This window comes from Enterococcus sp. DIV1096b (assembly GCF_050498765.1).
GTDB lineage: Bacteria > Bacillota > Bacilli > Lactobacillales > Enterococcaceae > Enterococcus_D > Enterococcus_D entomosocium.
The window spans coordinates 707672-765342 of sequence record NZ_JBMHEK010000001.1 but is presented as its reverse complement, the minus strand read 5'-3'; the positions used below and the strand labels follow the sequence as shown (position 1 = coordinate 765342).

At 40.6% G+C, this 57671-nt stretch carries 58 protein-coding genes and 2 pseudogenes (1 of these 60 cut by a window edge); 13 read left to right on the top strand and 47 right to left on the bottom strand.

Annotated features, from left to right (window positions below; all coding sequences use genetic code 11):
- The 3 genes from IGJ17_RS03575 to IGJ17_RS03565 all read right to left on the bottom strand — a co-directional run.
- A protein-coding gene (locus tag IGJ17_RS03575; protein WP_086333070.1) for a hypothetical protein crosses the window boundary here: on the bottom strand, positions 1-63 show its beginning. Its footprint begins 258 nt before the window's first position; 63 of the gene's 321 nt are visible here — the first part of the coding sequence; it begins with the start codon at positions 61-63; its stop codon lies beyond the left edge, outside the window.
- A 557-nt stretch (positions 64-620) separates the two neighbouring features.
- Positions 621-1142 (bottom strand): Type 1 glutamine amidotransferase-like domain-containing protein, encoded by a 522-nt coding sequence (locus tag IGJ17_RS03570; RefSeq protein ID WP_223347178.1) that lies wholly within the window; start codon positions 1140-1142, stop codon positions 621-623.
- Between the two features lie 240 nt (positions 1143-1382).
- Positions 1383-1733, bottom strand: a complete 351-nt coding sequence (locus IGJ17_RS03565) for a hypothetical protein (RefSeq protein WP_086333068.1) — start codon at positions 1731-1733, stop codon at positions 1383-1385.
- A 290-nt stretch (positions 1734-2023) separates the two neighbouring features.
- On the opposite strand from IGJ17_RS03565, the gene IGJ17_RS03560 reads away from it, so the two are divergent.
- From IGJ17_RS03560 to IGJ17_RS03525, 8 genes are all read left to right on the top strand, one after another.
- Entirely contained in the window at positions 2024-2554 is a 531-nt protein-coding gene (locus IGJ17_RS03560; RefSeq protein WP_223347163.1) for a hypothetical protein, read from the top strand.
- A 77-nt stretch (positions 2555-2631) separates the two neighbouring features.
- Positions 2632-2862 carry a type II toxin-antitoxin system PemI/MazE family antitoxin gene (gene mazE, locus IGJ17_RS03555; RefSeq protein WP_016619898.1) on the top strand — a complete coding sequence of 77 codons (231 nt, stop codon included), beginning with the start codon at positions 2632-2634 and terminating at the stop codon, positions 2860-2862.
- Entirely contained in the window at positions 2852-3217 is a 366-nt protein-coding gene (locus IGJ17_RS03550; RefSeq protein WP_016609834.1) for a type II toxin-antitoxin system PemK/MazF family toxin, read from the top strand. Before mazE ends, IGJ17_RS03550 begins: the two co-directional genes overlap by 11 nt.
- A gap of 565 nt (positions 3218-3782) precedes the next feature.
- Positions 3783-4214: a hypothetical protein gene (locus tag IGJ17_RS03545; RefSeq protein WP_086333066.1), complete on the top strand. Its 432-nt coding sequence runs from the start codon at positions 3783-3785 to the stop codon at positions 4212-4214.
- Between the two features lies 1 nt (position 4215).
- Positions 4216-4554, top strand: coding sequence for a hypothetical protein (locus IGJ17_RS03540; RefSeq protein ID WP_086333065.1), 339 nt, complete (start codon positions 4216-4218; stop codon positions 4552-4554).
- Between the two features lie 4 nt (positions 4555-4558).
- Positions 4559-4966 (top strand): hypothetical protein, encoded by a 408-nt coding sequence (locus IGJ17_RS03535; RefSeq protein WP_086333064.1) that lies wholly within the window; start codon positions 4559-4561, stop codon positions 4964-4966.
- A gap of 571 nt (positions 4967-5537) precedes the next feature.
- Positions 5538-6176 (top strand): N-6 DNA methylase, encoded by a 639-nt coding sequence (locus IGJ17_RS03530; RefSeq protein WP_223347162.1) that lies wholly within the window; start codon positions 5538-5540, stop codon positions 6174-6176.
- 91 nt (positions 6177-6267) lie between these two features.
- Positions 6268-6735, top strand: coding sequence for a hypothetical protein (locus IGJ17_RS03525; protein ID WP_223347161.1), 468 nt, complete (start codon positions 6268-6270; stop codon positions 6733-6735).
- Positions 6736-6787: 52 nt separating this feature from the next.
- Here IGJ17_RS03525 and IGJ17_RS03520 read toward each other — a convergent pair whose 3' ends face one another.
- From IGJ17_RS03520 to IGJ17_RS03495, 6 genes are all read right to left on the bottom strand, one after another.
- Positions 6788-7057: a type II toxin-antitoxin system RelE family toxin gene (locus IGJ17_RS03520; protein ID WP_016612459.1), complete on the bottom strand. Its 270-nt coding sequence runs from the start codon at positions 7055-7057 to the stop codon at positions 6788-6790.
- Entirely contained in the window at positions 7047-7280 is a 234-nt protein-coding gene (gene relB / locus IGJ17_RS03515; protein ID WP_016612460.1) for a type II toxin-antitoxin system RelB family antitoxin, read from the bottom strand. The genes IGJ17_RS03520 and relB overlap by 11 nt, the downstream gene beginning before the upstream one ends.
- Before the next feature lie 274 nt (positions 7281-7554).
- Positions 7555-8304, bottom strand: a complete 750-nt coding sequence (locus IGJ17_RS03510) for an ADP-ribosyltransferase (RefSeq protein WP_086333062.1) — start codon at positions 8302-8304, stop codon at positions 7555-7557.
- Positions 8305-8411: 107 nt separating this feature from the next.
- Complete coding sequence (locus IGJ17_RS03505) at positions 8412-8867, bottom strand: single-stranded DNA-binding protein (protein WP_086333061.1); 456 nt, start codon at positions 8865-8867, stop codon at positions 8412-8414.
- Between the two features lie 12 nt (positions 8868-8879).
- Positions 8880-10799, bottom strand: a complete 1920-nt coding sequence (locus tag IGJ17_RS03500; protein WP_223347160.1) for a DUF3991 domain-containing protein — start codon at positions 10797-10799, stop codon at positions 8880-8882.
- 255 nt (positions 10800-11054) lie between these two features.
- Positions 11055-12137: a replication initiator protein A gene (locus tag IGJ17_RS03495; RefSeq protein ID WP_086333060.1), complete on the bottom strand. Its 1083-nt coding sequence runs from the start codon at positions 12135-12137 to the stop codon at positions 11055-11057.
- Positions 12138-12590: 453 nt separating this feature from the next.
- Here IGJ17_RS03495 and IGJ17_RS03490 point away from each other — a divergent pair.
- A pseudogene (locus IGJ17_RS03490) lies at positions 12591-12760 on the top strand (ISL3 family transposase); the annotation flags it as partial.
- A gap of 347 nt (positions 12761-13107) precedes the next feature.
- Here IGJ17_RS03490 and IGJ17_RS03485 read toward each other — a convergent pair.
- From IGJ17_RS03485 to IGJ17_RS03470, 4 genes are all read right to left on the bottom strand, one after another.
- Positions 13108-13359 (bottom strand): type II toxin-antitoxin system Phd/YefM family antitoxin, encoded by a 252-nt coding sequence (locus IGJ17_RS03485; RefSeq protein WP_016621797.1) that lies wholly within the window; start codon positions 13357-13359, stop codon positions 13108-13110.
- A gap of 391 nt (positions 13360-13750) precedes the next feature.
- The gene (locus tag IGJ17_RS03480; RefSeq protein ID WP_005237399.1) at positions 13751-14239 is read right to left on the bottom strand and encodes an AAA family ATPase; all 489 of its coding nucleotides are present in this window, start codon (positions 14237-14239) and stop codon (positions 13751-13753) included.
- Between the two features lie 538 nt (positions 14240-14777).
- Positions 14778-15167, bottom strand: a complete 390-nt coding sequence (locus tag IGJ17_RS03475) for a DUF4430 domain-containing protein (protein WP_086333059.1) — start codon at positions 15165-15167, stop codon at positions 14778-14780.
- A gap of 86 nt (positions 15168-15253) precedes the next feature.
- Entirely contained in the window at positions 15254-17731 is a 2478-nt protein-coding gene (locus IGJ17_RS03470; RefSeq protein WP_086333058.1) for a vitamin B12-dependent ribonucleotide reductase, read from the bottom strand.
- A 141-nt stretch (positions 17732-17872) separates the two neighbouring features.
- On the opposite strand from IGJ17_RS03470, the gene IGJ17_RS03465 reads away from it, so the two are divergent.
- Both IGJ17_RS03465 and IGJ17_RS03460 read left to right on the top strand, forming a co-directional pair.
- Complete coding sequence (locus IGJ17_RS03465) at positions 17873-18412, top strand: hypothetical protein (protein WP_086333057.1); 540 nt, start codon at positions 17873-17875, stop codon at positions 18410-18412.
- Between the two features lie 559 nt (positions 18413-18971).
- Positions 18972-20399, top strand: coding sequence for an APC family permease (locus tag IGJ17_RS03460; RefSeq protein ID WP_005225272.1), 1428 nt, complete (start codon positions 18972-18974; stop codon positions 20397-20399).
- 115 nt (positions 20400-20514) lie between these two features.
- Here the strand turns inward: IGJ17_RS03460 and IGJ17_RS03455 are convergent, their stop codons facing one another.
- The 5 genes from IGJ17_RS03455 to IGJ17_RS03435 form a co-directional block, all read right to left on the bottom strand.
- Positions 20515-21153 (bottom strand): TetR family transcriptional regulator, encoded by a 639-nt coding sequence (locus IGJ17_RS03455; protein WP_016613761.1) that lies wholly within the window; start codon positions 21151-21153, stop codon positions 20515-20517.
- A 47-nt stretch (positions 21154-21200) separates the two neighbouring features.
- Complete coding sequence (locus tag IGJ17_RS03450; RefSeq protein ID WP_086333056.1) at positions 21201-21902, bottom strand: ABC transporter ATP-binding protein; 702 nt, start codon at positions 21900-21902, stop codon at positions 21201-21203.
- A gap of 5 nt (positions 21903-21907) precedes the next feature.
- Positions 21908-22984, bottom strand: coding sequence for an ABC transporter permease (locus IGJ17_RS03445; protein ID WP_005237408.1), 1077 nt, complete (start codon positions 22982-22984; stop codon positions 21908-21910).
- Positions 22985-23302: 318 nt separating this feature from the next.
- Positions 23303-24262, bottom strand: a complete 960-nt coding sequence (locus IGJ17_RS03440; protein ID WP_034878749.1) for an L-lactate dehydrogenase — start codon at positions 24260-24262, stop codon at positions 23303-23305.
- A 103-nt stretch (positions 24263-24365) separates the two neighbouring features.
- Entirely contained in the window at positions 24366-25334 is a 969-nt protein-coding gene (locus tag IGJ17_RS03435; protein ID WP_086333055.1) for a TDT family transporter, read from the bottom strand.
- A 150-nt stretch (positions 25335-25484) separates the two neighbouring features.
- Between IGJ17_RS03435 and IGJ17_RS03430 the strand changes: the two genes are divergently transcribed.
- Positions 25485-26339 (top strand): LysR family transcriptional regulator, encoded by an 855-nt coding sequence (locus IGJ17_RS03430; RefSeq protein WP_086333054.1) that lies wholly within the window; start codon positions 25485-25487, stop codon positions 26337-26339.
- Between the two features lie 100 nt (positions 26340-26439).
- Here the strand turns inward: IGJ17_RS03430 and IGJ17_RS03425 are convergent, their stop codons facing one another.
- The 4 genes and pseudogenes from IGJ17_RS03425 to IGJ17_RS03410 all read right to left on the bottom strand — a co-directional run bounded on the left by IGJ17_RS03425 (position 26440) and on the right by IGJ17_RS03410 (position 29913).
- On the bottom strand, positions 26440-26784 hold the full coding sequence (locus IGJ17_RS03425) for a DUF7006 family protein (RefSeq protein WP_008377205.1): 345 nt from the start codon (positions 26782-26784) through the stop codon (positions 26440-26442).
- 589 nt (positions 26785-27373) lie between these two features.
- A pseudogene (locus IGJ17_RS03420) lies at positions 27374-27820 on the bottom strand (CHAP domain-containing protein); the annotation flags it as partial.
- Positions 27763-28971, bottom strand: coding sequence for a mucin-binding protein (locus IGJ17_RS03415; RefSeq protein ID WP_223347177.1), 1209 nt, complete (start codon positions 28969-28971; stop codon positions 27763-27765). The gene IGJ17_RS03415 and the pseudogene IGJ17_RS03420, both read right to left, overlap by 58 nt.
- A 468-nt stretch (positions 28972-29439) precedes the next feature.
- Positions 29440-29913, bottom strand: a complete 474-nt coding sequence (locus tag IGJ17_RS03410) for a DUF1456 family protein (protein WP_086299161.1) — start codon at positions 29911-29913, stop codon at positions 29440-29442.
- Between the two features lie 258 nt (positions 29914-30171).
- Here IGJ17_RS03410 and IGJ17_RS03405 point away from each other — a divergent pair, with 258 nt between their 5' ends.
- Positions 30172-30621 (top strand): DUF305 domain-containing protein, encoded by a 450-nt coding sequence (locus tag IGJ17_RS03405; protein WP_086333051.1) that lies wholly within the window; start codon positions 30172-30174, stop codon positions 30619-30621.
- A gap of 131 nt (positions 30622-30752) precedes the next feature.
- On the opposite strand, the gene hisIE is transcribed toward IGJ17_RS03405, so the two are convergent.
- From hisIE to IGJ17_RS03280, 25 genes are all read right to left on the bottom strand, one after another.
- A complete protein-coding gene (gene hisIE, locus IGJ17_RS03400) occupies positions 30753-31385 on the bottom strand; it encodes a bifunctional phosphoribosyl-AMP cyclohydrolase/phosphoribosyl-ATP diphosphatase HisIE (RefSeq protein ID WP_005237439.1) in 633 nt (210 codons plus the stop codon).
- Between the two features lie 38 nt (positions 31386-31423).
- A complete protein-coding gene (hisF, locus tag IGJ17_RS03395; RefSeq protein ID WP_086316936.1) occupies positions 31424-32182 on the bottom strand; it encodes an imidazole glycerol phosphate synthase subunit HisF in 759 nt (252 codons plus the stop codon).
- Positions 32179-32898 (bottom strand): 1-(5-phosphoribosyl)-5-[(5-phosphoribosylamino)methylideneamino]imidazole-4-carboxamide isomerase, encoded by a 720-nt coding sequence (gene hisA, locus IGJ17_RS03390; RefSeq protein ID WP_086333049.1) that lies wholly within the window; start codon positions 32896-32898, stop codon positions 32179-32181. Before hisA ends, hisF begins: the two co-directional genes overlap by 4 nt.
- The gene (gene hisH / locus IGJ17_RS03385; RefSeq protein ID WP_086333048.1) at positions 32895-33518 is read right to left on the bottom strand and encodes an imidazole glycerol phosphate synthase subunit HisH; all 624 of its coding nucleotides are present in this window, start codon (positions 33516-33518) and stop codon (positions 32895-32897) included. The genes hisA and hisH overlap by 4 nt, the downstream gene beginning before the upstream one ends.
- A gap of 66 nt (positions 33519-33584) precedes the next feature.
- Positions 33585-34178 carry an imidazoleglycerol-phosphate dehydratase HisB gene (gene hisB, locus IGJ17_RS03380; RefSeq protein WP_005225202.1) on the bottom strand — a complete coding sequence of 198 codons (594 nt, stop codon included), beginning with the start codon at positions 34176-34178 and terminating at the stop codon, positions 33585-33587.
- The gene (gene hisC, locus IGJ17_RS03375) at positions 34175-35233 is read right to left on the bottom strand and encodes a histidinol-phosphate transaminase (protein WP_005237444.1); all 1059 of its coding nucleotides are present in this window, start codon (positions 35231-35233) and stop codon (positions 34175-34177) included. Before hisC ends, hisB begins: the two co-directional genes overlap by 4 nt.
- Positions 35230-36510 (bottom strand): histidinol dehydrogenase, encoded by a 1281-nt coding sequence (gene hisD, locus IGJ17_RS03370; protein WP_086333047.1) that lies wholly within the window; start codon positions 36508-36510, stop codon positions 35230-35232. The genes hisC and hisD overlap by 4 nt, the downstream gene beginning before the upstream one ends.
- Positions 36507-38066: an ATP phosphoribosyltransferase gene (gene hisG / locus IGJ17_RS03365; RefSeq protein ID WP_034878755.1), complete on the bottom strand. Its 1560-nt coding sequence runs from the start codon at positions 38064-38066 to the stop codon at positions 36507-36509. Before hisG ends, hisD begins: the two co-directional genes overlap by 4 nt.
- Before the next feature lie 286 nt (positions 38067-38352).
- Complete coding sequence (locus IGJ17_RS03360) at positions 38353-40191, bottom strand: glucose PTS transporter subunit IIA (protein WP_139960334.1); 1839 nt, start codon at positions 40189-40191, stop codon at positions 38353-38355.
- A gap of 88 nt (positions 40192-40279) precedes the next feature.
- Entirely contained in the window at positions 40280-41725 is a 1446-nt protein-coding gene (locus IGJ17_RS03355; protein ID WP_005237448.1) for a glycoside hydrolase family 1 protein, read from the bottom strand.
- A complete protein-coding gene (locus tag IGJ17_RS03350; protein WP_005237449.1) occupies positions 41715-42521 on the bottom strand; it encodes a MurR/RpiR family transcriptional regulator in 807 nt (268 codons plus the stop codon). Before IGJ17_RS03350 ends, IGJ17_RS03355 begins: the two co-directional genes overlap by 11 nt.
- 313 nt (positions 42522-42834) lie before the next feature.
- Entirely contained in the window at positions 42835-43677 is an 843-nt protein-coding gene (locus IGJ17_RS03345; protein ID WP_034878757.1) for a Cof-type HAD-IIB family hydrolase, read from the bottom strand.
- A gap of 250 nt (positions 43678-43927) precedes the next feature.
- Entirely contained in the window at positions 43928-44311 is a 384-nt protein-coding gene (locus IGJ17_RS03340; RefSeq protein ID WP_005237452.1) for a DUF7006 family protein, read from the bottom strand.
- 536 nt (positions 44312-44847) lie between these two features.
- The gene (locus tag IGJ17_RS03335; protein WP_042891036.1) at positions 44848-45504 is read right to left on the bottom strand and encodes an HAD family hydrolase; all 657 of its coding nucleotides are present in this window, start codon (positions 45502-45504) and stop codon (positions 44848-44850) included.
- Positions 45505-45784: 280 nt separating this feature from the next.
- On the bottom strand, positions 45785-46399 hold the full coding sequence (locus IGJ17_RS03330) for a hypothetical protein (protein ID WP_005237455.1): 615 nt from the start codon (positions 46397-46399) through the stop codon (positions 45785-45787).
- Between the two features lie 233 nt (positions 46400-46632).
- Positions 46633-47922 (bottom strand): CapA family protein, encoded by a 1290-nt coding sequence (locus tag IGJ17_RS03325; RefSeq protein ID WP_016620579.1) that lies wholly within the window; start codon positions 47920-47922, stop codon positions 46633-46635.
- A gap of 437 nt (positions 47923-48359) precedes the next feature.
- On the bottom strand, positions 48360-50462 hold the full coding sequence (locus tag IGJ17_RS03320) for a BglG family transcription antiterminator (protein ID WP_086333045.1): 2103 nt from the start codon (positions 50460-50462) through the stop codon (positions 48360-48362).
- A 23-nt stretch (positions 50463-50485) separates the two neighbouring features.
- On the bottom strand, positions 50486-51391 hold the full coding sequence (gene dapA, locus IGJ17_RS03315; protein WP_086333044.1) for a 4-hydroxy-tetrahydrodipicolinate synthase: 906 nt from the start codon (positions 51389-51391) through the stop codon (positions 50486-50488).
- Positions 51388-52053: an SIS domain-containing protein gene (locus tag IGJ17_RS03310; protein WP_086333043.1), complete on the bottom strand. Its 666-nt coding sequence runs from the start codon at positions 52051-52053 to the stop codon at positions 51388-51390. The genes dapA and IGJ17_RS03310 overlap by 4 nt, the downstream gene beginning before the upstream one ends.
- Positions 52054-52077: 24 nt before the next feature.
- Positions 52078-53364, bottom strand: a complete 1287-nt coding sequence (locus IGJ17_RS03305; protein WP_086333042.1) for a PTS ascorbate transporter subunit IIC — start codon at positions 53362-53364, stop codon at positions 52078-52080.
- A 25-nt stretch (positions 53365-53389) separates the two neighbouring features.
- Positions 53390-53755, bottom strand: coding sequence for a PTS sugar transporter subunit IIB (locus IGJ17_RS03300; RefSeq protein WP_005237463.1), 366 nt, complete (start codon positions 53753-53755; stop codon positions 53390-53392).
- Between the two features lies 1 nt (position 53756).
- The gene (locus IGJ17_RS03295) at positions 53757-54203 is read right to left on the bottom strand and encodes a PTS sugar transporter subunit IIA (protein ID WP_086333041.1); all 447 of its coding nucleotides are present in this window, start codon (positions 54201-54203) and stop codon (positions 53757-53759) included.
- Between the two features lie 434 nt (positions 54204-54637).
- Positions 54638-54769, bottom strand: coding sequence for a hypothetical protein (locus IGJ17_RS03290; RefSeq protein ID WP_005237465.1), 132 nt, complete (start codon positions 54767-54769; stop codon positions 54638-54640).
- Positions 54766-56904 carry a ferrous iron transport protein B gene (gene feoB / locus IGJ17_RS03285; protein WP_086333040.1) on the bottom strand — a complete coding sequence of 713 codons (2139 nt, stop codon included), beginning with the start codon at positions 56902-56904 and terminating at the stop codon, positions 54766-54768. Before feoB ends, IGJ17_RS03290 begins: the two co-directional genes overlap by 4 nt.
- Positions 56904-57371 carry a FeoA family protein gene (locus IGJ17_RS03280; protein WP_005237467.1) on the bottom strand — a complete coding sequence of 156 codons (468 nt, stop codon included), beginning with the start codon at positions 57369-57371 and terminating at the stop codon, positions 56904-56906. The genes feoB and IGJ17_RS03280 overlap by 1 nt, the downstream gene beginning before the upstream one ends.
- Positions 57372-57671: the final 300 nt, after the last annotated feature.

Genomic DNA, 57671 nt, shown 5'->3' with positions numbered 1-57671 from the left:
CAATGGAGCTTTAATAAAGAGTACCAATAAGCAACTCAAAACGATCCACTTCTTACCTTTCATTTCCCTCCTCCTTAATTAGATTGCTCAATAACCTTCGTTTTTAAGATTTACAATTATCAATAGATACGATTTTTCATAAATACCAATGTATAGATATTTCTAAGACATTTGATTGAATTCAAATGTCTTTTTTTCTGCAATCCCAAAAACGAAGGTTTTTAGTACAAAGAAGCAAGCAATCGTAACATAAACTGTTGTTCTTGTGCATCTATTACTTTAAATGAATTTCACTTACAATGAAATTCATTATTTGCACACTTAAGTGAAAATATCGAAAAATACTTTTTCATTTTCCAAACAATGGAGAATGATAGCTCGTGGGATTCAGTTCTATAAAAATGGAAATGATCACTAAAATATTAAATAGACCCTTGAAAAAACAGGTATCAAATTGCACTCTGATATTCTCAGAGTGGTCATTATAAGAAATCAGAATACTTGAGTGGTTAGAGAATCGATAAAGTGATCAAAAAAAGGGGGCAAAAACTTTAAAGTTTCTGACCCTCTCGAAGCAGTATCCTAATCATCATAGATCCGATATTTTCAATGAGCAATGATTAGTTTACGAATTTATGGACGGAGGTATAATCTGTTTTTACTTTTCTAACAAAAAGAGAAACATCACCAAGTAATTCTACATGGTTATCCTTGGAAATGATTGCTCCCCGATCTCCAATACCATACACAACTGCTTTCTTTTCGTTAAGACATCTTTGAATAGCAGCTTCCTTAGCAGGATCTCCCTTTACGTAATGTACTTCAATATCAAAACTCTTGATAAGGTTCAATCCGTCGTGATAACTATACATTGGATAATAATCATCTTCTGTAATATGGAAATCTTGAATTTGAATCATTGCTCCAGCACTGAAACCGATAATTACTCCTGGAAAATTTCTAATTTTATTGACTATTTGTTTTTCTTCTAATCGTTCGACCATTTTATCAGGGAGTCCACCTGGAAAAAATAATACATCATTACTCTTAATCAATTTTGCAATTTGACTACGACTGTCGCGAAAATAATTAACAAAAGTTAGATCTTTTTCTCTTACACCAAAACTGGTAAAAGATTTAATTAAAGGACCGTAATATTTCCCTTTGGGTCTACCATATGCTTCTTGCCAGTCAGACTCATTCTGTATTGTTTCTTCAGAAAAAGAACAAGCTATAATTAAAATTTTTTTCCTATTAAATAGTCTTGAATCTTTTCACTCCAGGACTCTTTAGGCTCAAACGTACTCATTAAGATATTTATCATGACCTTCTCCTATCTCTACTTCACAGTTCAGCATCTGAATAAAAAAAGACCAGCACCGCTAGTCTTCACTTGCATTCCTTCGTTCTAATTCCGCCATTCGATTAAAAGCAGCTGAGTCTGCAGTTTCATCACCATAACCACCATTTACATACATATCTACTTTGAGAGTTTCCAGCTCTGCTTCCTGATTCTCGCTAATCAAAATACCATAGGCTTCTTCATATTCTTTGTCCAATTCAGCGGTATTTTTTTCGACATATTCTGCATGGTTATGGACAAATTCAGCCAGCTGTTGCCACAGCTGACGTTTATTAAAGAGGAACGCGGGCGCCGCCCGCTTTTCCCCCACCGATCGACGATCGTCGGGTCCCCCTGGCGTGTGCTGCGCACACTTTCCGGCCGTTTCCAACGGCCTCTCAGGCTATCGCCTTCGCTTTAGCGCTCCTGCGTCGCGCACCGACCTTCCAGGTCTCCACCTTTCATCGATTCAATTTTTCTTTGAGAAGAACGGCGGTTCCACCGCCTTATATCATACCTTCCATTCAACCGACAAGGGTAAATACACAACAGTTGGATCCAGCTGAAGCTGGTCCATCTGTAAGCCCTTGTCGCTCATTCCAAGTATGATCCATCTTCTGTATCAAAGAAAAATACATCAAATCAATGAAAGGCAAAAACCTTTCTGAAGGAGGCATTCTCATGCGAGACAATAAAATTCAAGGATATTTGGAACTCTCCATGCAAGCAGACAATTACTTAAGGAGCTTGTCCATCAATCATTATTTAGATTTACCACTATATGAAATGTCACATGTCATATCAGGCGCTCAACTCTTTGATTTATTAAGAAAGCGGGGCTTGATTATTTCTCCAAACTGGCTCTACCAAGTTCCCTTCCAAGCTTCATTTGAAGAAATAATTGAAGGTAGAAAGGTTCATGACAAGTGCAAGTCTGACACACATTGGTTAGACTATCTGCTTGAAAAATATATCAAAGACAAAGATTCATTGGATACCCCATTTATACTCGATTCACACAAAACTAGCATCAATTCTTTGTTGGCATTCTATACTATTGGAAAACCAGGTAGTAAAAATCTTGACGAAACCCCGTTATACGTTCTTTTCACTGCATTAAGAGCAATTATCGCTAAACGATTAATCAAAGAGAATATCCGCGATATTCGACACTCAAGAAGTCCACTGAATGACGTCAAGGTATATTTTTGAGAATAAGACAAAGAACCTTTCAGATTGTATTACCACGTAATTACGTGGTATACTTTCTGTAAAAGGAGGAATGCTTTATGACTTCTACAAAAACCAGAAAACAAGGAAATTCTCTTGTCATTACAATTCCTGCAAAGCTAGGACTTAAAGAAGGTGAAGAATTTCTAATTATCAGAAAAGAAAACGGAACGGTCGCTCTCATTCCCAAAGTTGAAGATTTTTTTGAAACTGCCAAAGAAGGTGAGTTCTCTCTTCCTGAATTAGCGATCGATTACACGCCGCAGGGAGGCGAACTGAATGAATTATAAGCCACGCCAGCGTGACATTGTTATTCTTGACTTTGAGCCCTCAAAAGGCTATGAAGTCAAAAAAAGACGTCCTGCATTAGTTTTAAGCAAAGATACGTATAACTCTGCAACGAATTTGATTATCGTTTGTCCAATCACAACAAGTGACAAAGAACGTCCTTTTCTTGTTCCTATTCAAAGCGATAAGCTCAAGTCAAACGATTCGAAGCCCAGCAAAGTAAATACACTGCAAGTATTTTCACTTGATTACACCCAAGCAGCCAACCGAAACGTCAAGTACGTCGATACACTTGACGAAGAACTATTCTTTGATATTGCGCAAAGATTTCTCAAAAACTTTTCCTTTCCTCTTTAACCATTCTAGGTAATAGAATGGTTATTTTTTTGTCCTTTCAGGAGACAAATTGCTGGCGCAATTTGTAGTGAATTTGTCCATATACAGTCATTCGCTCCGTACCGTCTTCGACTGCGCTCTCTTCCTTTGACGCTACGCTATATGGACAAATTCAGCCAGCTGTTACCACAGCTGACGTTTATTAAAGAGGAACGCGGGCGACGCCCGCTTTTCCCCCACCGATCGACGATCGTCGGGTCCCCCTAGCGTGTGCTACGCACACTTTCCGGCCGTTTCCAACGGCCTCTCAGGCTATCGCCTTCACTTTAGCGCTCCTACGTCGCGCCCAACCCACAGAACGGCATCTCTGCCTTCCATTTATTTTTTCTTTTGAAAAGAACGGCGGTTCCACCGCCTTCTATCACACCTTCCATTCAACCAACAAGGGTAAATACACAACAGCTGGATCCAGCTGAAGCTGGTCCATCTGTAAGCCCTTGCTGCTCACTCCAGGAGTGATCCATCTTTTCTGTCAAAAGAAAATATAAAAAAAGAAAGGCAAACCCTTTCTGTAGGAGGTCAAACCATGCCACAAACGTATTATGAAGAATTTTCACGATTGCCTAAAGACAAAATGGCGCAAAAAATGGAGGATATGACGTTCGCTTATAACGAAACACGTGTCCCTAAAAAGCACTATAAAAAATTATTGGATATGGCCCAAGAAGAAATGATTGAAAGCAGTGTTGAGCTTAATCTGATTGACACTTACTATCGAACGATTGAACAGCTAAAGAAAGCAAACCCCAAATGGCTATTTCAAGCTTTAGTGTGTATTGACAAAGGAATCAAACCTAGCACGATTAAGCCAGACGAGTATCAAGCGTTAGAACTTACATGGCAAAGATTTAATGACGATAAGAAAGCAAAAACAACGGATAGTCAATGGTTGGACTATTTCGAATCAATAAAAGTAAACGGCGCTTTCTATTCATTCACCGAAAGAGAGGACGACTAAAATGAACTTGAATAATTGTTTCATCCTAGAAATCATGGACAATGAACTACTTTCTTCCTTAACAGATTCTCCCAATCTTGAAAAATACGAAACCGGCCATGACATCCTTGAAGTCCAAAATGAAGCCTTTGCTCTCCAAGTTTGGGTAAACAAAATGTACGGTCCGGCTGAAGTCGAATGCAACTTCGGCAAAAAGGTGAATGTTAACACTCAAACTGGCGAGTATGAATTTGATTATTTGGATAGTGCAGATTTTGTTGAAGCTTGTAAAGATATCCCGCCTATGGCGGTTGCTTTAGGATTCTTTCTTAGCTTTTTAACACATTACGAAGGAGTGTAAGACCATGAAAAACGAACAAAAACAACGATATAAAAAAGAAGCAATCAAGCGTATGAAAGCCCTTGGTATCATTGACGATACGATTCAACAATTCGAACAAGCTGACTTGGTTTCCTATTCTTTACGTGGAGGAAATTATTGGCTAGATAATAGCTTTAAGCAATTGGTCGCAGAGTTTGAAGAAAAGCACGACTACCTCGTGTATTACGCCATTTTAAGCCACACAGACATCGGCAGAATGCTTTCTCTCTTCTATGTTTCAAACCGAGAAGAAGAATGGTCCGGCGATTGGAAAGAACTCAATGAAGGCTTTCAAATGTCCTATGTTTTCAATTTGGATATTCCCGAATACTCAGAATTTGGACTCATTGGTTTCAAACCAATATTTGGTGGCTTGATTCGAACTGCATAAAAAGCAAACAAGAATAGGGAAACCTATTCTTGCCTGCTTTTTGGAAACAAATTGCTGACGCAATTTGTAGTGAATTTGTCCATATACATTCATTCGCTTCGTATCATCTTCGACTGCGCTCTCTTCCTTTGACGCTACGCTATATGGACAAATTCAGCCAGCTGTTGCCACAGCTGACGTTTATTAAAGAGGAACGCGGGCGACGCCCGCTTTTCCCCCACCGATCGACGATCGTTGGGTCCCCCTGGCGTGTGCTGCGCACACTTTCCGGCCGTTTCCAACGGCCTCTCAGGCTGACGCCTTCGCTTTAGCGCTCCTACGTCGCGCACCGACCTTCCAGGTCTCCACCCTTCATCGATTCAATTTTTCTTTGAGAAGAACGGCGGTTCCACCGCCTTTTACCATACCTTCCATTCAACCGACAAGGGTAAATGCACAACAGCTGAATCCAGCTGAAGCTGGTCCATCTGTAAGCCCTTGTCGCTCATTCCAGGTATGATCCATCTTCTGCATCAAAGAAAAATACATCAAATCAATGAAAGGCAAAAACCTTTCTGAAGGAGGTCAATTTATGAACAAAAAGAAAGAAATCATCAATAAGCTGCAATCGATCACAGGAAAGAATTCAATTGGTGGGGTATTTAACGACTGGATCCATCTTATGGCCTATACGTTGTCAAATACACTTGATCGTAAGCACCAGAAAGAACGAGAGGCCTTATATCTTCAGACAATAGCCAAGTACACAACGGTACAAGCTGTAACCTTCAGTGAATGCCTTGACCTTCTAGTCCATGCTATGGAATCAGAAACCATTGACTGGTTAGGAGAAATTTACATGGAGCTTAGTTTGGCCAATAAATCGATGGGCCAGTGTTTTACACCAAATCATGTGGCTAGACTGATGGCAGAACTCAGCCTACCTTCAATAATAGCCGAGATTGAAGAGAAGGGTCGCATTCATTATTATGAACCTTGTTGCGGATCGGGATCCATGATAATCGCATTAGCCTCTGCTCTGAAGGATAAAGAGTACAACAGTCAGACAAAACTAACCATCCAATGTGAAGATTTGGATCAAACGTGCCTATTAATGTGTTACGTTCAACTGTCTATTCTTGGGATCAAAGCGAAATGCCAGGTAAAGAATACACTGACAAATGAGGTTTTTTCAACCTGGCAGACCCCTTTTTCAATCCTTTTTGGCTGAACTATTTAACCCAAACTGCTGGTAAGTTATACTAAGATAGAAGAATCTATAGCCACGTAAATCCAATACTTATTCTAAAGGAGAAATCAAAATGGATGAAACAACGGTATACACCTGCAAATATTGCGGAACGACCCTAACAAGCCATTTGATGTGCGACTTTTGTCAAATAGGGTTTTCCCCTTCAGAAGTTTCTACAGATCATAGGAGAGCCTCTCAAATTCCGGAAGAACTGCCCATCCTCGAAAATGAGAATGAGGTATTACAACGTGGGACGCTGGATTTGATGCAAGAAAAGACATTAACGTTATACTATCTATTAAAAATCGCACGAAAAGCCAAGGATACGGCTTTTCGCGCGAATGAATATCAAAAGCTGGATCACCTTGTCAAAAAAATTTATGTGATTGAGAATCTGATTTTTGAACGAGAAGGCACCTATCCCAAATCAATGCAAGACTCTGTTTTAAAGAAAAAACGCACGGAACTGATCGACTTTCAAAGTTTTTTAGAAGGCAAAGATCGCATGATTATGAAAAATTTCCAACGAAAAAAGTAGCATCCTAACCAGGATACTACTTTTTTGTTTTATCTAAAATGATGAACAAGTATTATTTTTTATAGATAATGCTTCTGTGACCAATCGAAAAGATTTCTATCACTATGTCAGATTCATTTATATTTGCTAGTATCCGGTAATTCCCTATACGATAGCGCCATTCACCACTTCTGTTTCCAACAAGTCCTTTTCCGAATTGACGAGGATTAGTTGTTCCTTCTAAGTTTTTTCTGATCCAAGCAACTATAATTCTTGCTTGGTTTCGGTCCATTTTTTTCAGTTGCTTTTGTGCCTGTGGCATATATAAAACCCTATACTTCATCCAACAATTTCTCCATGGCAGATTGAGAAATACCTACCTCTTCTTTCTCCTTAGAAAGAGCCATTGCTTCTTTCAATTGTTTTAAATCAAGCTCATCTTCAATTTTATCAAGTACTGCGGTTCTGTATAGCTCTGTTAATGACGAGTTATGTGCTTTTGCATATTCAGCTACCAACTCTTTTTCATCATCCGGTATTCTAAAAGTAATCGTTGATTGGGACATAGATAGGACCTCCTATTTTTCTTTTGTAACTACATTGTACTAACAAAAACGTCGTTTGTCTATACGTTGTTAGTACTTTTTTTAAAAGATAAGTCCTTTGGATCTACAAGAATTTATTCGTATTCACTTTCAAAGGCACTGTAGCTTACTTCTTCAGGAAAATATCCTGCAGATGGTGGTGATTTCCAGCCTACCGCTGTCTACGTGCTTCTGCCACGGAAAAATTGTTGTAATTCATTTATATCTTCGAAATTATTCGGATACAACTAATAAATCAATCAAAGTAATTATAGCCGCTACTATCCGGATTATTGTGCAATCTGACTGGATAGACAGTTCGTCCATTCCTCTTGTAAGGATAATCTAGTAAATACATTAGCGAATTTCTTAAAATCAACAATTCACATTCTCCCCGTCCACATCCAGGAATTAAGTTAGTATAAACACCAACTGTCCCCTTATCAACAAAAATTTCCAATACATGCTCATGATTGAAATCCTTCATATTTGGTGGATCATAAATAAGGGAGCTGCTCATAAAGCTTTTATCTATATAAAACGGCTCATTTTTGTTTGATTTTAGAATTAATTCTATTGCTATTTCTGGTAAATAACGATAAACGACTATATCTTCTGGAATTCTAGGCGCCATAACAAGCAGGGTAGTTAATGTATCATTGAATCTTGCAGGGTCAAAAGGTGGATAAAGAAGAAAAATTTGCTCCGAATATCCTCTGATATAGTTATTAAGTTTCGAACCAGAATATCCGCAATACGTTGCAATCGGATTAGTTGAACACGAATCTAACATATAAGAATCTAGGTTGCCCCCAAATACGCTACCAAAAGCCCTGCTATAATCCTCAGACCATTTCCCATAATACATTTCTGCCCAACTGGTGGCTTGTTCTTCTGTTAAAATACGGTTGTAAATACGCTTATTTTTATTGGAAAGTAATTGCCCTCTTGGTTTTCCATATTTCAAATTAAAGATATAGTGATAAATTGGATTCTTATCAAGCATATGTCTTAAGTAACACTTCCTTTTTTACTAATTATAGCATGATTATTCGTTCCAATTTCTTCACCAGGGTAAAGAGACAGACTACTTAGTCCGTCTCTTTCTATCCTCTAATCTTGAAATGGTAATTCGCTCGGATCCACAATAATTGATTCATATTCACTTTCAAAGGCACTGTAGCTGCCATCTTCAGGCAACTCACCTGTTGGGTTGGCATTTTCAGCCTGACGCTGTCTTCGCGCTTCTACGACTTCTTTTGACTCCAGTAGCTTGATTGTTTCTACGTTGATTTCCATCACAGAAATGGTTTGATCATTTTTTTTATAGCTTCTCGTCTCGTTTCTGCCCTCAATACTTACAAGAACGCCTTTGGATCCATACTTCCCAATATATTCTGCTGTCTTTCTCCAGGCAATACAGGGAAGATAGTCAGTGACTTCCTTGCCAGTTTTATCTTTATACCCTCTTCGGATGGCCACTTTGAAATTTGCGACTGAAAGGCCAGACTTGAGTTCCTTTACGATTGGTTGTTGGACGAGCCGTCCAACGCCAGTAAATCGATTCATTTGTTTTCCTCCTTAGGATCGTGCATAGTGTTGTTCTACTTTTTGGGGAGCAGCGGTTCGTTGTTGCTTTTGCTTAACCGCATTGACTTCCCGGTCCCGGTCCTTTTTTGCGATCAATTCATTGATCCAATTAATCCCGATCTTTGGCCGTTCGGACTGAAAGGCAATATCGGATCCAAGTTCGGTCTGAAGCGACAACGTCTGCTGGTTGAATGTTTTTAGTTGAGCGACTTTATCCAACAGCTCAAGTGCTTGTTTATTGTTCCCGACACAAAACGTTACTTGTTGGATTTTATGCCCTGCCTGAAGTTTATTATTGATATTATCAACGACATGTTCGGCTTGGCCATCTGATAAAGCAAAGACGATCGTGTCTTTTACTTGATCGATATTCAACGTCCAGTAAGCCAACAAGTCTTCAGGCGACTGAAAGAAATGGATACTTTGAGGTGTTCCCAAACTTACGTTGAACCCATAGCCTTCCGCTGAAAAGTCCATTATTTTTTGTTCATAGCCAAGCTTGCCAAACTCTTTGCTTTGGAAGGTTCCCCGCAATTGACCGCCTGTGACGCGCCCTTGATCGTTCCACAAAAAGACGATCCGGTCATGGATATCCTGACGCATCAACCCTTTTTTATAAAGCGCATCGACGATTTTAGGGTTTATACTGTACTGATCCACCAACAATGCCTTCATTTCAACATTGTCTTTCTTATCGGTTAAGTAATACTTGAATTGGTTGATACTTCTTCGATTCACCTGATCGACTGGCTCTTGAATGACCAGAGGCGTATGTTCCGTGATCAATCCTTCTGAGCGTTGCTCTTTTAAAAAATCGTTCCAATCCTTGCTGACTTCATGGACAACTTCCATTTGATCATTCGTGTACATCGAATACAGTTCGTTCGCTCGACTCTGAAGCAGCTGCTGCTCTAATCCTGACGGTTTATTCTCCAGGTATAAATCGGCAATCGATTCAAGTGTTACATGCTTTTCATTAATGTCCTTACAAAGGGTATCTAAGGCATCAGTCAGGTCGATCGTTTCTTCTTTGGCATGACTCTTAGGGGTTTTAGCAAAGTAACCGTAGGCTTTCCAGTCATTTGAAATTTTGTTCGTGTCTGTTAGATTATTCTCAATCTTTTGGATCGTTAGGAGTAGGTTCGGATCTACACCGTGGATGGTAGCTGCCTGGTTGACCTGGTCAATTATCTCTTGTTGGACTTGATGGTCATAAGGATTCAAGGCTTGATTAATAATCAGCGTATCAGTGCCGACCTCTTGCTTGATATTGATTTTTTTGTCGCATTTACTGTAGAAAGACTGACCCGCTGGATCATTGTCTACCCCATAGAAAATGCCATTTTTGGGAAGGGTCTCAAAGATTTGGTAGCCTTCTTGGATCATTTTAACGACTGTTTTTTCCTTCCGACCCTCCAAACAAACTAAGCGGCAATCCGTCAGGTCCTTATGCAGCGACCAATAGCTGAGTAAATCGATCCCTGCTTCAAAGAAGTAGATCGCTTTTGGTTCGCCAAGAGTAATATTAAACCCATAATGTTTCTCGGAATTTTCTCCAATATACTTACGGGGCGAATCCGTGATCTTGGCTCGGGTGACGATACTCGTTGCACCAACGATCTTCTCTTGTGCCAGTCCATACTGTTTCCAATTTAAAACCGCACTTCCGTATTTTTTATCTTGAATCAAGTAATCATTGTCGATTAAGTACGTAATAATTTCCCGATCGATCCCGCGTATATTTTCCAAATAGTGCCTTACTTTTTCTGTAGAATCGGCTGCCTCATACGCATGTTGATAGGGACCTTTATTTTCTTCTGATTCATCGTACCCCTTGTGTGCTTCAAGCTCTTCACCAAGAAGAAAGCCGACCGCATTTTGAAAGGAATAGCCTTCATACTGTGTAAGCAAAGAAATGTGTTATATTCCTTATCATTGTTTTTCCAGTAGGTTAACACGATGAAATTCTTATTCAGGAGTTGCTTCCACACTCCTTTGACATAAAAGTGACAAGCGGTGGCTTTCCATACGTTCTTTCTCGCAATCAATAAAGTCAACAATCATTTCATCATACGTATTCCCTTCACCAACTAGCTCCCAATTGAATGTTTTATTTCCTTCATACAAATCCACTCTTTTCCTTGAAAGATCTTATATACTTTTAAACTAAAAAAGTAGGTTATCAATTCGACTCTTCATTCCTTCAACAAAATATCTCAAAAAATATTCAGAATTTCTACAGTTATGCTGAGTAAAGTCTAATTGCTTTTCAAAAACTTCTCTAAACAAGTTTTCTAAAGACGTTTCACCATATAAATTGATATTAGCACTTATCTTTTCATTGCCATGATCACGTTCGAAAAGTAATAATTGCCAGCAATTGTCTAAAGAGTTAACAACTAGATACTCTAGCTCTATACTATAATTTTTTTCGAATAGCAATCTATGAGCATACTTCTGAATAAGAGGATTATCACCCGTTAGTCTTTCAATTTCTCTTTTTAAATTCTCTTCGTCTTTTCTCATATTATTTTTCTTATTTATATTAGTATCATTAGGATCGTTTTTCCCGACATCAAGAAGTCTGTTAACCCTATTTCTAGAAATCGGTTTTTCCGTCTCCCCAGTTTCATGAAAGATTTCTTGGAAGTCTGCTTTTCCGACTTCTTTAGTTACCAGAAGACTTTTACCATCATTGTACTTCTGAATTAAAGAAATTCGATACTTTTTCAGAAAATATTTGATATTACCAATATCACAATGAAAGTTTTGTGCTAAGCTCAGAATGCAGTTGTTCTCAAATTCCTCAAAACATTCACTTTGACAAACTTTCTCGTTCTCAATAATTCTTCTATCGATTTCCTTTATCATTAATGATTTAGAAATAAATTTTCGTATATCTGTGTTTAAATCAATTAGATGCAAATAAGTTTTATTTACTAGATTTCTCCCTTGCCTTTTTTCAGATAGAAGATCAAATGCTATTAGCTCTTTTTTTATTTTTATAGTCTTATCTCTTCCCCATCCCATAAAAAAACACACTTCATCTATGGAAAAAAGAAAATAAATATCACCATTTAAATCTGTCCATTTATTTTGGATTGAAATCTCTGCTCTGTCCTGATAGACTGCGTAAAGTAATTTTGCATCGGAAGTTAATTTTTCATACTTTTTTCCTTGAATCAATAGTTTGGGAACTCTATAAAAATTTCCCTGCTGATAAACTGATATATTGAGTTTTCTTTCCAATTTCTCTTATCACCTATCTTTATTTCTACATACTGGTTAATAGCTAAATATAAAGATGTTTTTTTAAAAAAACTTTTTTGTTAGACTCGTTTTCCATCATGCCAACAATTTTCTTGTTTATTTCTGTATTTCTTCTTTTACTGTTTTATATTTATGTTTATTAACTAGTATTAAAACAATCCTAAAAGCCTTGGTATACTTAATAAAATTCAACACATCCAAAGCATTTTCAAACTAAATAAAACTATCAATTATTTAACTCTTAATCAGCGGGTCGCGGGTTCGAGCCCCTCACGGCCCATTGGGTGCCAAACCCACGGAACAGGTAAATGTTGGTGCGAAAGCATTTCGAAAACATTTATGCTGTTCCATTTTTTTTGTTTATTATTATCACCTTGCGAATAAAGGGATTTTTTTTGATAAGAGGATTTCTTATTTGAAGAGGTCTGTGTAAAACTTCAAAAACTTTTGAGCAATGAAGAAGGCATCTCAATACGATTCTCTCCCTTACTCAAACGATGACTCATTTACCGATCACGAAACGAGTATTCTACGGATATAAATCATTTGAGAACATGAGAATTAGAATCTTTTTGATCAATCAATTAATCAAAGTAAGATAACAAAAATCTGGGTCAGAATGCTATTCATTCTGACCCAGATTTGATTTTGTACGACTCATCAGTCCTTGTTGACAAAGAGTCGAAATAGTTTAGCATATTATATCCCACGTTCATAGTGTGACCAAACAGAGAGAATCGTGATCGTTTTACTCTCTTCTTCCACGCTGTAACCAACCTGTGTTTGATATTGAGACGTCTTGAACAGTAAGGTAATCCTGGTAATTTTTCGTAAGGCGGCGGTGTTTGAAAAGGATTTTCCTTAATGACTTTGATCAGTTCATCAAACTTACTAGTTAGATTGATACTCTTCAATTTAGACAAATCTTTGCGAGCATTCTTTTTGATCTTTACATTCTATCCCAATCAATTTCACCTAAGTCTTCACTTTCTTCATTCTCAAAGTGTTTGATCCGATCAAGTACACCCACATTTTGTAAGTTGAGCGGTTCTTGTAAGGAGTTCCAATCGCTCTTACTAATCATGCTGACGCTTTCTTCCTCTTTTGTACTCGCAATTTCTACAGGTTGACTGTCAGCCACAACATGCTTAATGATTCCATAAAGGTTTTTTCTTGCATTCGTTGGTGTAATTACTTCCATGTTTTCTCCTCCTTCTATTTAAAAATCTTAAGCATATTATAACGTACGTAAATAAAGAGGAAGAATATACTTAATTTTTCTTACAAGTCTTCAAGTCTTTTAGTAATCGTTTTTTGTGCCGTAATTTGTGGTTTCGATTGCTCAAATTGGTTACTGTTTGCCGTCCTATTTACCAAATGGGCGGTTTCTTGTATTGATTCTTGGTCTTTAACAGCTGCCATAGTCATTTTGTCTTCAGCGGCTTGCTTTTTGATCCGTTTATTAATCGAAGAATGCAACAAGAAAAGAAATTGCCAATCACTGTTTTGCTTCTAGTATGACTGTCCTTTGTGTCCTGCACAGTAATAAGACTAAATGTATTGAAAAGGAGTAAAAACATTTTGATGCTACTTCATTTATTCTTTTGCTCAATCACTACTTCATCTTCATTTATCGGTTCTTCGAATCCTGAAAAAAACCGTTGAAGGATTTCTTCTGTAATAGGAAAAGCGGAATTTGCAGTCTGGACTTTATTTCTGATCGCTAATCGTTTTCGTAAAGTGTCATAATCAGCTTTTAGATAGATTACTTTAATCGTCACATCATATGCTGCCAGTAGTTCTCTATAAGCGTCTCGGTGACTTTTAGCCCAAAAACTAGAATCGACAACTACGTTTTTTCCTTCTTGAACAGCCCTTACTGTAAGCTCTTTCAATTTAACTGAAGATAATGACGAAACTTTTGCATATTTTTCCGAAGGGTAATCAACACCATAAACGCCATAGTCTTCCCAAATTAATTCATCTATTGCTAATCTTACATAACCTTCTTGCTCTTTTTGTTTTGAGTAAGTGGTTTTGCCTGCACCACTAACGCCACACATCAAAAGTACCTCAACCATTATTCTCCTCCTACCTTTTCTGATCAATAAACAAAGAGAACGAAAAAACCTTATTTGTAATCAACGCTCGTGTTTTAGACCACTGTTCGCCACCCACATCTGATGATACAATGATAACATTGTTTTTATGAACAACAAGCAGATTGGGAAACAATCGCAAGAAAAATAGTAAGTAAAACCATATATTAGAGAATAGAAGCGTTAGCCACTTAAGCTAACGGATAAATCAAATTTTTGTCCATTTCCACTCTACTATAAAAAAATTATTTTCTACAAAAAAAAGGAACGCAAGCCAAAATACGAAAGAAACATCATGGCTAAAACTTATGTATGTAATGGTATCTTTATTTCTATTATTCCAATTTTAAAATAAAATAAGCCACCACTCCAAACTATGATAGAAAAACAAGAATAGACTCTTGAATAGAACTTGAATGCAAAACTACCTCCAAAATCAACGCAAGAGTCTATCTGTATAGATAAAGATCTTTATGTGCAAGTTCTTTTGCACCAATAAAGATCCTTAGAATCAAACAAATCAGAATGCTTTCAAATCAAATGTAATGATATCATTGCTTTTTAAAAACAACTCTTGTGCCCCTTTATCGGTCATTTCGTCATTGACGGTATAGACCCAAAATAGATTGGCTTTTTGATCTTGACTGATGCCGTCAATCGAGGTGATAAAGCCATCTTTTTCTTTGATCGCAAAGTTTTCTTTCATTACTTCCATCAGCGACTCATTTTCTCGGAACGTTACTTCTTTTGAGGTCACATCTTCTTGATTTTGGATGACGATCGTAGCTGTTCCTTGTTCTTGCTTCAAGGAACTTTGCTGCGTGCTTTCTGACGTTACACTTGCCTGTTGGCATCCTGTAGCGACGAGTAATGTGCTCACTAGCATAAATACGACAAATACTTTTTTCATCTATTTCTTCCTCTCCAATAGTCAAAATACAAATCTTTTTTTATCCAATATGCGGATAAGACTTGCTCTATCAATCCTGTATCCTTTTAGAGCCCGCATTTTAATTGGATTTTACAGTTTGTGCAGGTACTACAGCCGCCGATTTCCTCAATGGTTCCTTCATGGCAGATGGGGCAGATTTCACCAGAGACGACGGGTTCATCTACTTGAACGACAGGCAGCGGTTCAACTTGTGCGGTCAGCTCATTTTCTACCGCTTCTAAGGTAAGTACTTGTGAATCTCGGCTGCCATCTACATAGACGGTCCCTCCTTTGGCTCCTCCTTCATAAAGATCTCGATAAACCTTGGCTACTTGGCTTACTGTATATCCTTTTGGTGCATTGACCGTTTTTGAAATGGAGCTATCCACCCAACGTTGAATGGTGCATTGCACACCGACATGTTCTTCGGGCGTCAACTCCATAGCGGAAATGAACCATGCCGGCAACTGCGCTTTGGTTCTTTCAGGATGATCCATCAGGTATTCGTCAACGATCTCCGCATTGATTTCAATAAACTTACCTAGTCGACCGCTTCTAAAATAAGAAAAGGAGTAGTAAGGTTCTAAACCGGTTGAAACTCCCGTCATCGTGCCTGTCGATCCTGTTGGTGCAACGGTCAAAAGATGAGAGTTACGAATGCCGAATCGCAGCACGCCTTCGCGAATGTGCGCTGGCATTTTTTTCATGTATCCTGTATCGATAAATTTCTTCCGCAACGCTTGCGTCTCTTGGTCATTTTTTCCAATCAGGAAGGGAAAGCTGCCTTTTTCTTTCGCCAATTCAATGGATGCCTCATAGGCAGTGACTGCCATTGTCTCGAAAATTTGATCAACGAATTGATTCCCTTCTGTCGATCCGTATTTTTTCCCACAGTAGATCAATAAATCTGCCAGGCCCATGATCCCTAATCCAACACGTCTTTCCCCTTTCGCCTGCTGCTCATTTTTGTCAAAAAAGTAAGGCGTTGCGTCAATAACATTGTCTTGGAAACGAACTGCTGTTTTCACGGTTTCTTTTAGTTTGGCAAAATCAACGGTGCCTTTCTGGCGATCCGCCATGTTTGCGAGATTGATGGCTGCCAAGTTACAGACGGCATAAGGGGTTAGGGGCTGTTCACCGCACGGATTGGTTGCCACGACTTTTTGTCCGTATGCTGTAGCATTCGTCATCTTGTTGGCATTATCGATAAAGAAAATACCAGGCTCAGCAGAATACGTTGCACAAAAAGTAATCAACTCCCATAACTCACGAGCTTTGATCCTTTGATAGGTTTTGACTTTATGGCCAGCAGCTGCCCATTCTCGCACATCCCCGACTTCCGCCCATTTTGCATCATATTGCGCCATCTCTGCTTCCGAATAATTGTCAATATCTGGAAAGCGCAGCTCATACCACCCATCTGTCTTCACTGCTTCCATGAATTCTCCTGTCAAGCAGACTGAAATATTCGCACCAGTTAAGAAATCACTTTCTTTTACCGTATAGCTGCCACCTATTCGCAATTTTTCTTTTGCCTTTTGGATCATGTCATTATGTTCCTTATCTGACGATTCAGGCAGTTGCGCTAGATAAGTGAACATTTTTTCTTCCATTTTTGTCAAAGGATCAAATTGCAGTTTTTCATTGATCAGTTGTTTGATTGCTGCATTCGTGACTGCTTTTTTCAGGTGAAGCAATACAGCAGGATTTTGAACTTTAGAAAGAATAAACGTAAAAATATCTGGATGCCAATCTGCCATCATAATCATCTGCGCTCCGCGACGACTACCTCCTTGTTCGACAAGGTTCGTCAAGTTCGCCAAATCATTCAGCCAAGAAACTGCCCCAGAAGACCGACCGCTGACGCCGTGGACCACACTTGATTTTGGTCGCAAGGTCGACCCATTGGTTCCAACCCCGCCACCACGACTCATAATCTCCATGACTTCTTGTCGATGGACAGCAATCCCTTTTCGGGAATCATGGATGAAAGGCATCACAAAGCAATTGAAGTAGGTAACTTGAGAATTTGTTCCTGCTCCATAAAGTACTCTGCCTGCGGGAATTAGGTTTTGCGCCACGATTTGTTGGTAAAACGTCTCAAGGAAGCGCTCCTGGTCATGGGACTCGTTGGCAGAAATCCCTTTGGCAACACGATGCGCCACTTGCTCAAAAAAGAGTTCTAACGGTTTTTCAATGTCACTTTTTCTTCTTTTCACAAGTCCACTGGCTTGTTCATCAGTATCTTCTAACGCTGAACGATAGGCCTCTTCCACTTCGATAGAGACTAGTTCCCCATCGATTGCTTTCACAATACCGATTCCTCGTGCAGGATATTTAGGATCAGCTTTCGTTGTCAAAATCACCAAATCATCCTTACCCAACGTTTGATGGGTTTGATCCTTGAATGAGTAACGATCCAACATAATCAAACGAGCGATTCCCTCAAATGTTTTGGTCATTTCCGGTGTGATCGCCGAAACTTCTTGGAACAACTTGATATCCTCGTTCAATTTCTCAATCGTTTGTTTTTTGTAGTCCATTTCTTTCCCTCTCCTTCTAAAAACACAACATATTGTGCTCCGTTTTTATTATCGTACTATATAATGTGTATTTCAATCTTGAATTATATTATTTTCCATGTATAATGAGAATGATTATCAATTAGAAAGTCGGCGATTTTCATGCTTCCTCCCCAATCCAATGTATTCTCCGTTCAAAGAATTTCTCATTTAGCACTGCTCACCGCAGCGTGTATCGTTGGACGGTTGGTTTTTGTCTTTATCCCTAACGTTCAGCCTATGAGTGCCCTTTTATTTTTAGTGGCTTTTTCTTACTGCTTAACCGATGCGTTGATGATTGCCTTGCTAAGTTTGCTCGGAACAAATATCTATTTAGGCATGGGTCCCTGGACGATCAGTCAATTGGCTGCACTTACCGGCACCATCGTTCTTTTTCAACAGCTTGGAAAAATCCCGATCATCAAGAAAAATCGTATCCTGCAAGCTTTCTTTGCCTTTCTTTGCGGACTTCTTTATGGCTTGATCGTTTCGTTGATGGAGGTTTGGCTGTATCAGTTTCCTTCGTTTCTTGCCTATTACCTTCAAGGACTACTGTTCGATTTCTTCCATGCCAGTGGAAACTTCGTCTTTTATTTGCTTTTATGGCCAGTATTTGAGCGAATAACACCCAACTCCTATAAATTGAAGAAAAAAAACCAGTGATTTCGATGGAATGAAGAATCCGGCTAACTTTGTTTTCGTGTTTCTTTGAAAGAAAGTTAGCGTAAAGTTATTGTTAGAAAAACAAAAAAGCTACGACTACTCTTCTGTTTCCTTTGCTTAAAAATCTATCCAAAAAGTACCAGTGAAAAGCCTTTCGAAAGGGTTTCTTTCATCTTTATGCGTCCATTCATTTAAATGAAACGTTCTCTATTTCATCCACGCCCTTGACCGAATGTAGTAGCATTTCTTTCAGATTATTAATGAATGATGATGTTTGCTTTTTCTATCATCAGAAATTTATTATTTTTTTTAAATAACAATTTAATTTTTCTTGACCAAAAGAATTCAGAGGTTTATCCTAACTATGGAAAATCAATGACTGGATAAAAAAGAGCAGCTGAAATTTTTTTATTCAATTTGACCTTTGACATTTGTGAAAAAGTGCATAAGAAACTTGATAGTGATCAAGTGCTTATGGAAAGAAATTTTTTTCTCACTAAATTTCAAAAAACGCTCTATTTTAACCAGTCAGAAAAATCATTTTAAGAAGGAGAAAGCGATGAATGAGAAACAATTACGCTGGTATAATATTGCGCTGATGGCGTTCGTCTCTGTTTGGGGACTGGGAAATGTTGTAAACAATTACGCTCAACAAGGATTGACTGTTGTTGTTTCGTGGCTATTAATTATGGCTCTTTATTTTGTACCATATGCATTAAGTGTTGGTCAGTTAGGATCGACCTTCAAAGAGTCAAGTGGTGGGGTCTCCTCATGGATCAAAGAAACCTCAACAAAGCGGTTGGCTTTTTTTGCTGCTTGGACTTATTGGGTCGTTCACGTGCCCTACTTGGCACAAAAACCCCAAGGAATCTTAGTATCCTTGAGTTGGTTATTTAAAGGAAATGGTACATTTGTATCGACGATGGGTTCCATGGAAGTCTCGTTGATTTGTTTAGCTATTTTTCTATTCTTTTTATGGATTGCCTCTAAAGGATTGACGACCTTAAAAATGATTGGGAACATCGCGGGAACAGCCATGTTCGTGATGTCGATTCTTTTTATTCTTTTAGCAGTCACCGCTCCAGCAATGACTGGTGCTGAAATTGCTACACCAAACATGTCATCTGTTTCAACCTATATCCCTAAATTTGACTTTACCTATTTAACCACGATCTCGATGCTGGTATTTGCGGTAGGCGGCTGTGAAAAAATCTCGCCTTACGTAAATAACACAAAAAATCCTGCAAAAGAATTTCCAAAAGGCATGATCTTTTTAGCCGGTATGGTGGCGTTATGTGCCTTGCTCGGCTCGATTGCTATGGGGATGCTTTTTGATGCCAACCATATTCCAGAAGATTTGATGGTCAACGGCGCTTATGAAGCCTTTCAACGACTTGGAAACTTCTACGGAATCGGCAACTTCTTTGTCATTCTTTATTCCATCGCCAATGCGTTGGCGCAAATCTCTGCTTTGGCCTTTTCAATTGATGCCCCATTGAAAATACTACTGTCTGATGCTGATTCAGAATTTGTACCAAATGGCTTAGCAAAACTAAACAAAAAAGGAACACCAGTAAATGGATATATTATGACTGGTATCCTGGTAAGCATTTTAATCATTATTCCAGCACTAGGAATCGGCAATATGACCGAACTGTACCGTTGGTTGCTGAACTTGAATTCAGTTGTCATGCCACTGCGTTACTTATGGGTCTTCTTAGCCTTTATGCTAGTCAACAAACACGCCAATCGCTTTACTTCCGATTATAAATTCGTGAAAAACACCAAAGTTGGCTTTGGGATTGGCTTATGGTGCTTCTTGTTCACGGCCTTTGCCTGCATTTTAGGGATGGTTCCTAAGCTTGATTATGCGGCAGATCCGCAAGCTTGGTTCTTCCAATTGGCCTTAAATATCATTACGCCGATCGCCTTTCTTTTGATTGGCTTGATCTTGCCAATCATTGCGAAACGTGTAAATAAAAAATAACCATTTGCTCAAAAAAGAGGTGTCCGACAACTATTTCGGTTGTCGGGCACCTCTTTCTTTGTAAATGAACTTCTCCGCCGTGCGAGGTATTTGCTCCATCCTCTTGCCGAAGCATTCATTCCTCTTTGTTGTACTCTTTGTTGTCCTTTTTGATTCCATACTTGATCCACTGCACCTTATAGCGGAAATCTTTGATCAGCTCTTTTGCGGTCCATTCATTCGAAATAAAATCTGTCAGACTATCCATCACGACCGCCATAATAAAGTAAAGGAAACTGACGGCTTCTTGCGTATCATGGATCGTGAAGCGATTTTCTTCCAACAGCTCCAACCATTGGCGAATCATGGGCGAATCGTCAGGGATCGCATCGCGCTTCGTCCAGGCATTGCTTTGGGTACATAAGTGGATCATTTTCCAATGATCATCTTCAGGTGACCATTGACTGCACCAAGCCAAGTATTCTTCGATCCCTTTGAAAAAATCATTTTTGTTGCGATTGATAAACGTAAAAATCGCAGAATGGATTTGGTTGGAATAGTTGGTGATCGCATAGTCATAGGCATCTTCTAAGTTTTGAAAGTACTTGTAAAACGCCCCTCTAGAAATGTGCGATTTTTCGACGATGGCAGAGACCTTGACTTGACTGATATGCTTGCTAAAAAATTCTTCTAAAAGCACGGCATCGATTTTTTCTTTTTTCTCTTGTTTTAAATGAAAAAATGTTGTACTTGGCAAGGGATTCTCCTCCATCATTCGCAATCTACTCCCTCTATTATAAACAAATCCCTCTACTTTTCCACTCAGACTTGTGCAGTTTCTCTTGATGGGGCGTTTTGTTCGATCAGATTGCCATCTTCCATTCGGAAAATGCGATCACTCCATTGGATCATTCGCTCGTCGTGGGTGACCATGACTGTCGCTTTCTTTTTCTCATGCGCTTCTTTCACCAATAACTTCACGACTTCATACGCATGATCCGTGTCTAAGCTGGCAGTTGGTTCATCCGCCAAAATCAAGCTTGGGTCATTAAACAACGCCCTGCCGATCGCCACTCGTTGACGTTCCCCACCAGATAAATCGCGGGGAAACTTGTCTTGAAGATCGAGAATATCTAATGAAGCAAGCAATTCATCAATCCGTTCCTTTTCCTTGGCTTTTCCTGAAACTTTGTCGACCAAATAAAATTGTTCCTTTACCGTTAGAAAAGGGATCAAATTCGAGCTTTGCAAGATAAACCCAATCTCTTTAAAACGCAACTTCCCTCGTTGCTTTTCATTTAATTGGGAAAAGTTCACCTGGTTGATGATGATTTCTCCGGTTGTTGGATTTTGTAAGCCGCCAGCGATGGTCAAAAAGGTACTTTTTCCTGAACCAGAAGGACCGATGATACTGACAAACTCCCCTTCTTGAACATGAAAATTCAGTCCTTTTAATGCCGTTACTTCGGTATGCTGCTTGCCAAATTTTTTTATAATATCCTTCATTACTAAAATGTCTTTCATCTTTGTTACCCTCCTATTGCCGTGATTGGATCGACTTTTGTGACCGTCCGAATGGAGAATAAGCCGCCTAGAACTGCCACGAGAATCAAGATGCCGCTATAAAGCAGCCATTGCTTTAATTCAAAGAAAAATGGCATGGCATCTGGTAAAAACAAGCTGGTGCCGTATGCCGCCGCAAAGGCTAGGGCTACCCCAATCACACCGACCATAAATGCTTGCGCAATAATTGATTTGGCAATAAAGCTGGTCCGAATCCCTTGGGCTTTCATCACACCAAAAATCGCTGTTTTTTGTAGGGTGATCACATACATGAAAATCCCCACGATTGCCGTTGCAACAACAAATAAGAAGTAGATCATGGCATTTAAGGTCAAGTTTTGGGCAGAAAATCCAGGAAGCTTTTCAATAAAGTCTTCCGTTGCCAACACTTTAAGCTGGGTTCCTTCTTGGTTATCGACTTTCGGATCACTTGATTTGGTCACAATGATATTGATGGGCTGCTCCTTATCAGATGCGAATGGTTGATTAGCAAACTTCATTTTCGTCCAAGTATCGAGGGAAGTATAAATCACTGGTGACACCGTATAAGACGTTTCTGGGGTGATCCCAACGACTTTGAAGGTTTCATCTGAGCGTCCGATTTTCACTTGATCCCCGACCTTGATACCTTCTTCTGCTAAGTTTTCTGAAATCGTGATCTCATTTTCTTTTGAAAACAGCTTGCCCTCTAAGACTTCTGGTAACAAGAACGCATCGTCTTGTGTACCAAAAACAGTCACATTGACTTGTTCATCGTTGACCGTAATGACACTGCTGTATAAACCAATTGGGGCTTTTTGTGTCCCTTCTACACGGTCTAAATCCCCTCTCGTCAATTGCGAAGCCGCAAATGTGTCATTCGCATCTTCTGATAAAACGATCGCGGATGAATCCCAGTCGACGATGGCCTTTTTAAAATCCCAGTTAAGTCCGGTAGCTAAGCCAGACAATATAAAAACAACATAGGCGATCAAAAACATGATTCCTACGATCAACCCATATCTTAATTTTGAATAACGCATTTCTTTTATAGCCAGAAACATTGTTCTTTCCTCCTACTTTCCAAATATTGACAAAGTGTCACTTTTTGAAGAATACCACATAAGGTGACACTTTGTCACTTTTTACAACTCGGAAAGTTTGTAAGGTTGATCGATCATTCTTTTTCTGTCATTCACTGAGGATGTTTTTTCCTAAAGGAGTGTGAATAAAGAGAGTTGAATACTGGGCGTTTCGCGTGAAATACGCCATTTCCTTTTAACATTCTTTGCTAGATGAAAAAAAGCATGGCAGACCGTAAATAGTCGAACCATGCTTTGGCAAAAACGAACACGAGGATTTCATTATTGGTGTTCTAGAGATCAGCTGACTTTGCTTTGTCCAATTGTGGAAATTACTGCTCGTAACTGATGACACGAAGTATCAAACTGCCGTTTTTCCTCAGGTGTAAGCGTCAATTCAATAATTTCGCGGACGCCGTTTTGGTCCACGACTGCAGGAACCCCTGTGAATAAATCGTTGATGCCATATTCCCCATTAAGGTAGGAAGATACCGGCAGAATCGCTTGCTCATCATTTAAGATCGCTCGAACGATTCTTGCGACACTCATCCCTATCCCGTAAAAAGTTGCTTGTTTTCGATCGATGATTTCATAGGCAGCATTTTTTACTCGTTCAGAAAGAACCGCTAGATCGGCAACGGTCAAACGATCCTTTTGCTTGATCAATTCTACGATCGGTTTCCCACCGATCGTTGTATGGGACCAGACAGCGACTTCCGAGTCACCGTGTTCCCCAATGATGTACCCATGAATATTCCGTGGATCGATGGCTAATTTTGCCGCCACTTCTTTTCGAAGTCTTGTGGTATCGAGGGTCGTTCCCGTACCAACGACCCGATTGGCTGGCAACCCGGACACACGCCATGCTTGATAAGTTAAGACATCGACTGGGTTTGAAGCGATAACAAGCACGCCATCAAAGCCTGAAGCCATCACTTGTTTTGTGACGCTTGCCATAATTTCGGCGTTCACATCAATCAATTCAAGCCGTGTTTGTCCTGGCTTTTGGTTGACTCCTGCGGTAATAACCACGATGTCAGCATCTTTACATTCCGAGTACTCTCCAGCCCAAACTTTGATGTTTTCTTGCCCCCATGACATACCGTCTAACAAATCGAGGGCTTCTCCTTCTGCTTTGTCCCGATTGACATCGATCAAGACTAACTCATTGATCAGTCCTTGATTGATCATGGAATACGCAATGCTCGTTCCAACGAAACCTGTTCCGACAACGACAACTTTTCTGCTTGTACTTTTCATGTGCGATCCCTTCCTTTTCTTTTCAAATACTTGTGCTATTGTTTTGCGTATATTACGTATTTTCTCAAAAAATGTATGTTCTCTTGTGTACTCTTGTGTTTCCTTAATAACTATGACCGGCAATCAGCGCTTTGGCTTGCTGATACAAATGAATTGCATATTTTCCTAACACATAGCAGACGACAATCACGGCAAAGCTTGTTTCAATAATCGTTAAGGCTTGTAGAAACCCAAATATCAGTGGGTGATTCGCAAAAAACAGCGCTGATTTGAACATAGCAGTCGCTGAAATCACAAGAGGAAACGTAAATGCCGCATAGCTTGGGTAAAAGCCGACTGCCAGCATGTTTTTCATATAAGCGACGACACAAAAATAAATCGTTTGTGACAATAACAGCATAAAGGCGACAAACCAAGCAGAGCCTTGTTCAAATACGGAAAGGTAACCTGCTAAGCAAAGAGAACCTGGTGCTGTTAAAATCGTGATCAAAGGAACTGCCGCACGTTCCGTCAGCTTCTGATGGACGATTCGTTTTAAAATAATCGGCAAAAGCGCAAAATACAATACCAATGCGATCCAGACGATCACTTCCCCCAGCTCTTTAAAAAAGACAGCAGAAGTATTGGGAATTACGCCAATACCGACGAAGGTAATAAACCAGCTCGGATAAATGTATTCCAGCGAAAGGTCGACAGGCAAAATATGCACGACAACAAAATAGATCATTAAAGCAAAATGTAAGCCGATAGCCCCCCACCAGAGCAGATCATTCACCACTGCATCGGGAATGACCCGTTCAAAAACAGTGGAAATCACCATCAGCGCCATCGTAAAGGTCGGCGCCACAGAAGCAACGATTGGGTTTTGCAACTCTGACATCGTGTGCTTAAATGTAAAGCATACTTTCAGAAGGAAGAGCCCCATGATGAAAATACCAAGGGTGCAAAACGCATTTCCAACCGTCTCCATTCCTTCTGAATACAATAAATTCCCCAATGACACAGTGCCTAAAATCAAGCCACAAATCGGGATTGGCAATGAATGTAAAAAATGCTGGATCGATGTTTTCATCAACTCATCCTTTCTAAACGTATGAAAATTTCAACTAAATTTGCTTTCTTTTTTCTCTACACTTATACTATAATCACCTGATAACTATTTGTAAAATTGTACTTTTAAATACTAATTATAAATATTATTAATAATAAAGGAGTCCGCAAAATGATTGAATTGCTCAAAACCTTCATTGCTGTTTATGAAACGAGAAACTTTAGTCTTGCCGCCAAACAACTCTATAAAACTCAACCAACGATTTCCTTGCAAATCCAACGCTTAGAGGCCGAACTTGGCTTCAAACTTTTTGAACGTAAAGGAAAACAATTGATTTTACCTACCAGCCAAGCGGAGTTTTTGTATCCTCGTGTGGTCGAGTCTCTCCGCTCAATGTCCACTATTTTTTCGCAAGCCAAAGACACCAAAAATTTTAAAACAGAGTGTGTGCTCGCTTGTTCGAATACCACCGCCGTCTACTTACTGCCCAGCATCATGGCGCAGCTGATTGAAGAATTTCCAACGTTTGCTTTTGAAATCAAAATCATGAATTCTCAAGAAGTAATCGATGCCGTCGAATCAAACAAAGCCCATATTGGCCTGATCGAAAAATCAATCGTTTCGCCATTGATCCAAAAAGAATTCGTTTATCGCGATGAATTGGTGTTAGCAGGCAACCTCGCTTCTGATTTTTGGGTCTTGCGGGAAAACGACTCGGGGATGTACTACATTAACGAAACCTATCTGTACGCACAGCACTTGCATCCGCAAATCATCAAAGCCAATAACAGCGAAGTGATTTTGTCCCTACTAAAACAAAACATCGGCAAATCGATCATCTCGAAACTTTCATTACCAGAAGAGTTGCCTTGGCAGGAACTTGATCCAGAGTACCGCTATCGTGATCTTTTTATCATTCAGAATCGTCAGCGTGCGACACCGGAGACCGGAGAGATTTATGAGGAGATTAAACGGCTGTTGTTGGAAAGGAATAGAGCTGCTGGTACTGGTGAATCGAGAAGATAACAAAATATCCTTTATACTGATTCTTAAGAAAATTTCTCAGAATCAGTATAAAGGATTTCCATCAGACAACTTCGATTTTTTGCAAAAAAACAAAATACATTTATGCGACGTTAAATACTAAAGAATATCTCGTTTCCATACTTAAATCATACCCACATAGTTCTTTAAAATAGCTTTGATAGTCATTTTCAATGATACGGATAATTTCTTCGCTTGGTAGTTCTTCAAATTTAATCAATTCAACTAATAGGTTTAATTTTGCATCAATTCCCAAAATTCTTGGCAGCACACTCCAAAAATTTTCTTTTGAGATTTCATCAGTTAGTTGGTTTAAACGCCGCAATAAATCAATTAAATAGTCTTTCAAATCTTTTTCTTTTCTTGATGCATTCCCAAATTCTTTTTGATAATAGCTACTATATTCTTCTTTCATTGTGAATAGCATGATTCATAAGGTCCTCTCTATGTGATTATTTCTTTCTAATGCGTACCAAAAAATAGTGAACATTTTTTTGGAAGCTAATAAAATACATGCCTCTCGATAAAGTAGTTTAATAGGTGAGATAATGTATGAATGATACTCTTGAAACCTCTTCTTAAAAAAAATTTCCAGATGTAATTTATGAAGAAGCGACAATAGCCAATAAAAATCTCCTTCATTATGGGAGTCACTCTTGATCAACAAAAAACGATCAAGATGTAAAAGTGATTTTAAACATGCTATTAACGTCGGATTCATTGAATCCCCCTTGAATCCGAACGAGTTGGAAAGAGAAGATCCCCCAAAGAATACTGATAACCGCCAGTCTACTATTAAACATTTTACTTTTATTTTACATCACTGCCGATACCACTAAGCATTCATTTTGAGCAACTGACGTTCTTCTTTTAATACTTGTAAGACTTTTGATGTTAAGGTTCTATCGAGCATTTTCTCTTCCTGCTTTACTACCTTCATTTCCTTATTGACTCTTTTAGTTACACCTTTCCATAATAAGATTCATTCATCTTTTACTTGCCTCTTTTATTATTACTTATTTCGGTGTGATATATTGAACCAACGAGGAACGAGCTAGATCATTGCCAATCACTCGGTAAGAAATCGTTGTACCACCATAAACGTTTGCTTCGGAAATTAAAATACCATTCGGTCCAACCGCTTCTACAAATGCGACATGACCATACCTGGGATCCGACCCCGCTGTCCCGTGGCTGAAAGAAATCAAGGTCCCGGCTTTTGGGGTTCGACTAACTTGATAACCTAATCTAAGACCAGTAGTTCCCCAATCTCCCCCATTTCCCATGTAATCATCTACACGACCACCTAATTGTGCGACTCGATTAAAGGCATACCAAGTACACTGACCTACAGGATAAGAACCAGAAGTATTATAATCTTTCCCATTATAAGCTGGGAAAGTCATTAACTCCCGATATTCATTTGGAACTTCTTCCAATCCTTTAATGAAGACACCACTTTGCCGTCTTCATACACATAATGAACCGTTTGTTTGACCTCTTTGGTCTCCGTAGATTCGATCATATTTGGCGAATAAGTGACAGTCACTTCGCGATCTTCTGATTCTGCAGTCAGACCTGTGACTTTATCAACCGTTTTTTGGTCCGCATTGTATTTGTCAATTTCTGGACTTAACACTTCATCAAACATCGTATCATCATCTTGGGCTTGCCATTCGCCATAGATCTTGTCACCAGTTGCTTCGTTGGTGGTGACGATTCTAGTGAACGTAACCGTGTCTACTTTATCTGGCGCGGCTTCTTTACCATCTTCATACACATAATGGATCATTCGCTTGACTTCTTTTGTCTCCGTAGATTCGATCATATTTGGCAAATAAGTGACGGTTATTTCGAAATCTTCTGATTCTGCCGTCAAATCAATGACTTTATCAACCATTTTTTGGTCTGCATTGTACTTGTCTATTTCTGGACTTAACACTTCGTCAAACGTTGTATCATCATCTTGGGCTTGCCATTCACCATAGGTATTTTTCCCTGTTGCTTCATTCGTTGTCACTGTGCGTGTAAAGGTCACCGTGTCTACTTTGTCTGGCGAGGCTTCTTTACCATCTTCATACACATAATGGATCATTCGCTTGACTTCTTTTGTCTCCGTAGATTCAACTATCTTTGGCGAGTACATGACAAATTCTTCAATATCTTCTGAATCGGCCTTTACATCGATAACTTCATCGATAAACTCCCTATCTGCATAGTAGTTGACTATCTCTGGACTTTTGACTAAATCAAATATCGTATCATCATCTCTTGCTTGCCATTCACCAAACGTTTCTTCGCCAGTGGCTAGATTCGTCCTTACTTCTCGAGTAAATTCAACTGTGTCTACTTTATCTGGAGCAGCTTCTGTACCGTCTTCATGCAAATAGTGAATGACTCGTGCGACAATTTTTCTTTCCTCATTACTTTCTATTTTAGGACTATAGATATACGTGACCGTTTGCGGAACATTGCTAAAGACAATTTTTTCCTCTCCTTGAACTTCCTTCAATGTATAGTTAGGGATCTCCTCAGGAACAACTTCAATTGAATCGCCAATATTTCCGCCAGTCAATACATTGTTTGATGGAATGGTTTCCTGTTCCTCAGCCATAACTTGTGCCAAAGGTGCCAACACAGGCTGACTTAACAAGATCGCCAATGACAAATAGCCCCAAAATTTCCTTTTCATAACATTCTCCTTTTATATTCGTTTAAATACGATACGCTTTCCTATCTTTCACCTATCTACAAACTTCGCCTTCTGATGATGGTGATGACTTGTTAATTACAACTTTTAGACACAGGATGCTCCTGTTCATTTTGATAGTATTGCATGGTTCATCATTCTGAACACGTCAACATTTGTATCAGAAATGACCAAACTTGTCAGGTTTCAACGAACAGGTTATTCAAACAAACAGATCGTTCACTTAACCTGCTTCTTCATGCTCCAAGCTTGGACTCGGTCAGTGTTCCAATCACTGATTTAAATTGTTATTTTTACACACATAAAAAGAGACACATAACATGCATCTCTTTAGGCGCCCCATTGTAAGTTCAGTCTATTATTGATTTTTTACTAGTTATCCCGATACTCGATCGTCAATCCTTTTAAAAAGTTGCGGGCATATTTGTCTAAGCATGGCTTGTAATTGCGATGGCCTTCTTTGCGTAAAATGGCGCCCAGTTCACCTTTTGAAACCGTAACTCCCGCTTGCTCGAAAATGTTCAGCATTTCATCCGTTGTTAGGGAAAGGGCGATTTTTATTTTCTTCAGCATCAAATTATTCACATTGCCATTGTTCAACTCTAAGACAGGTTCTGCAGCATCTGACTTTGTTCCTCGTTGCGAGCGAATCAAACCATTTAAGAAACGCTCAAAGGCTTCATTGGTACACTCAATCTCGTAGGTCTCAGGGTCTTTTTTCTTCAATAATTGTCTTACTTCTTCTTTCGTGAAAGAAGCGCCGCCAAGTTCAAAAATTTTCACCATGTCAGTATCTTTGATATCCAAAGCATAGCGTAAACGCGTCAAGCGATCATTGTGATTCATTCTATACACCATCCATTTCTTAGGTTGATTATAACAAATAAACCTAGACGAGTAATCCCGTTTTCGCTTTTTTACTCTAAGAACCCATTGTTTTCGTTCAAATGTATATCGATTCTCTCATTCTACTTCCTCCGCTATACTTGATTTAGGGAGTAAATTTATTCTAACAAAACAATAAACAAAAAAAAGCATCTGGTACGATGATGTTTTGGATTGCTTTATTGTTTTTATTTTGTATACAAAAGGGAGAGGAAAGAAATGAAGAAGTATGGGAAATTTTTGGTAATGATTGGGGTATCGACGGTGATTATGTTTTGTATGATGTATTTCAATGTCTATGCCCTCGATCATATTTTTTTCAGCCAAACCCGCCTGTTTATGGCACTTATGATGGGCGCGATGATGGCGATCATCATGCTATTGTTTATGTGGAAGATGTATGACAAAAAGAAAATGAATATCGGCATTCTAGTTGTCAGTGTTGCACTCTTTTTTAGTTCACTTTTTATGGTCAGAAGCCAAACTGCCGTGGGAGATACAGCCTGGATGAAAGCCATGATTCCCCATCATTCGATTGCGATTCTAACCAGTAAAAATGCCGATTTGTCTGATCCAAGAGTAAAAGAACTTGCAGAAAAAATCATCGACGCACAGGAAAAAGAAATCAAAGAAATGAAAGAATTGATCGAAGAGTTAGAAAACAAATAGCAATTTTATGTGCTCACTTAAAGAACCAGCAGATCAACTTTTTCCTCACGGATGAGAAGCCCTTCAAGCAATAGCTGAAGGGCTTCTTTTTTATCGTCAGCTACTTTCTTTCTACTGAAAAATCCTGACCGTTATTGCATCCGCTCTTGTTTGACTTTCTTATCCACAACATGACGCTTGGCAAGCTCTTGGCGAATAGCCGCTAAATCAATCCCCATTTCTGCCATTAAAACCAATGTATGATACGCCAAATCAGCAATCTCATAAACGGTTTCTTGACGGTCTTCCTTCATCGCCCCAATTACGACCTCGGTTGCTTCCTCGCCGATTTTTTTTAAGATTTTTTCACTGCCTTTTTCAAACAAGTAGCTGGTATAGCTGCCTTCTTGTGGCGTATCTTTACGACCTTTTATCAGCTCATACAACGCATCGATGGTTGGAGAGGATTTTGTACCATAAAGCACCTCTGTAAAGCAGCTTTCTGTGCCTGTATGGCAAGCGGGTCCGTCTTTTTTTACTTTGGCGACTAAGGCATCTTGATCGCAATCTGCGGTCAATGATACTAAATGCTGGTAATTGCCGCTAGTTTCTCCTTTGCGCCACAATTCTTGGCGACTGCGGGAATAAAAGGTCATCAATCGGTCCTTCAAGGTCAAGGTCAAACTTTCTTGGTTCATATAAGCCAAGGTCAAAACTTCATTCGTTTCCACATCTTGCACGATCACTGGAACCAATCCTTGTTTATCAAATCGTACTTGCACCATGTTATCCACTCCTTCTATTGCCTGTCAAAACGCCAACGCTATACGGTTCGTACGGGAATATCGACGGCCTGTAATTGTTTTTTTAGCTCTGGGATTTTTACCTCGCCATAGTGAAAAATCGAGGCTGCCAACCCTGCTTCAATATTTGGCAATTGAAACAGCTCGATAAAATCGGCACTTTTGCCAGCACCACCGGATGCGACGATCGGTAATTTGGTGATTTCGCTGACAGCTTTCAGCAAGTCGAGATCAAACCCCTGCTTCACGCCATCGGTATCCATGCTGTTGATGACTAGTTCACCAGCACCTAACTGCTCAGCTTGGTGAATCCACGCCAATGCTTCTAAGCCTGTATCTTCCCGTCCGCCTTTGGCAAACACATGCCAGTTCTCACCGACACGGCGAACATCAACGGATAAAACAACGCACTGGCTGCCATAGCGTTTCGCGCCTTCTGCGATCAGCTCTGGTCGGCGAAGCGCTCCCGAATTGACGCTGACTTTGTCGGCGCCACAGTTTAAGACTCGCTCAAAATCTGCTACTTGATTGATGCCACCGCCCACCGTCAAAGGAATAAACACTTCTGACGCCACGCGCTGCAAAATGTCCGTGAATAAGCCGCGTTCTTCTGCAGAAGCAGTAATGTCATAAAAAACCAGCTCATCGGCGCCTTGTTCATTGTAAAAACGCGCCAAAGTCACCGGATCATTGACATCTTTTAAGCCAGCAAAGTTGACCCCTTTCACGACTCGCCCATCTCGCACATCAAGGCAAGGAATGATTCGTTTGGCGATCATGACCTTTCCTCCCCTGCTGCTAAGACATCGGCCAATTGGAGACTGCCGTTATATAAGGATTTCCCGACGATCACGCCAGAGATCCCCAACTGTTTTAATCCTTTGATATCTGCCAATGAAGCCACGCCGCCAGAAGCCACGATGTCGCAATCCAATTGATTGAGTTTTTCGTATAAGGGCAGATTGATGCCTTCTCCTGTACCGTCACGGGAGATTTCGGTAAAGATGATCGTTTGCGCGCCCCATGCCACCAATTGTTGGCAAAAAGTAAACGCGTCTGTTGCCGTTTTCTCGAGCCAGCCTTCCACTGCCACTTTTTCTTCCTTGGCATCGACTCCAATGGCGATCTTATTGCCGTATTTCTTGAGCATCGCTTTTGTGAATGCTGGGTCTTTCTGGGCAATCGTGCCGAGGATCACCCGATGAACGCCTGCTGCCAAACAATGTTGGATCGTTTCTTCCTCACGAATCCCGCCGCCAACTTCGACAAACAGATTGGTCTGCTGGACGATATTTTTTGCGACATCAAAGTAATGGAGTTTGCCGGCTTTGGCACCATCTAAGTCGACGAGGTGCAGATAGTTGGCACCTTCTTCTTCAAAGGAACGAGCAAATGCCACTGGATCGTCCCCAAACACTTCTTTTTGCTCATAGTCTCCTTGGTACAAACGGACCACTTTTTGATCTAACAGATCGATTGCTGGAAAAATTTTCATAGCGGCACCTCCGTAAATGCTTTTAAAATCTTCAACCCGACTGCCCCGCTTTTTTCTGGGTGAAACTGAGTGCCGAAGACATTGTCTTTTTGCACGATACCGGGAATTGCTAGACCATAGTCACTGTCTGCCACGACATACTCTTGGCAATCAGTAGCAAAATAACTGTGGACATAGTAGACAAAGTCTTGTTCCCCTAGCCCGCTGACGAGGGGACTTTCTTTTCTGACAGTCAAACGATTCCAACCAATCTGCGGCACTTTCAGATTCAGTTTGGCTTCTTCAAAGGCGCATTGCATGGAAACGATCCGTCCTGGAATCAAACCGAGCCCCTCATGTGTGCCAAACTCCTCACTGCTATCAAACAACAGCTGCATCCCTAAACAAATGCCTAAAAAGGGTTTGCCAGCTGCTGCCAATTCTTGGATCGGTTCGATCAGCGACAACTCTGCTAACTTTTGGCGGGCATCGCCAAAAGCGCCTACGCCGGGTAAAAGAATGCGGTCGGCAGCTTTTAATTCTGCTAGTGAACGCGTGATTCGGCACTCAACACCCAAGAAGTCCAGCGAACGAGACAAGCTGAACAAATTGCCGACCCCATAGTCGATGATTGCTAACATAATACGCCCCTTTCCTTATCTCATCCCTCTGTGTGGAAGATACGTAATCATTTTCCCCCTCATGAATCACTGAATCGTCCCTTTGGTTGAAGGGATCTCATCTGGGGCTGCTTGATTGATCGCCACCGCTTCACCTAAAGCACGCCCAAACCCTTTAAAGCAAGCTTCCACAATGTGGTGGCTGTTTTTGCCAGCGATTTGATGGAGATGAATCGTAGCACCTAATTCACGGGCAAAAGCAATGAAGAATTCTTCAACCAACTCCGTATCAAACTGCTGCCCGATTTTTTCACTCGGTATCGCCAACTCTACGACTGCCATGCCGCGACCGCTAATATCGATCGCTGTCATAACTAAGGCTTCGTCCATCGGCAGCAGCATACTACCATAGCGTTTGATGCCTCGTCGCTCCCCAAGACTTTCTGAAAACGCTCGGCCAATGGCGATGGCAACGTCTTCTGTTGTGTGATGGGCATCCACTTCTGTATCGCCATCACAAACCAACGTCAAATCAAAGCGACCGTGGCGGACAAATAATTCCAGCATGTGGTCTAAAAACCCCACACCAGTCTTGATTGATTGCTGACCAGTACCATCGATCGTCAACTGCAGGTGGATCTTGGTTTCCGTCGTATTGCGGGTAACTTCTGCTTTTCTCATTCCTTCACCTCTTCTATGATCGTTGTTAGCACCGTCATCAGTCGTTCCATCTGGGCCTTCGTTCCTACCGTAATTCGTAAATACTCTTTGATGCGGGGCTGATTGAACCAGCGGACGAAGATTTTCTGCTCTTTCAGTGCCTGATACAACTCTTCACCGGCAATCGCAGGGTGCCTTGCAAACAAAAAATTCCCTTGGCTGTCGGTCTGCTCAAAGCCGAATTTCGCTAGGGCTTGCTTGCTCCACTCACGCACGTGGATCGTTGCTTGGATTTTCTCATCGACATACGCTTGTTCCTGCAAAACGGCTGCACCAGCGGCTTGGGTCAAACTATTGACATTGTACGGATTCAAGCTAAATTTCAACCGATTCAAGTCTTGGATCAGTCCTTCATTGGCAACCGCAAAGCCTAAGCGTGCTCCTGCCAGCTGCCGAGATTTCGAAAACGTCCCCACAACCAAGAGATTTGGGTATTGATCGATCAAAGAAACCATTGAAGAGCCGCCAAAATCGATATAGGCCTCATCGACTATCACTAAGCGATCGGGATGCCGTTTTAGAAAGGCACAGATTTCGCTTTGTTCTTGATAAACCCCAGTCGGGGCATTGGGATTGGCAAAAATGACGGTCCCTTTGAGTGAATCGTAGTCCGTTAACGCGATTGAGAAATCTTCTTGCAGCGGAACAACGGTAGCAGCGACTTGGTACAAGGCACTATATACTTGATAAAACCCGTAGGTCACATCGGGAAAGGCGATGCCGTTTTCCGTGAAGCCTTGAAAGAGGTAGGACAAGACTTCGTCACTGCCATTACCGAGAAACAGTTGGGCTGGCGTAACGCCAAGATAGGCAGCCAGAGGGTTTGTCACCACTTCAGCAGCAATATCCGAGTAACGATTCAGCTTTTGGGCGGCATCAGCAACCGCTGCTTGAACACTTGGCGCTGGCGGATAAGGACTTTCATTGGTGTTCAGTTTAATAACGACTTGCTCATCTACTTGTTCCCCCGGTGTATAAGGAGTCAGCTTGTGATACTTTTGATGTAAAAAGGTCATTTTTCTCCCTCTCTTCGTACATTGATCGAACGGGCATGGCCGATCAAGTCTTCGGTTTCCGCGAACAACGCTACAGCTGGACCAGCTGCTTTCATGGCTGCCTCTGGGTAATACAAATAACTGCTTTTCTTAATAAAATCATCCACTGATAACGGCGAATAGAAACGAGCTGTCCCTTCTGTCGGTAGGGTATGATTTGGTCCAGCAAAATAATCTCCCAGTACTTCCGGTGTATGGTGACCTAAAAAGACACTGCCCGCATTTTCTACTTGTCCCAATAATGCAAAAGGATCAGCCACCGCTAATTCAAGGTGTTCTGGAGCAATTTGATTGGTAATGGTAAGTGCTTCGGTCAAATCTTTGACCAGAATCAGCTTTCCGCTAGATTCAAGCGCCGCAGCAGCAATGTCTTTGCGGGGCAGTTGCTTCAGCTGCAACTCAAGCTCGGCTTGGACTTCTTCAATCAAAGCTGCTTCTGTTGTGACTAAGATGGCTTGCGCTAAGGGATCATGCTCGGCTTGTGCCAAAAGATCCGCCGCCAGCCAGCGAGGATTTGCGCTGGCATCAGCGAGGATCAGCACATCGCTGGGCCCTGCGATCATATCGATATCAACTTCGCCGTACACCATTTTTTTCGCTGTGGCGACATAAATATTTCCCGGTCCGACGATTTTGTCGACTTTGGGAATTGTTTCTGTTCCATAAGCCAATGCCGCTACGCCATGGGCCCCACCGACTTTGTAGATTTCATCCACTCCGGCAACGGAAGCTGCCGCTAAAATAGCAGCCGGAACTTTTCCCTGACTGTCCGTCGGTGTGATCATAACGATTTTTTTGACCCCGGCGATTTTTGCCGGCAGGACATCCATCAAAACCGTACTTGGATAAGCTGCTGTGCCGCCAGGAACATAGACCCCGACTTTTGTTAATGGTAAGACCCGCTGTCCCATCACAACGCCATTTTCCTTCGTTAAGACAAAGCCTTGCTGGACTTGTTTTTGATGAAATGCCAAAATGTTTTCTTTCGCCTGTTCCATCACATTAAGCAGCTCGGGTGAGACGGCATGGACAGCCGCGTCTATCTCCCTTGGACTGACGGTTAAGGAAGACAAGGTCACTTGATCGATTTCCTCAATTAATTGAAACAACGCCTGATCTCCTTGCTGCTGAACACGGGCAATGATTTGGGCGACAATGGTTGAAACATCTTTCGTTTCCGACTGTTTCCTTGCCACAATCGTTTCGATCGTATCTTTTTGGGTCGAAAAAATTCTCATAATTGCTCCCTCACCTTCTCAATCACTGTTTGAATGCGTTCTTGCTTGAAACGCCACGTGGCGTGGTTGATCACTAAGCGCGCTGAAGACGGCGCGATGTCTTGGATCACTTCTAAATCATTTTCCTTTAGTGTCGTCCCCGTTTCGACGATGTCAACGATCACATCGGAGAGACCTAATAAAGGGGCCAATTCAATCGATCCATGCAGTTGGATCAATTCCACCGAGCGACCTAACCCTTGATAAAACTGGCGAGTGATCTGCGGATATTTTGTAGAGACCCGCAGCGGTCGGGAGAAATCTTCCTCGAAATCCTTACGCGCCGCTACGGCCAAACGGCAGACCCCCATATGCAAATCAAGAAATTCGATGACTTCCGCCTTGCTTTCCATTAAAATATCTTTGCCTACGACACCGATATCCGCCACTCCGTGCTCCACATAGATTGCTACATCGCTAGGCTTGACTAAGAAAAAGCGCAGCTTGTTTTCTTCATCACAAAAAATTAGTTGGCGATTGTCTTTAAAGACGCCTTGCGCAGCGACTCCGGCTTTCGTGAACAAATCGTATACGGCATCCCCCATGCGGCCTTTTGGCAGCGCAATGTTCAAATAGCCTGAACTTTCGTTGTCAGTCGGCAACTTTTGCCCTACATGGTTGAGCTTCATACCAAACCCGATCGCTCCTTGCGCTTTGCCTTGCCGACTCATTAAGCGATCATAACGGCCCCCATATAAAATCGTCTCTCTTGCTTCTTCGATAAATCCTTGAAACAGCAAACCACTGTAATAATCGGCATCATTTAAAATCGAAAAATCCAACCTTATCCGAATGGAGGCTGACAGTTGTTCTTTTTGCAGAGCTTGATACAGTTGGTTCAGTTCTGCTAAACCAGCTTGTGCTTGGGGATATTCTGCCAGCAGCTCTTTGGCTTTTTGATACTTGGTTTCAAAATCACCTGACAAACGTACCAGTTTCGCTAATTTTTCAGCTTCTGTTGCTGATAAGCCAGCCTTTTCAGTCAGTGCATCCATGCCATGAGAACTCTTGTCCCGCAGGCAGTGCAGTACCTTTTGTCGATCCGCTTCGGGGAAGCGTTGGCAGATACCGTCCAAAATCCCCATATGGGACAGATCTAAGGTCCCTTTTCCCACCTGAGCCAAACTTTCCCACGCCAGTTTTACAACCTCCAGTTGATCTTCCCACGTGATTTGGTCAATGAGCTCCAAACCGATTTGATCTATTTTTTGGTATTCCCCAGCTTGACGATCCTGTCGATAGACATCTTCCACGTAATACACTCTACGCGCCTCTCCAGACGGTGTATTTTTGGCAATCGACAAGGTAACATCGGGTTTTAGAGCCATCGTCCTGCCATCCGTGCCTGTAAATGTGATGATGGAAGAACCACGCAAAAACTGATCATTTTGCTGATAGTTGCGATACTCTTCAAAGTTGTTCGAGTGATAAGGTGAAAAATGATGCTGCGTATACAATTTTCTTAATTTCAGTTCGACTTGTTCGGCTGGTTTCAATACATTCCATAACTCTTCCACACTTATCACTCCTATTTCATGCCACTGATCCGGCTTTCTCACTGTTAAAGCCACGCTTTATCATCGATTCACCATCAGTTTTTCTAATAATACTAATGGTTTTGCCATAAATAAGCAATGTTATTTTTCGAAATATTCTGGATTTTTTCGATACAATTCATTGGTAGAGACAAAGAAAGGGCATCAAATAAAAAAGCCCTGCTGAAAATTCAGGACAGGGCTTTCACTTGAAGGTATAGTTGATGTCCGCGTTAAGAAGCTTGAAAAAGAAATGATTGGGAACCCATTATTGAACTGAAAATATATAATCGCTGCTATTTACTTTTTGCTGTATCGTCTGAGCAAATGGTTCATGATCAGCTGTGTTTGTGACAATGATGGGGATCGTTAGATCATAGCCTGCTGCACTGATTTCTTTTTCGTCAAAAGAAATCAGTTTTTCTCCAGCTTTAACGTATTGATTTTCAGCTACATAAAGAGTAAATCCTTTTCCATCTAAATGAACCGTGTCGATCCCGATGTGGATCAAAAGTTCGACCCCATTTTCACCTCTTAAGCCAATCGCATGCTTGGTGGGTGTAGTCATAATCACATAACCATCAAAAGGAGCGACTATGGTCTCATCAGAAGGAATGATCGCCACTCCGTCCCCCATCATTTTTTCCGAAAACATCGGGTCCTTGACTGTCTCAAGGGAAACAACGCTTCCCGATATTGGACTGCTGACTTTCAAAGCATCTTCGGCTTTACTCATTTGACTTACTTGAACTCTTTTTCGTTCTAAGAGAATCGTTGTAGTAAAAGAAACGCATACTGCTAGAAGAATGACGACAATTGCAAACCAAAAATTGCTATTGAATCCAGAACCATCTGTCGGGATAAAAGTCGGGATCGCAACCAGACCTGGTGAAACAACTGCATATTGTTTTAGTTGAACAAATCCTGCCATGATCCCACCTACTGCACCACCTAGAATCGCTCCTATAAAAGCACTTCGATAGTTGATCAAGATGCCAAAAATAGCCGGCTCGGTGATCCCCATCACACCAGTCAGTCCTGAAGAAAGAGCCAATGCTCGTTTTTCAGTATTTTTTTCTGTATAAGAAATAGCTAAGGCTGATGCACCCACGGCAACGTTAGCTGCTAGCATAGCCGGCATAACAAATGAATCATAGCCGTAGTCCCCTAACATAGCAAAGACCAAGGGGAACAACGCTTGATTGGTGCCGGTCATGACCAATAGCGGAGTCATTGCTCCTAAGACACCAACTGAAAACCAACCGAGTTTGTCGTATAAAAAGCTCAACCCACTAGCAATGTATCCGCCCACTGCATTTCCAATTGGCCCTAATACAATTAATGTGACAGGCACTGTAATTAAAATAACTAATAATGGCTTGACGAAATACTTGATCGATTGCGGAATACACTTATCCCCGATTCGATCCATTACCGCCATAAACAAAACACCAAATATTACGGGAATAGTCGTTGTATTATAGCTCATCGTTGGGATAACGATTCCTAAGAAATTCAATCCTTCCACGCCATTGATCAATGAGTGGACGAGGATCGCACCTAGGAACATACCCATCAAACCATTGATACCAAGTTTTCTAGCAGCACTATACCCAATATAAATCGGCAGAAAATAAAAACCCGCATCGTTGATGGCATTTAAAATCGTGTAGGTCCCGCTGTCAGCTGCAAGTCCGAAAAAGGTCACACCAATATTCAATACCGCCGATACCAGCCCAGCAGCTACCAATACGGGCAGAACCGGAACGAAGGTTCCACTGATAAAATCGACAATCAGTAAGCCGTAGTCTTTGAGGGTGCGCTTCGTTTTTCGTTCCTCCTTCGCCTGACCATTCATTTGATTTCGCTCTTCTGTAAAAATTGCATACACTTTTGGCACATCCGGACCGATGATCAGTTGAACTTCATGTCCTCTTCTCACTGTGCCCAAAATGAGTTTGTTTTCTTTTAATTGCTTGTCATCAAAAGCGGTCGGATCACTTAGCTGTAGACGAAGCCTAGTAGCACAGTGATTGACTGTTTGAACATTTTCGATTCCTCCGATATTTTTTATAATATACGCAACCAGTTCATGATAGTTTGACATAGTGATTCATCCTCACTTTATTTTATAAACCGCTTTCATTAAAGTAGTTTTTGGAGCGATAGAAGCTCTTTCTTCTATCGCTCATTTCTCATCCTTTTGGACGTGCTAACGTTTGACCATTTGATTGGATCACTTCTTTATACCAATAGTAAGAATCTTTCGGGATTCTACGTAAATCCAGTAAGTCTTCATCAGTTGTATTGATATAGACAAGTCCATATCGCTTCGCCATCCCATTGCCTGTACTCAAAAGATCAGTAAAGGACCATGGATTATAACCAAAGACTTTTGCGCCATCTTCAATCGCCAATCCGACTTGATAAATCTGATCATTTAAAAAATCGATTCGTTCTTGATCATGTACTTGTCCATCCTCACCCAGCGTCTCATGCGCCCCGTAGCCATTCTCAGTAATCACCATTGGTAAATGATAGTGGTCTTCCATATAGCGTAACAAGTAACGCATAGCAACTGGATCGATCTCCCAATCCCAATCGGTTGTCTCGACAAAAGGATTGACCGTTTGCGCAAAAATCCCTGGATAATTTGGGTAAACAAATTCCCCTTTTTTCCCCGATTTGTTCAACCCAATTTCTTGATGATCGGATGCCACTGGTGACTCCTTCGCTACGTTGCTACGGTAACAGTTGATGCCGAAAAAGTCGATTTTTGCTTGTGCAACCAATTCCATATCCCCAGGGCGAATATCGGGATCAATATTATTTTCTTTCCAATAACGTTTAATAAAACCATTGTATTCACGATTTGCATTAAAATCATTCCAGATTTTTTCCGTCAGTTCTTCTGCATTCATCGCTGCAATCTGATCTGCTGGTTTTGCTGACTCAGGATAAAACGGAACCATCCCAGGAACCGGGCCGATCTTGCCGTCTTCAACCAATTCATGACACGCAATCACCGCTTTTGCATGACATAGGTTCATAATATGATTGACTTTCCACTTATCTTCAAACCAAGTCTCTGGGTATTTGCATACTCCTAACCAGTCTCCATAGACAATTTGCATGTTTTGCTCATTAATTGCCAGCCAGTATTTCACACGATCGCCGAATGACTCAAAACAGGTTCTAACATATTGGTCAAATGCATCAATGATGCCTCGGTCGTACCAACCATTAAATTCTTCGTCAACCCAGACTGGCATATCGTAGTGATACAAAGTGACGATTGGAGTAATGCCATGTTCAACTAATTCATCAATCAGCTGATTATAAAAGTCAATGCCTAATTGATTGGGCACCCCTGAATTATCAGGATAGATCCTAGGCCAAGCAATCGAAAAGCGATATGAAGTAAAGCCCGCATCAGCCATTAATTGGACATCTTCTTTGTATTTATGGTAATGATCAGCGGCAATCGAATTATCTGTATAGGGCTTTTTCTTTTTGCTGTTTAAGTCGATGATCGCAGTTGAACGCCCATCTTCTGCTACAGCCCCTTCAACTTGCCACGCAGCACTTGAAGCGCCCCATAAAAAATCCTTTGGAAATAGTGGTTTATCTTTATAATGCATGCCCATTGCCTTCTCTCTTAAATTTAAGTAAATAACCATTGAATAGTAGATCAAGTACGAAATCAATGCCATACGTATAGTAAAGCAGCTCAGTGATTTCTTTCTCATGTGTTTGTGAACTTAAATGATACAATTTATCAAAATAGCGGTTATAGATCGGGTTTCTATTATTTGTAAACAAAATCGTTGGTGCCTTGACCTCTTTTAGTATTTCAAGCATAGAAGAGACGAAGAGACCCGATAGCGAAAAAACAATGATCAAGGGATCTTGGCAATGTTCCAAGGCTAATGTCAGATCGCTCTTTGATGTTAATAAAGTAATTCTTTTACCAAAGATAACCATTCGCTGCTGGAAAGTTTTTACACTACCAGTAATATTGCTTGAACACAAAATCATAACTTCCCGGCTATCATTGATTAATCGGACAAGACGATCGACTTCTTGTGTATTAAACCGCAGACTTAATTCTTCCATTAGCGAAGTAATATTGGCTTGAAGCTTAGGCAAAAAATCAGAGTAGCCGTAAAACTTTAGAAATTCATTGATTCCATCATCAAAAGTTTCCGCGTTTTTTTTCATATCTAAAAAGTTCTCGTAGCCCAATTGTTTCGCAAATCGTCGAATGGAGGCCCGCGATACATGCTGCTCTTCTGCAATCTGATAAATGTTCCATCGAGTCACGCTTTTGAAGTTCTCTAAGAAAAATTTAGCAAGTTCAAATTCAACCGTCCCTACTTCATTTTCGTTCACAATATGATTTAACTTATAAATGAAATTCAATCGATTATTATCCATTTTTTTAATCTCCCTTGGCCAAGTTTGATTGTATCTAAATTATAACGTATCCGTTTCCAATATTGGGGTGCATGTCTTGTCCCCAGTTAAATCTTATCTAGAAATAAAAAAAGAGGCACAGAATTCGGCTTCTGTCCCCTTTTACCTATTGTATGTTGTATAGTCACTGATAGTACTTCTTTCTAATCAGAGTCTTCTTCACAAGAATGAAGCAAAAAACTACTCTGTCGATCACTTTACAGGTCTTCTGAACTTTGTTGCTATGAAACCTGACTAGCATAAAAAAGCATGTGCTAATCATGTTTTTTAGTAGCTACACGAGGCCGTGCTTTTGGAGCGCTTGCGCAATCCCGCCGTCTTCTGGTCGAGCCGTCACCTCGTCAGCTACTGCCAATAGCTGTTCACAGGCATTGCCCATTGCAATTCCCGTCGCAACAGCTTCAAACATTTCGACATCATTATGGCCGTCACCAAACGCCAAGGTATCTTTGTTATCGATCCCTAGATGGTTCAAGAGAAAATCGATGGCTGTTTTCTTGTGGATATTCTTGATGCCGATCTCGCCGCTATCTTTGCCAAAAACAGGTACCGTACTTCGAATCATTTGGAATTGTTCGTGGTATTGGTCATGGACCTGTTCATAAGGAATGGAATGATTGATGAAGGAAACTTTGTTCACGTCATCGTAATCGATTTTCGCTTCGTCCTCAATCAGTAAATCAAGGAACCACTGAATAGTTTGAACGCGTTGTTTTCCTGCTTCACTTTCAACAGACTCACCTGCTAAGACGATCTCCAGCAAACGATTTCTTAGATTGGTACTTGCAAATAAACCTTGGTTCGATTCCAAGTAATACTCGATTTGGTTTTCTTTTAAGAAATCAATCAATCTTAATAAAGCTTCTTTTTCAAAAACTTTGTGCAAAATCACCTCATTATGCACCTCACAATAACCGCCGCCGGCACCAATCATCCCACTTAGGGGCAGTGCCAACACGTCTTCTGTAATTTCGGCCTTTGAACGACCGGTACATAAGAAAAATTCATGGCCTTTCTTATGTGCCGCTGTGATCGCTTGGCGTGCACTTTCTGGTACATTTCCAGCATCATCACATAATGTTCCATCTACATCTAAAAAGACAATTTTTTTCGTCAAATCATTCCCTCTTTTCTCACTCAATCAATAAAGCGCTCACATGAACGTACTTGCCGAACACAAGGTGTCAAGATCAGCTCCTTAGAATTAGTATAACAAATCACAAGGAAAGTGCGCTAGACTATTTTACTAGATCATAAGATGGGATTCTGTTATTGTGATCCCTCTTTCTATTCCTCTACTCCCGTGTTCATCGCGTTATTGCTCCATGTGTTCTTTCTTGAGATGGTTGAATTATCCTAAAATATGCTTACTCCTCACTTAAATAAATTAAACTCCATTTTGGTACTTGATTGTTTTTTTGACCTGTAAGCTCGCGATAATAAGATTTTTTATCATTTTTGATCATACAAATAATTTCATGCTCATCCATACAAAACTCTTTGCATAGGTTTGTTCTACTATTTTCAAAAAGTTCCAGTAAAATTTGAATCTGCGCATCTATTGCTAGAAGTGCTTTGAGCTGATCAAATAAATTTTTTGATCGATCATAATAAATGTACTCAAATTCATTGCAGAGTTCTTGATAAAAATGAAAAATTTTGGGGAAATCTGTCATTACCCCTAAACTTAGCAACACTTCTTTTGAATAACACAAATAGTCTTTCGGTTCCTTGATATTTTCTGATATCATATCCTTACTCCTTTACATCTATTTTTTTTTGGTGAAAGTAGCGCTATCCCTTCTGCTCGCTTTGATTTTCTTCCGATAGTTTTTTTAATTGAAGCTTTGCTGTCCAAAAACCACTAAAAATGATTGGGTCTTTAGCTCTTACCAATGCAGACACATTAAGAAAATCAGTTACGCCTATTATAGTTTCCCTTTCAGATTCTCTTATAATTACTTTTTATTAAATAAAAGAAATAAGAGTGAAAAAGAGGCGGCCCCGTTCCCTTCTGCTAAAAAGTAGTGCCCGAATGCAACTAGATCGTCTCTAATGACAAGAAAATGACTATAATATCCACAAAAATCAACAGATAGCTAAAATTGTTGCTTCATGTAAATAGACGCCCCATATCCATACCAACAAAAAAAACCAATAATCGAATCTATCGATCATTGGTCGAAACCTCAAATATACTGCTGGAAGAAGACGTTCAGTCCATTCTATTTTTCACGCTACAGATCAAAAATAGAAATGATTTTTAAACTGTATCAGTAAAAATAGATCAAGCATAGATATAATCTAAAATATCCTGCGGCGCTTCTGCCAAAGCATCTGGTTTTTCAGCGGAAAGTTTTTTCGCATCGTGGCTGCCCCAGGTAACAGCGATGGTTTTGACACCGGCTGCTTTGCCCATCTGGATATCAAAAATAGCATCTCCTACCATGATCGTCCTTGTCGGATCAAACTGATACTGAGTTACTACTTTATTGATTCCTTCTGGATGAGGCTTGTAGTGGGACACCGCATCTGAGCCGATGATTTCTTCAAAGAACGCCACCAGGTTCTGAGCAGCCAAATTTCGTTTGACGACCGCTGTCTTCTTACTTGAAACCACGAAACAAGGAACCTTTCGTTTCATTAAGATTTCTAGGACATGGGGAATTTCAGGAAATACGTTCAAGGTACTTTCCTCGTATGTTTGATAATAGGTACGAAAAACCCGAATCAGTTCCGTTGCTGTTTCTTGATCCAATGGCTGTTCTGACATTTTAAAAAACGATTCTTCGATCGGTATCCCCATGTAATGTTCAATGACTACCTCACTCGGTACTTTGAGTCCCATCTCTGTAAAAGCTGCTTTTGTCGCCTTGATGCTGCATTCTCTCGAATCTAATAGGGTTCCGTCTAAATCAAATATCACACACTCAATCTTCTTCACGACATTTCCTCCTCTGAAAGATACTACAGCACGTTTCTCCAAAGTGCTTTTTAAATCCTGTAGTATTCCTTTTCATTACTGATTATCTCTATTTTAACACTAAAAAAAAGCATTATCATAATTTTCGATACCATCATTTATTTAATACTAATATTTTTATATAAAAAACGACTCAATTTGAAAACAGAGTCGTTTCTACCTGAAAAGCAGTCGAAGCTACAAAGAGGTCTATTCGTGAGAAATAAGGCTTCGATGCTCTTTTGATCACACAATTTTCTTTTTATTGTAAGATATAGCCTTTGCCCCAAGCGGTACGAACCCGTTTTTCAGTGTAGTCGTATTCATCTAATTTTTCATTGATTCGTTTCGCTAATATCGACAACTGAGATTTTCTCGAGTTTGTTCCACCATTTCCCCAAATTTTCCAACACAGGTCTTCTCGGTTAATAAATTGCTCTTCTCCTAAATTGTTAAAAAAGATCTGTTCTTGTAGACTAAGAAATTTAGGAAAGGATTCTTTCGTGACGGATGCTTTTTCTAACTTACGACTAATTGGTGGTAGTGCAGCCAAAAATTCTCTCAGCTCGACAAAAGAGCGATTCAGGTACGTGGCATTTTCAGCTTTTTCCATCCTACCTTCTTGTTCAATATTCCCTGGCAAGATACGGACGATTCGTTTTTGATAATAAGGAGCCAACGCCTGATTGATCAATAAAAATTCTGGATCTGCAATCGTTTCACTGACAAATAAGCAGTCAAATAATTTGGCGCTTTCTATCAACCATTCCGCCTCTTCTGTATTTTTCCCTACGAACACTTCATGACTCAAAATCTGTAACTCCCGCTGCAAATCAATCTCATATGATATATTTTTCGTCAGTATAATAATTCTCATGACACATCCTGCTTTCTTTCCCTTTTATTCAGAAATCATCTACTGAATCCTTTCCGACTCATTTCTGAATGCTTTATGTTGACATTATTACTTATTTTTATCAGCTTGAGGTGTCATTTTTTGTTCATAAATGATAGTCTACTGTCATGTTTTGTTGGAAGGAGCACCATTCGTTTCATGATTCGTTTTCTCGAGAGCTAATAAAAAAGCAACCTGTTGGTCAGGTTGCCTTATTAGTCATTTTGATTTTCTTTTTGCTGCTCCCACTTCAAATCTAACAGCTCCAGCATTTCATGGTAGGCGGTTTCTATGCGCTGTCGTTTTTCTTCAGGAACACGTTTGGCGTATTGTCCATCCGGTAGATAATCTTCGGCCAAGTAAACTTGAAAATCAAAGGCCTGTAAGACGCCGTATTCTGGATCATAATAGGTACGATCAGGGATCGGCTCTTTGGAGACCCAAGTTGGATGTAAGGCAATCTTACTTAAATAGGTCCGAGCTCCCTGTTTGGTGATCTCAACTTCTGGAATGACGCCGCGTTCGGTCCAATAGTTGTTATTGACGGTTTCATAACGTTGATTCGACAATAAGTTCCCCATTGAATAAATGATAAATTTCTTTTCACCGTCCTTTTCGATGATTTCGGTTGGTTCTGCTACATGCGGATGGCCGCCGAAAATAATATCAGCACCAAAATCAATCATCTTCCGATAAACAGTTTGTTGTTCTTCCGTTGGTTCTAAAGAATACTCGACACCAGACTGAGGCATCACGATGGTGATATCCGCCAAGGTTTCCGCTTCTTTGATCTCTGCTTCCACTTTATCGAGGGACAAGTCTTTCAAATAAGTGTCATACTCTGCTTGAGTTAAGCTTTCTTCAAGTCCATTGAAGCCATAGGCATAGGCCAAGAGAGCAACTTTGATCCCGTTGACTTCTTTGACCAAAATTCCACTATTGTCGACCGTGACACCAATCGTTGCCAACCCTTGATCGTGAAAAGCAGCCGCCGTTGTTTTGACTCCTTCGATTCCCGTATCTAAGATATGATTATGAGCAAGATCGATCACATCAAAGCCAGCGTCTTTGATGCTGGCAACGGCATCGATAGGCGCGTTGAATAAGGGAAAACCGCCAAGTGGTTTATTAGGATTGATGGTTCCTTCAAAATCACCCAGAGCAAGATCCGCCGATGCAATTAACGGTTTGACTTGCTCAAAATCATTGTCAAAATCATAACGCTTTCCATCGTAAGCGCTTAAATAAACAGGTGTATGATAGAGCATATCGCCACTAGCTGTCACTGTGATGGTTTTTACTTCTGGCTTTGTTTCGGTAGAACTACTTGATTCTTGCATTGGCTTAGTCGGTTTTGTCGATTCTGCGGTAAGACGCTGTTCGGGGATGCTTGTCGCTTGAATCACTAGATAAATCACTCCGAATGTGATTGCCAATAATGCTACACTTAACCCAGCAATGATCCGCTGCCTTTTCTGATGTTCCTGTCTTCGTTGCTGTCTCATGAACCCACCCTTTCAATGTCCTTTTTCCCAAATTTTTATTCTATTACAATCGAAAGAGAGTGCTTCTATTCCCTTTCGCACAACATTCACTAAATAATATCTTTTTATTAAATAATTATACTATACTTTTTAGCCCCTTAATAGGTCATTTCATAAAGCATAAAAAACAGCCCGATCGTGATCGAACTGTTTCTCCACTTCTATGGTAGCTGATTTCCGAATGAATCTTTCTTGTAGAACTGGACTAACCTCAAACGGCATAAATTAGTATCATTAGATAATCCTTCGGCTGTTAACAGTTCTGGATGACATCCCTCGCTTTCGGATGAACAGCAGCAAACGATGAAGGCAAATTACTCCCCTTCGCACGCTTCTCTCAATAAAGACCAAAGAGTATATGCTTTATTCTATAATACTTACAGTTTTTTCGAAAAAATTTATACAACAGCAGTACGTAAAATCTCTGCAAACCAGTGATAAACTGTTTCCGGACATTCATGTTTTTCTAATTCTCGAAAAAAGTCTTTGGATTCAATAAGGGTAATAAACTGAGTCATCGCATTTAGATGCTGCTTGCTGTCTAACGCAGAAAGAGTAAAGATGTACTTTACAGGAATCGTTCCTAAGACATATACTTCAGATTCTAACGTTGTCAATCCCATGCCAAGTTTTTTTGCACCTGCTTCAGGAACCGTATGCGGTAAGGCAACTTGATCGACTATCACCATATAAGCACCTTCTGATCTGGTTTGTTGAATGATCGAATCGATGTAATTTCTAGTGATGATCTTTCTTTCAATCAATGGATTGGCTGCGAGATAAAAGGCCTCTTCCCACGTTCTGGCTTTTTTGTTTAATTGTATCAATTCTGGACGCATCATATCCAACAGCATTGCAGGTTCTTTTGGCTTTTTCTCTTTTTGAGACATGATAGATGCCGTTGGCGAGCAGGACTCTTGTACAAATTTCTCTAGATGATGCCGCAGAGCTGACTCGCTGGTAACCGTTGAATATTGTTGAATAACGTGCATCAAGCCGTCGATCGTAACAGTATTGGGCTTTATACTTGTACTGGTTTCGAATTTGACATCTAAAAACAACTGGGTTCGTTCCTCGTAAGACATGATCGGGTTTACTACAAAAATCGGTTTTTTTAACGGATAAAGTTGAAAGTTGGGTTTTGTCGTAAAAATGATATCGTAAGACTGATCAAATGAATGTAGTTCGCTTGTTTCAATCGGTCCCAATAAGATAAAAGAGGGAAAGATTTCCTTTAATTCATTGTAAATGATTGCTGAGCTTCCAATACCATTTGGGCAAACAACGACCCCCACTTTTTGTTGCACCATATATTCTTCAGAATTCCTGATCAAAAGCGCAAAGTGCATTGTTAAAAAGGCTACTTCTTCATCTGGAAGCTTTGAATCAAAGCTATCACTGATTGGTCTCAAGGTTTCTTTTACGATCTGATAAAGGTCATTATATTTTTCAAAAATTTTCTCCTGCATAGGATTGATGATCGGTAATCGAAACAGCATCCGGAAATAGGTCGGTCGAAAATGACTATATAATTGCTTGATGACAGAGTGTTTATCCTTGAAACGAATACCTGAAAGCAATTCAAATCGCTCGACGATTCTTTCTACCAAGTCAATGATGACCAAATTTCCTTGAAGCCATTCCTTTTCATTCCCTAATGCCATTCCCAGGACCCACCCACAGAGATAGTTCTTTTCTATACTATTCATCACCCCTGCGTTTTCTAAAATTTCTTCAGCAAAGCGGTACTCCTTCATTTTTACTAACTCATGATCATTAGAAAAGGGCTTTAGATTAAATTCATTCAAGCCCATTCTTGGGTATAAAAAAATAAGGATATAGTTCAATTCAATCAATCTATTTTCAACTAACTCTATCGCATGTTTTTCTAAAAGAAGAGAAAGATAGGTGTCCTGCTCATCCGCCAATTGTATTCGTTCGTTATGAATAAAGTAACGGTAAATAAAATCATCGTCCTTGCTAGTCACATCTTCCAAAATCATTCGAAATAAAGCGTAACGAATCATCAGTTCATCACCTGCTAAGTGATACCCCTCTTTTCTCGAGTAACTGATTGAAATATCGTACCCATGTAATTCCGCTTGTAATTTGCGCAGATCACTCATAAAGGTTGTTTTGCCGATTTTTAACGCATCTAAAAAATGATTGACCGACAGATAGTCTTTCTCGTAGTAAAAGAGCGTCAAAAAGATATATTTTCCTCGTTCTTTTGAACTCATCTCATAATACTTAAACATACGCTCACGTAAAAATGACTCCAACAAATATTCCTTGCTTTTTTCAGGCAGTCGAATCACACTTTCCTTATTCACGCTAAGTGGTAGTTTTTGGGCAGATAGAAACTGGTTGATTTTATCAATGGTATACTCTATTTGAGTGCGGTTCATAGAATAATTCCGCTGAAGATAATCGTAACTGATGGTCGGTTTTTCAATCAGAGCCATCATCATCTTTCTCGTCCTATAGTCAATTTTTACCATCAATGTTCCCCCATTTCTGCAGCCTACTGTTCTACTTTCAATGTAAATCCTTCCGCTTGTACATATTTTTGAAGCACTTGATCTACCTGCTGCTTTTCTTCTTTCGTAAGATCTAGAACAGGCAGTTTCGGTAACCCAACATCCTGTCCGATTGCCCGCAAACAGTATTTCAGCCCAGACGGAATCGTTGAGCATTTGCAGGCTTCTCTAAAATCATCAATACTTGCTTGTTCTTGCCGCGCTTGTTCTATGTTTCCAGCTACAAATTGTTCATAGATCGACACATCTGTTTTCGTCACAACATTTGCGGTTGAAGCCACAGAGCCATCTGCTCCTAACTGTAGCGCTTCTAAAATCTTAGAGTCGCTTCCCATCAGCAAAGAGAAATCCTCTCGATGATTTAATTCAAGATAGCCCTTGAAGTTTTCTAGATCACCGCTTGAATCTTTTATCCCAATGATCGAGTCAATTTTGAGTAATTCCGAGAAAACATGACGATTGATGAAATTTCTAGTATTTGGCGGAATATTGTACAAAATAATTGGTAGTGTCGTTTGCTCAGCAATCATTCGGTAGTGATGGATCAACTCCTCATCGGTATATTTCAAAAGATACGGCGTAATGATGGAAGCAGCATCAACGCCGAGTTTTGCAAACTCATTTACTAACTCAATCACTTTATTCGTTGCGATATCTCCGGCACCTGCAAATACTGGTACTCTGCCCGATACTTCATCGACAACGATTTTTGCAAACTGGATTTTCTCTTCTTTGCTTAAGGTATGAAATTCGCCATTGGTTCCTAAAATAAACAACCCGTGGACACCACCAGCAATCAAATGCCTTACAAGCTTTCTGGTGCCCTCTTCATTGATGCCGTTCTCATTTAATGGTGTGACCATTGCTGGTATAATTCCTCTGATTTTCATTGCGTAAGCTCCTTTTTTGTCGTTGCTCCTAAGCTTCCCCCTGGATGCCATTTAAGGTAATCTTCTAACTTGATTTCTTTTGCTTCTTGCAGCAACACCGACAGAACCTGCAGCTGGATCATTTGGGCGATCACAGAGGAACGTGGCGGTTTATTCAATGAGTCCCCTTCTTGGGAAACATAAGAAGACAATGTGACTTCGGCACAGGAAGCTAGGGAAGAATCTTCATTTCCTGTTATCGCTAAAATTACAGCGCCATTGGCTTTTAAGGCAGCAAGTGCATATTCTAATTCTTTGGTGTTCCCACTATTACTTATCGCAATCACTACATCGCCAGCCACGACTTGTCCTGCCGATCCGTGCACAGTTTCGGTTGTGTCTAAAAAATAGGTTGGCGTGCCGACAGATGAGAAAAGTGAAGCTGCATAGCCTGCTACATAGGAACATTTTCCCACGCCTGTTACATGAACGCGCTTATGGTTTTTTTCTGCATGGAGAATAAGTTCTTTGGCCTTCACCATCTGTTGATAGACTTCTTCTTCTTCAAGTCGATAAAATTGAGCATCGCTTTGGGCTTTTAAATTCGTACTATATGCAAACAAAACGTTTTTTTCATTCAATACAGATTTTCCTTCCTTATAGCAAGGAGAAATGGTATCCACCTTTCTCCTTGCTAATCATACTGTTTAACTAAATAGTTTTAAGATTTTATCTAGTAAAATTCCGATAATATTGTAGTCGATTTGAGGAAATCCAGCGTCTGTGATGCCTAATTCAGAAAAAGCTGGGAAAAGCACCAAAGGCAATGCAGTCAGCAAAATACCGCCTAAGAAGGATGCGATGATCGCCCCTTTCAACCCGCCTCTTATTGAACCAAAGACACCCATTGTTCCACCCGAGAAAAAAGCAATCCCAGCTGCTGGCAAAAGTACAACGGGAGAACCCATAGCAGCCATGGCAAACGTCGCTGTTAAGCCACCTATAAACGAGGTAATAAAACCGACAGGAACCATGGTTGGCGCATATTGGAAAAACACAGGAACATCTACTGCCGGCATTGATCCCGGGATATATTTTTCAGAGATCGCCACGAAGGCAGCCGTTAATTCAGCAATAAATTGACGCACACCATAAATCAGTACAGACATACCCGCCGCAAATTGCAACCCTTGAATCAACGGATACAAGAACCATAAGTCGTTGCCAGCCATTTCTTGAACGACATCCATATGACCACTTAAAACTGCTGCGATCGTTGCAATGTAGAAAAGAATAATCATGAAAAATGCAACAGAGAAGACAAAATCTCGGAATACGGAGAAGAAATCAGGAAGCTCGCGATTGGCTGCTTTCTCTTTCTTTGCTTGCCAATTTTTCCCGCCAATGACACTGCCAATGACACCTGAGAACCAGTAAAAAATCAAGTTAAAGTGACCTAGTGCAACCCCTGCATTACCTGTCAGCTCATCTGTATATTTCTGAGCCAATTTGGGCAACCCTGCTCCTGCAAAACCTAGTACCAAAGAACCAAAGATAACTGTTACCCAAGTGGACATACCATTCGAAATAAAAATCAACCCAATGACAGCAGCAAAGAAAAGATAATGCTGACCGGTTAAGAAAATTGATTTTAAAGGCGTCAATTTCGCAATAACTAATCCGAATATGAACCCTAGCCCCATAATCATTGATATTTCAAAACCATATACATCCATAGCTAACGCTGTAGCAGGCTCTACTGCCAGAACCGTCCCTTGAACACCAAATGCGGTCTGAAACAACGTGGCGAAATTTGCAGCAATCGTTCCTACATGACCACCACCAATATTAAAAATCATAAACCCAATGCCCACTTTGAGGACACCGCTCAGGGTCTCCTTCGCAGGCTTTCTTTGTGCAAGTAACCCGATCAAAGCTAAAATCATTAGCAACACAGCAGTATTTCTGAATTGGTTCATTACTAAAATTGCCATTCAATTTATTCCTCGCTCCATCAATTTATTTTGTTTGCATCGTTTCAAGAAATGTTTCTAGTTTTCCTTGGATCTCTTCTTTACTCATAATATTTTGAATACCTATGACTTCATAAGGTTTGTTTTGAAAATCAGGTTCCGCTGCGATATCTGCCATACTCATAAAGGCATCACCCGTAAAACCAATGAGAACATCTAGATTTCCATGAATCGTTTCAATGGGATAGCCGTTTTCTTCAATCACTGATTTTACTTTTATGTGAAGCAGCGTTGAACTCCCCATCCCAGCACGGCATGCAACCGCTATCAAAAATTTCTTGCCATTACTCGCCTTAGGTTTTGCATCTGATTGGATCGATGCATCATTTTTCTTTTTTTGAAAGAATCCCATCTTAACTCCTCGTTTCTTCTAATAGTTTTATAAATGCTTCTGGTGTCTCCACATTTGCTAAACGATCAATGATATTGTCCCTTGCTAAAACCTCTGCTAACTCACCCATCAGTTCCAAATGACTGGTCGGGTCTATCGCTGCCAAACAGAAAATGACTTTAACTGGATCATTGGGCGAACCAAATGAGATGGGGGTATTTAAGGTCATCGCACTTAGTCCTAAACGACAAACCCCATCTTCTGATCGGGCATGGGCCAAAGCAAACCCAGGCATAAGCACGATATACGGCCCGGCATCTAAGACGGATTGAATCATCGCTTCGACATACTGTTTTGAAACACTGCCATTCCTCAATAACGGCTGGGCAGCTTTTTTGATTGCTTCTTGCCAACTGGTACTGTCTTGCTGAAGTAAAATGTTTTCTTTTGTTAATAATGTAGTTTGCAAACGACGATTTCCTTTCTAAAAAAATTTCTTTAGGTCTTAGTAAAAGAATTTCTCGAGATAATTCCTATACACACACTATAAGTGAAAAGTTCTGACCTGAATAGACGATTTGCGACCACATATTTGTACACGCTTCCAGATTAAGTGAACTGCTCTTCTCAAAAAGACCAGGAATACTGCCTATTTTTTTTACTAGCCTCCAGTTTTTCTCGATAACCTTCTTGAGCAGTTCACAAAACTTATTCTACCAAGGAAAAAATGAACCAAAAATGGACAGATCTTTTGCTTGCACCCACAATAAAAAAAAGAAGCTCTTAAATAAACTAAGAACTTCTTAAAGCAAACACTCTATTCATGGCTATAGATCTACCGTTTCAATTGTATTTCTACCCGTAGGTGTTTTCACACGAATTTTTACTTACAACCGCTATTTTCTACTTTGCTTCCTCATGCTTCACGGGACAACTGCTGTGGCAATCAGAACAATGATCCTTTTTCACCATGCGGTACACCACACGACCGCCATAGCCAAAAATCAGTCCGCTTAGAATTACTGTAGCAATCATTTTTCGCCTCCTACGACTTGGATCAAGGGCGCACTCCCTCGGAATGGTTTCTTCACCAGAGCAAATACTAATAGACCAGCAATGACTATTGCCGCAAAAACACCTAGCGTGAGGTGTCCGCCTTCAAAGATGACGTGTCCGAATTGGTAGACCAGAAAACTGGCGCAGTACGCCAAGCCGCATTGATAGCCAATGGCTAACCACGTCCACTTGCTGTCCCCCATTTCACGGTGAATCGCACCGATGGCAGCAAAACAGGGGGCACATAGTAAATTAAAGACCAGGAAAGAGTATGCCGCCACAGCAGTGTAATCGCCGCGCAACACTTGCCAAATCTCCGTCCCACTTTCTGACAACTCACCGGTTTGTCCGTAGAGAATCCCGAATGTGCCGATCACATTTTCTTTGGCCACCAAGCCAGTGATCGTCGCCACGGCGCCTCGCCAAGTTCCCCAGCCTAGGGGAGCGAAGAGGGGCGCCAAAAGTCGACCGAAAAAGGCCAAAATGCTTTGGTCTTCACTGACCCGCTGCAAGGCAAAGCTGTAGCTGGAGGTAAACCAGACAAAGATACAAGCCACAAAGATTATCGTTCCGGCTTTTTTTACAAAAGCAATGGCTCGATCACAGGCACTTTTCAAAATCGTTGTGAGCTGCGGCAAGTGATACGCTGGCAGTTCCATAATGAATGGTGCCAGATCACCTGCAAAAAGCGGCGTTTTTTTCAAGACGATCCCTGAAAAAATCACAGCGCCCATGCCGACAAAATAGGCCGATGGTGCGACCCAACTATAATGAGGGAAAAAGGCACCCGAAATCAATGCAATGATCGGCAATTTGGCAGAACAAGGCATAAAGGTCGTGACCATCACCGTCAACCGACGATCCTTTTCGTTTTCAATCGTTCGGCTTGCCATCACCCCCGGCACGCCGCAACCTGTAGCGATCAACATGGGGATAAACGACTTGCCAGATAGACCAAACTTGCGAAACAGTCTGTCCATGACAAATGCCACCCGTGCCATGTATCCACAGTCCTCCAAGATAGCCAAGCAAAAAAACAACACGAAAATCTGCGGCAAAAAGCCTAAAACCGCACCGACCCCAGCCACGATGCCATCCAAAATCAGTTCTTGTAGCCACTGGGCGACCCGCAGCTGTTCTAGCCAATGCGCTGTTGTTTCGGGAATCCAGCTGCCAAATAATACATCATTGACCCAATCAGTGCCGATCGTGCCAATCGTCTGAATCGATAAATAGTAGATTCCCCACATAATGAAGGCAAAAATCGGTAGTGCCAATACGCGATGGGTCAACACGCGGTCGATTTTGTCGCTGAAGGCTAAGTGCTGATCTGTTTCCTTGATGACTGCCAGCGCCAACAATTCTTCAATGAAGCCATAGCGCTCATTAACGAGAATGGCGTCACTGCTGTCTTTAAAGATCATCTCTAAAATCGAAATCGTCTCCTGAATGACTGCTTGCTGGGAATCAGTCAGTTTACACATTGCTTGAATCGCTTCATCTTTTTCGAAGAGTTTTATGGCAAACCAGCGTTTTCGCTGCTGAGGGATCGTCTCTGGCAAAATCGCCATGATCTCGGTCAAGCCAGCCTCTAGACGAGCATCGTAGCGGGGAGGGAGCTGTAGTGTGTTGGCTGCTTGCTTCGCTGCCTCGATCATTTTGGCTAAACCACGTTGTTTCAAAGCACTGATCCCCACTACAGGAATCCCTAATCCGTAAGCCAATTTTTCGAAGTTGATCTGCAAGCCTTTTTTCTTTAATAGATCGATCATGTTGATGGCTGCCACGGTCGGACCATTCATTTCTAATAATTGCAATGTTAAATACAGATTTCGCTCAAGATTAGTTCCGTCAATAATATTGATCACCGCATCCAGCGATGCTTCCATCAAATAATTGCGGGAAATCAGTTCTTCAGGCGTATAAGGTGACAAGGAATAGATCCCGGGCAGATCTTGGATCAGCACGTGCCGGTCTTTTCGCAGTCGCCCCGCTTTACGTTCTACGGTGACACCCGGCCAATTGCCCACTGTTTGTTTGGCACCAGTCAATTGATTGAAAGTACTTGTTTTCCCACTATTGGGATTTCCTGCTAATGCAAATTGATAGGTCATCAAGCTTCGACTCCTTTTTCGATAAAAACCAACGCTGCTTCTTGCTTTCTCAAAGACAATTCATAACCGCGGAGCCGAATCTCCATTGGATCACCCAATGGAGCCAGTTTCACTACTTCCAAATGAACGTTTTTCGTAAGCCCCATATCCATCAAACGACGGCGCAAAGCACCTTTTGCACCAATCTGATTGACCTTCCCGCTTTCACCAACTTGCAGCTGATCCAAAGAGGTAATGACCGTTTGCTGCTGGATTTCTGTGACATCGATTTGTTCCATGACCCGTGCATCTAAAGCAATCCGCGTCCCTTGGTGCAAAATGATGCCGCCTTTGCGATCTTTTTGCACCACAACGATTTCAACCCCCGTGCGAATGCCAAGATCGTTTAAATGAACCGTGATTTCTTTGGTTGTTGCCAACGAGTCGATTTTGTATGTCCCAGAAGCCCAAGTTTGCGCCATTTTCATTGGTTCTTACTCCTTTTGTGAAGTGTTTTTTAATTAACCTACTTTAATTGAGAATGATTATCATTATAATAGAGCCATTTCCATAGGAAGTCAATCTGTTTTCGACTTAACTTTGAATCTTCCTTCACAATAGAGATTTTTTTTACTCATTTTGATTGCATATCCCCTCTAATAATTACGCAAAAACCTTGTAATTCTAAGTATTTTCCGCTTTTTTCATTTGCATAAAAAACACAGAAACACTATAAATTGTGTATGCCGAATTCACAAGCACAAGATATAGTGTTTTTTCGTTGACTT

Bases quoted from the DNA above. Each gene is read 5' to 3' on its own strand.
- IGJ17_RS03435 (WP_086333055.1), bottom strand. From the start codon at position 25,334: ATGAAAACATCGATCCAGCATTTTTTACATTCATTGCCAATCCCGATT.
- mazE (WP_016619898.1), top strand. From the start codon at position 2,632: ATGACTTCTACAAAAACCAGAAAACAAGGAAATTCTCTTGTCATTACA.
- IGJ17_RS03290 (WP_005237465.1), bottom strand. From the start codon at position 54,769: ATGATTGCTACAGTAATTCTAAGCGGACTGATTTTTGGCTATGGCGGT.
- IGJ17_RS03520 (WP_016612459.1), bottom strand. From the start codon at position 7,057: ATGAAGTATAGGGTTTTATATATGCCACAGGCACAAAAGCAACTGAAA.
- IGJ17_RS03540 (WP_086333065.1), top strand. From the start codon at position 4,216: ATGAACTTGAATAATTGTTTCATCCTAGAAATCATGGACAATGAACTA.
- IGJ17_RS03360 (WP_139960334.1), bottom strand. From the start codon at position 40,191: ATGTCAAACTATCATGAACTGGTTGCGTATATTATAAAAAATATCGGA.
- IGJ17_RS03355 (WP_005237448.1), bottom strand. From the start codon at position 41,725: ATGCATTATAAAGATAAACCACTATTTCCAAAGGATTTTTTATGGGGC.
- IGJ17_RS03325 (WP_016620579.1), bottom strand. From the start codon at position 47,922: ATGAGACAGCAACGAAGACAGGAACATCAGAAAAGGCAGCGGATCATT.
- hisD (WP_086333047.1), bottom strand. From the start codon at position 36,510: ATGAGAATTTTTTCGACCCAAAAAGATACGATCGAAACGATTGTGGCA.
- IGJ17_RS03330 (WP_005237455.1), bottom strand. From the start codon at position 46,399: ATGAGAATTATTATACTGACGAAAAATATATCATATGAGATTGATTTG.
- IGJ17_RS03300 (WP_005237463.1), bottom strand. From the start codon at position 53,755: ATGGGATTCTTTCAAAAAAAGAAAAATGATGCATCGATCCAATCAGAT.
- IGJ17_RS03560 (WP_223347163.1), top strand. From the start codon at position 2,024: ATGCGAGACAATAAAATTCAAGGATATTTGGAACTCTCCATGCAAGCA.
- IGJ17_RS03480 (WP_005237399.1), bottom strand. From the start codon at position 14,239: ATGGTTGAGGTACTTTTGATGTGTGGCGTTAGTGGTGCAGGCAAAACC.
- hisC (WP_005237444.1), bottom strand. From the start codon at position 35,233: ATGACCTTTTTACATCAAAAGTATCACAAGCTGACTCCTTATACACCG.
- IGJ17_RS03525 (WP_223347161.1), top strand. From the start codon at position 6,268: ATGGATGAAACAACGGTATACACCTGCAAATATTGCGGAACGACCCTA.
- IGJ17_RS03550 (WP_016609834.1), top strand. From the start codon at position 2,852: ATGAATTATAAGCCACGCCAGCGTGACATTGTTATTCTTGACTTTGAG.
- IGJ17_RS03535 (WP_086333064.1), top strand. From the start codon at position 4,559: ATGAAAAACGAACAAAAACAACGATATAAAAAAGAAGCAATCAAGCGT.
- IGJ17_RS03475 (WP_086333059.1), bottom strand. From the start codon at position 15,167: ATGAAAAAAGTATTTGTCGTATTTATGCTAGTGAGCACATTACTCGTC.
- IGJ17_RS03425 (WP_008377205.1), bottom strand. From the start codon at position 26,784: ATGCTATTCACAATGAAAGAAGAATATAGTAGCTATTATCAAAAAGAA.
- IGJ17_RS03305 (WP_086333042.1), bottom strand. From the start codon at position 53,364: ATGGCAATTTTAGTAATGAACCAATTCAGAAATACTGCTGTGTTGCTA.
- hisIE (WP_005237439.1), bottom strand. From the start codon at position 31,385: ATGGTGCAAGTACGATTTGATAAACAAGGATTGGTTCCAGTGATCGTG.
- IGJ17_RS03430 (WP_086333054.1), top strand. From the start codon at position 25,485: ATGATTGAATTGCTCAAAACCTTCATTGCTGTTTATGAAACGAGAAAC.
- IGJ17_RS03505 (WP_086333061.1), bottom strand. From the start codon at position 8,867: ATGAATCGATTTACTGGCGTTGGACGGCTCGTCCAACAACCAATCGTA.
- feoB (WP_086333040.1), bottom strand. From the start codon at position 56,904: ATGACCTATCAATTTGCATTAGCAGGAAATCCCAATAGTGGGAAAACA.
- IGJ17_RS03510 (WP_086333062.1), bottom strand. From the start codon at position 8,304: ATGCTTGATAAGAATCCAATTTATCACTATATCTTTAATTTGAAATAT.
- hisA (WP_086333049.1), bottom strand. From the start codon at position 32,898: ATGAAAATTTTTCCAGCAATCGATCTGTTAGATCAAAAAGTGGTCCGT.
- hisF (WP_086316936.1), bottom strand. From the start codon at position 32,182: ATGATCGCCAAACGAATCATTCCTTGCCTTGATGTGCGAGATGGGCGA.
- IGJ17_RS03530 (WP_223347162.1), top strand. From the start codon at position 5,538: ATGAACAAAAAGAAAGAAATCATCAATAAGCTGCAATCGATCACAGGA.
- IGJ17_RS03440 (WP_034878749.1), bottom strand. From the start codon at position 24,262: ATGAAAAGTACAAGCAGAAAAGTTGTCGTTGTCGGAACAGGTTTCGTT.
- hisH (WP_086333048.1), bottom strand. From the start codon at position 33,518: ATGTTAGCAATCATCGACTATGGGGTCGGCAATTTGTTCAGCTTGTCT.
- IGJ17_RS03485 (WP_016621797.1), bottom strand. From the start codon at position 13,359: ATGGAAGTAATTACACCAACGAATGCAAGAAAAAACCTTTATGGAATC.
- IGJ17_RS03545 (WP_086333066.1), top strand. From the start codon at position 3,783: ATGCCACAAACGTATTATGAAGAATTTTCACGATTGCCTAAAGACAAA.
- IGJ17_RS03470 (WP_086333058.1), bottom strand. From the start codon at position 17,731: ATGGACTACAAAAAACAAACGATTGAGAAATTGAACGAGGATATCAAG.
- IGJ17_RS03465 (WP_086333057.1), top strand. From the start codon at position 17,873: ATGCTTCCTCCCCAATCCAATGTATTCTCCGTTCAAAGAATTTCTCAT.
- IGJ17_RS03280 (WP_005237467.1), bottom strand. From the start codon at position 57,371: ATGAAAATGGCGCAAACTTGGGCTTCTGGGACATACAAAATCGACTCG.
- IGJ17_RS03460 (WP_005225272.1), top strand. From the start codon at position 18,972: ATGAATGAGAAACAATTACGCTGGTATAATATTGCGCTGATGGCGTTC.
- IGJ17_RS03320 (WP_086333045.1), bottom strand. From the start codon at position 50,462: ATGGTAAAAATTGACTATAGGACGAGAAAGATGATGATGGCTCTGATT.
- IGJ17_RS03415 (WP_223347177.1), bottom strand. From the start codon at position 28,971: ATGGCTGAGGAACAGGAAACCATTCCATCAAACAATGTATTGACTGGC.
- IGJ17_RS03445 (WP_005237408.1), bottom strand. From the start codon at position 22,984: ATGTTTCTGGCTATAAAAGAAATGCGTTATTCAAAATTAAGATATGGG.
- IGJ17_RS03410 (WP_086299161.1), bottom strand. From the start codon at position 29,913: ATGAATCACAATGATCGCTTGACGCGTTTACGCTATGCTTTGGATATC.
- dapA (WP_086333044.1), bottom strand. From the start codon at position 51,391: ATGAAAATCAGAGGAATTATACCAGCAATGGTCACACCATTAAATGAG.
- IGJ17_RS03340 (WP_005237452.1), bottom strand. From the start codon at position 44,311: ATGATATCAGAAAATATCAAGGAACCGAAAGACTATTTGTGTTATTCA.
- IGJ17_RS03455 (WP_016613761.1), bottom strand. From the start codon at position 21,153: ATGATGGAGGAGAATCCCTTGCCAAGTACAACATTTTTTCATTTAAAA.
- relB (WP_016612460.1), bottom strand. From the start codon at position 7,280: ATGTCCCAATCAACGATTACTTTTAGAATACCGGATGATGAAAAAGAG.
- IGJ17_RS03350 (WP_005237449.1), bottom strand. From the start codon at position 42,521: ATGGATAATAATCGATTGAATTTCATTTATAAGTTAAATCATATTGTG.
- IGJ17_RS03405 (WP_086333051.1), top strand. From the start codon at position 30,172: ATGAAGAAGTATGGGAAATTTTTGGTAATGATTGGGGTATCGACGGTG.
- hisB (WP_005225202.1), bottom strand. From the start codon at position 34,178: ATGAGAAAAGCAGAAGTTACCCGCAATACGACGGAAACCAAGATCCAC.
- IGJ17_RS03450 (WP_086333056.1), bottom strand. From the start codon at position 21,902: ATGAAAGACATTTTAGTAATGAAGGATATTATAAAAAAATTTGGCAAG.